This is a genomic window from Streptomyces sp. NPDC005808, assembly GCF_042871385.1.
Lineage (GTDB): Bacteria > Actinomycetota > Actinomycetes > Streptomycetales > Streptomycetaceae > Streptomyces.
The window spans coordinates 741,301-784,200 of record NZ_JBIAIK010000002.1; the positions used below are offsets into that span (position 1 = coordinate 741,301).

Genomic DNA, 42,900 nt, shown 5'->3' on the forward strand with positions numbered 1-42,900 from the left:
GCGGCCCTGACGGGGAAGAGCACGCGTTGGATGACCTCAGGAGCAAGTAGACACAGCCCGACGATAACCAGTGCCACTCCGGATGAGCCCACCGCTTCAAAGACGGTCCCACTGTGCGGGGAGGCCCCGATCAGCTCCCAGCCATTTCCGCCCTCGGGGGCGGCCTTCAGCAGGAGGTCCAGCAGCTCATGTCCATAACCGTCTTCGTAGAGCCGGGTGCTGACCAGCCCGCCGACGTACCCCGCTATGGCCATCGCCGCGCCCACCGTGGTCAGCCGCCATCGCACAGCGAGTGAGGCCAGGTCGAGACGTCCCACCGCCATGCCCAGGAGCAAGAACGCCATCCAGAACGGCAGAGGATAGGTGCCGTTGAAGGCATCCCACCCCAGGGACGCCTCCCCCTCCGTGGTGCTGACGGACTGGAGCAAGGCGGGCATTTTCTGGAGGGCCTCTCCCTCCAGGGTGCTGACGTACTTCAGGAAGCTGCCGTACTCCGGGGTGGTGTCGTACCCGTGGGGCAGCCATAGGCACAGGAGGCCTCCGGTGAGCGCCGGGATCACCGCTGTGGCGCACAGCCGTCGAGCAGACCAGGTTAGGAAGAACACGCTCCCCGCCACCAGGAGCCCATACATGTGGATGATCACCCAGATGCTGTTGAACTCGATGAGGAACCATCCGATGGCGAACAGGCAGGCGGCTCGGAGCAGCAGTTGCTGCCGGGTTGCGCGTAGACGCGCACCCTTGTGCGGGTGGGCGCCTCCGCTCAGGAGTGCTATCGAGATCCCCAGCAGCGTGGCGAAGAGGATCGATGAGCGGCCGTGGACGGCAGCGAGCCAGGTAGAAGGGTCCCATCCGAGTAGGTGTGCGTCGAAGCGCTCATCCAGGGTGTGTGCGCCGAGCATGCCCAGGATGGCGATACCGCGGGCGAGGTCAATGCCGTCAATACGACGAGGGTGACGGCGCCTTTCCCCTGTGCCGGCGCGGGTGTTGTCGCGCGCGGAGGCCACTTCGTCCGGGGCAGGGGGCAGGGTGCTTCGTTCGGTCACAGTGTCCTTCAAGTGGCTGGTGCTTGTACGGATACCGGCGGTCGCCAAGCGCAGTGGGGATCACCGGTCGGGAAGAGGACTCCCTGTCGTCCGCTTTGGCGACAGGGAACCCAGTAAGGGAGTAACGCCGTGTCAGACACGGCACTGGCAGGGTCCGAGAGTCGATAGGCAGAGGGGAGCAGAAACAGCCACTCCGCACCGCTTGGCACGAGGGAGTGACAGGAGGGGCACCCCCGTGGGTTGAGAGAAGACTCAGCAGGAGAAGTGCGCGAAAGGAACCCGGCCGAGTTCGCCGACCACAGAACCGGAATGGGCCTGCCTTTGAGCGGCCTCGCCGATATCACATGTCACCTCAGGCCCGCCACTCTCTGCCAACGCAGCAGTCGAACTCTGCTCACAGGGCAGGCGTGCTGTCGAATTCTGGCCGGAGGTTGCAAAGGACTGTACCTACGGCGAAGAGCGGCAGACACCTGTTCTCGCAGGGCAAATCGAATTCCACCGAAGCTTCCTTCATAGGGGGCGCCAGTGCTGCTGTCCGGCCTCGGAACAGCATGACAAGGGCAAGGGGATCCGGCTCCCTGTTCTGACGCCGAATCAAGACGCCCAGACTCTCGTAGGACCGCCCGGCTATCCGCCAGCCCCGTACCGGCTACTGATAGCCGAGAGTTTGCCCCCCAAGCGGCTAGACGTTCCTCACCGACCGGCTAGATCGGCTGACTGCAGCACGTCCGCGGGATGGTCTACTGAGACCGACGAGTAGGGTTACCGGCGGAAAGGTTCCTCAGCCGGATAGCGTCAGAGGCGGTTCAAGTGATCGATGTGGTTCTTGTCGACGACCACCATCTGCTCCTGGAAGGAGTCGCACGGCTCCTCGAAACGGTGGAAGACATAACCGTTGTTGGGACGGCCGGCACCATCGATGAAGCCGTCACCGTTGTAGGCGACACCTGCCCAACGGTCGTCCTGCTTGACGTTCGGCTGGCTGCCGCCTACGCAGACGGCAGCAGCAACTCTGACGGACTGACGCTCCTGGAAGAATTGTCCAAGCTACCGACGGCTCCGGTCGTGGCAATGATGACCGGAGCTCATGATGAAGAGACCGTCAGGCGGGCACTGAAAGCAGGCGCCAAAGGTTTTCTGGACAAGACGATGGCCAGCGACCATTTTGAATCCGCTATTCGTGTTCTCGCCGGAGGCGGTAGCGTAACGTCCGAGCAGGCATGGGGCGTGATCTGCGACTTGCAACCTGCCTCACCCTGCACCGCGAACCCTCGTGCTTCCCTTGTGGCGCTGCTTAATGAACGCCAACGGCAGATCCTGGTAGAAGTTATGCAAGGGAAAACCAACAGGCAGATCAGTAGATCGCTGCTCCTGGGGCAAGACACAGTTAAAGCGGAAGTCTCCAGCATCTTGAATAAGCTAGGAGTGGATAGCCGTCTTAAAGCAGCACGTATCGCCATTGATTCGGGATTGGATCGGGAGCAGTCATGAAGAGCGCCCGACCCTCATGGTTCACCGAGGTGACCCTTTTTCTCCTGATAGCCGTAGACTATGCCTTCTCGATGTATCCGTGCAGTGTCGCCGGCCGTCTCCTGGGAGACGGTAGATCCGAGCTGTGTGGCGATTCTATTTCACTCACGAACTCCTGGACAGTAGCGGCTCTCGTCCTAGCTCTCGGCTCGCTTGCCTTGCGCCGCACCTACCCATTGTTGGGCTACTGGGCAACGTTGCCCAGTGCCTACCTGAGTGGGATGGTGAGCGCCACTCTCATTTCTCTGTGGAAGATACCTGAGCGGGAACACAGCAGAATCCTGCTAGTGCTCCTTGCGTTCCTTGGGGCAGTTGCCGTGGTAATTCCATACGTACATGAGGGCGGGGGCATTCTGCATGATGACTACACCCAATTCGATGTAGTGATGCGACTTCCTTATCAGTTCGTGACGACGGCAGGCCTGGTTCTGCTCCGCAACGTTCAGCGAGAAAAGGAAAAGTCACTGCGCAGTGAAGAGAAAAATCTCGCGAAGGAACAGAAGGAACAGTATTTGGCCCGAATTTCTCGCGACGTGCATGACGATGTCACAGCACATGCTGCACTAATTGCAAACCGAGCGGAACTGATCAAGAAGTTGGTTGTCGGCGACGAAAGGAAAGAATACGCCCATGTTGAAGGGCATGCGGAATTCATTCGTGAACGGAGCGCGAAAATCACGAGCGATGTACATAATATACTAAGGAAGGAGAAATCCTCAGGTGTGAGCCACTCGGCAGATAGTTCGGCACTCACCCTTGAGGGGCTGCTGGAGGGAAGTGAACCAGGAAATAAGATACGTGTGCATGGTGAAATTCCAGACCCGCTTGATGGTGACGCAAGGCAGGTCATTTTGCGTACCGTGCAGGAATCGTTGACGAATGCCCGAAAGCATGCACCCGGCTCCGTGATCGATGTGCGATTCAAGAAATGCCGCGATCACTTCCAGGTGGCTATAATCAATGGACGTCCATCTGGCCCTCCTATTGGTTTTCCGGAGTCTGGCCGTGGATTGAGTGGACTTCGAGCTCGAGCCGAATCTATTAATGCTCGCTTGGAATCCGGACCGACTCCCGAGGGTGGCTACCGAGTAATCTTGCAAGTTCAGTTCGGTTCTCCATAGCAGGGTGACGCGAAGCTGAATCAGTTCAGTTGGGATGTCCCACGAATTGGGTTCCTTGGCTGGCGCATTCTGGTGCAAGAAACGCCGAGACCGTGGGCGGGGCCCTACGTAGCAGTCTCGTGGCACAGCCCAGCAGCGCCGCGAGCAGCGCACTGCGCACGGCTGGATCGGCACTGTATGACCGGATCAGCACTGTATGAACTGCACTGAATTCTTACGGCGGCCGTGCGGCAGATGCAGATTTCGCCGTCCGGGTTCCAGTGATATTTACCTCGAGATTTCCGGAACCTGGCCGGCGTGTAGCGTTAAATGATCGGCCGCGTCGCATCAATCACCGGCCTGACCCCCGTCCCATAGAAGCTACTGAGGGAAAACGAATGAACTCCTACGCCACCAGCAGGCCTGTTCTCACAGGTATAGTCGCATTGACCGCTACTGCTCTGCTGTCCGATGCTGTTCCGGCTTTCGGGGACACCGGTGCACCCTCACCGGATGCGAGCGTTCAGGCAGCGACCGTGATAGAGAGGGCCACCGGCGTCTCCGATCTCACTGCCCCCCATACTCGCGGCGGAAAGCTGGTTGCGAACGCGGGGGGCACACGCGTGGAAATGTCGGCCACGGGTTCCGGAAAGCTTACGGTGACCGACTCGACCGGCATCCAGATTGCGATCGGTCTGCCTGGATCGCCATTGGCATTCCCACAAGCCAGTTCCCATGGCACCGTGGTCTACGCCCAGCCGAAGGGGTCTGTCGACGTCGCCGCCCAGGTCAGGGAGGACGGCAGCGTAAGCGCCTTGATCACAATGAACAACCCTACGGCGCCGACTGAGCACAGTTTTCTTCTCGACCTGCCCAGCGGCGCCCACCCCGTCATCGACGAGGATGGCAGTTTGATCGTTGTGGACACCGCCGGAAAGCTGCTCGGAACCTTCGACGAGCCCTGGGCCAAGGACGCCAACGGCCAGCGTATCCCTACCGACTACCGCCTCGAAGGCAACGAACTTATTCAGACCATCCACGTCAACGAGTCCACCACCTACCCTGTCGTCGCCGATCCGAAGTGGTGGGACAAGACCAAATACCTCGGTGGCGGGATGGTCAGCGACACCTGGAACTCCATGAAATGCGGAGGTGCCCTTGCCGCCGCCTTCCACCCTGGAACTTCCAGTTACAAGGCAATCAAGACGGCCGGCGGAGTCAAGAAGCTTGTCGCGACCCTCTCCGGAGTCAATTCAAAGAGGGGTGCCGCATCTGCCCTGGGATCAGGATTCACAACCTTGTTGGGCGTCAAAAGCATAAAGAAGGCCTGCTTCGACGGCCTGAAGTGATCTTGGTGAGCCACGCAGGGAGGGAGATCCCCGTTGATCGCACAGCGGAATAGCAAAGAGAACCAGCGGATCATCATGTGGCGCGATGCCTGCATTGCAGGTGCCCTCTACGTCCTGGGATACCTTTCGCTGACATACTTCATTGGCCACTCACTCAACCTGCATTGGCTTGTGTGGCCCGCCCTCGCGACTGCCTGCGCTATGTTCACGGCGGACCGTACTGGGTACGGCGAGGCAGTTTGGTTCATCAGAACCCTGAGTTGCCTGCTTGTCGCTGTCGCCGTCCTCGGTGCGGTCATGTCGTGACACCTGGAGGCGGCGCCGGCAGCGGTACGCCGCATCGCGGGCCACTCGATGGTGCTGGCTTCGATCAGGGCTGAGCTGGAACTTCGCCAGTACGGATCGAGAACTGTCATGCGATGTCCGTGTGGGCATCGGCCCGCCTGTTGACCATCCAGCGCTTCCCGGTGGGGCCCGCCGACGATATGCGACTCAAGAAGCCGTCAGCGCGCGGTCGGATGCGGGCTCGGCTTCCTGCAACGCCCGCTGCGGCCGAAGCAGCAGGAGCAACCCTTCCCACCACCGGGGCCAAGCCCTCGTCCCAGCTCCGGCGGTGGGTGGTCCAACGCAGATCAGAGCATGCGCCCCGTTTATGACGGCTCGCGCCTCCCGTAGAAGGAACACGTGTGAAGGCAACACCATGGTCGGAAAAGGAACGAGAGACGTATTTCCTGCAAGAGTACGGGCGCTTGAGGGCGGTAGTCGCCGCACGCGAGGAGACCGCCGGCTGGACAGCCCCAGCGACGCTGGAGGCGCAGTATGAACTCCATGCCTATGCTGCAAACCATCCAGTTGATGCCCCTCCGGACCTCACCCTCGAGATGGTCGCGACCTGCCTTTCGGTCCTGGGCCCGGACCACCCGACGACCATCGGATTCAGGGTGCTGTGGGCGCATGAGGCGACCGAGGTGATGGCAGGGACGGGCGATGGCCAGGCGACCTGGGCGCTGGAGTCGATGGTCGCCCGACAGACGGAGCTGCTGGGACCGGACCACGCCCGGACTCTTTCCCTGCTGCGGGCGCAGCTGCAGCAACAAAGCCGGGCCTACAAGCTCGACGAGCTCGCCCTTGCGGAGTACCCGCAGGCGGCGCAGCTCATGAAGGCCTGGTCCGAGCTGGTCGACAAGCACATCACGGCTTTGGGGGCGGACCACCTGGACACGATGGAGTGCCGGGAGATGCAGGCCGGCGAGGCGTGCGAGTTCGGCCTTCATGGCGACGAGGTCGGCCTCTACGCCCTACTCGCTGCTGACCGCGCCCGTGTCCAGGGGCCGTACCACGCCAACACCTTGGAAACCCGGGCGGCATACGTTGCCAGCCTCGCCGAAACCGGTGACCCCATCGACCTGCTCAGGAGCGAGGAGCTGCACCCCGCACTGCTCGCGGACTGCTTGCGCGTCCTGGGCCGGAATCACCCGGTCACACAGTCAAGCCTGGAGAGCGCACGGTAACGCTCGCTTGGCCGCGTTCTGGATCAGGCTGCGATGTACACGCAGTTCACTGCCCCCTTGCCGGAGGCAGTGAACCTGGCACCCGCCGGTCATGTCCGGTGCACGCTGCCGCGCCCACCTTGCGAACCTCGGGGTTGTGTGTGCTGAAGGGCGAGCGGTCGGTGGAGTTGTGGTGCCAGTCCGGCGAGAGCGCGGCGAGGTTGGGTCCCGTTGCAGGTTCTACAGGGACGGCTTGGGGGTAACCCTCGCCCTGCCCGTCCTCCAGCACCGACCTGTCTCTTCAACGCACCCTTGTTCAGGGATAGTTGACCAGGTTGGCGACATTGCTCGACGAGTTCGAGGGGCCTCCTGTGTCATTGATGACATGGCGGATCGTGCCGGTGCCACCGAGCGAGACGGTGACCATGTCGTGGAACATCACCCCGGCCGTCTGCGGTACCTCGAAGGCGTGTTCGGCGGCTACGGAGTTGTTGGCACTGAAGAAGCAGTAGCTGCCGAGTCCCCATGCCTCGTGGTGCTGGACGGAGTCGGCGACCTTGTAGGCGGCGTAGCCCTGGGTCGAGCCGTTCATCCAGGCGTCCTGGTTGGGCGGGTCGTAGGGCATTTCGTTCTGATAGAAGTACGTGCGGCCGTTCTCGCCGTTCCAGATGGTCTGGTTCTTCTGGTAGTGCTCGACGAACAGGCCGTACATGGTGACGTCGTCTCCGTTGACGACCAGACCGGTGTCGGCCGTGTTGGTGTCCCAGCCGACACCGTCGCCGTGGTCGGCCCGCCAGATCCACAGGTGGTCGCCGATCACGTCGGAGCTGTTGACCACCAGGCTCTGCGACGCCTTGCCCACGGCGGCGCCGCCCACGCGGAAGAACACGTCGTGCAAGGACGTCGGATCGGCGGAGTGCGAGGCGGACGCCCCCTGCGGGCCGACCTCCATCAGTGTGGCGGAGTTCTGCGTGCCCGCGTCGACGAGCAGGCCGGCGAGCTTGACGCCGTCGACATCGGCCACGGACATCGCCGTAACTCCGTTGTCGGGTATGAGGGTTGCCAGGCCCAGACCGAGGACGACGGTGTCGGGCTTCGTCACCTTCAGCGTCTCATCGAGATGGTAGACGCCCGGGGTGATCAGGAGGTGCTTGCCCGCGTCCAGCGCCGCGTTCATCTCGGCGGCCGTCGCGCCCGGCTTGGCGATGAAGAAGTCGTCCAGCGTGATCGACGTACCGGCGGGGGCGCCGGACGACCAGGACGTGCCGCTGGAGTCCTTGCGCAGCGCGGGCACGAACACCTGGTAGGCGCCCTGGTCGTCGATGTACAGGAAGGGCTTCTCCCGGGAGACGGGTGTCTGATCGACCGTGGTGTACGGCGGGCTGGGGAAGCTGCCCGCGGGGGCGTTCCGGTCGCCGACGAACACCATGTTCCAATTGGAGCCGCTCCAGCTGCCCCACTCGGAGTTGCGGGACAGCCACTGCTGCTGCGAGCCGGACGTGACCTGTCCGTCGACCTTGGTGTCGGCGAGCAGACCACCGCTGGACCAGCCGCCGTCATCGAGCTGCAGGTTTCCCTTCAGGTGTATGCGGCGGTACGGGGCTGCCTGCGAGACCGCCCAACGGTCCGCGCCACCGGTGGGGTTGACGGCGAGGTTCTCCGCCGACCGCCAGAAGTTCTGGGTGGCGTTGCCCTGGAACCAGTCGGCCTCCGCATGCACAGCGCCGTTGATGGTGACGTCGTCGGGGGACAGGCCGAGCCCCGCGACCTGGGTGTAGAAGCCGACGTTGGCGTCGACGTCGTACGAGCCGGGCTTGAAGAGCAGCGCCTGCCGGGCCTCGCCGAACTGGTTGGTCTCCTGCTGGCCGAAGACCGCGTCGAGCTTGCCCTGGATGTCACTGCTGGACATCGACGGGTCGAAGATCTGGACGTTGGGGCCGAGGTCGGGCTCGGCCGCGGCCGCACTGGCGCTCTGCAGGGCGAACGCCGCAGTGCCCGTCCCCGCGATGACGGCCAGGGCGAGGGCGAAACGTGCGGTGCGCCGGCTTCTGCGGTGCCCGGTGCGGGAGCCGTGATTCCTGCCGAAGATCATCGTCGTACTCCCCCTCATCCCGTGAACCGGGCGAAGATGTCGGTGAACTGCCAGGGCTCCTGGGCGACTCCGGAGCAGGTGTCGTCGTTCGGGTAGGCACCCGGGCATGGACGGTCCCGGTTGACGGACCAGAAGGCGAGCCGTGCCAGGTGGTGTGCGGAGGCGTAGGAGAGGATCGTCTCGAAGTCGGCCGTGCTGACGGTCTCGTTGACGTCGGTGATGCCGTTCATCGAGGAGAGGCCGCTGTGCCGGTAGGCGACGTCGTCGCTGTAGCCGTAGGCGGCTTTGACGGCGTTCTTGAGTCCGTCGGTGGCCTGGATGGTCAGTTGGCCCATGTCCTGCCCGGCGCCGCCGAAGTCGAACGGCATGATCGTCCAACCGTCCACTTCCAGACCGGAGTCGGCGGCGAGCTGGATCATGCTGTCGTCGGGGCCGCTCTGATCGCTGGGGAAGGTGACATAGGTGAGGAACCCCGGGTTGTCGGCCTTGACCTGCTTCAGTGCGTCGATGGTCTTCCGCTGGATGGCCGGATCGTTGTAGGCGTCGCCCTCGATGTCGACGTCGATCGCCTTGAGGCCGTAGGCGTCGATCACCTTCTGGTACGCGCCCGCAAGCGCCGTGGCGTCGGCGCAGGACTGTTCCAGCTTGGCGCCGCTCGCACCGCCGAACGACGGGACGACGTCACCGCCCTTGGCGCGGATCGCGTTCACGGTCTGTTCGTCGACTCCGCCGGTGAGCGGGCGGCTGCCGTCCCACTGCGGGGAGCAGCCGCCGGCGTCGAGGACGAAGGCGAGCGTGAACCAGCTGACGCCCGTGGCGTCCATGACCTCGGCAGGGTCGGGGGGATTGCCCCAGCCGTTGTACAGGTAGGGGGCGACCGCGGCGGGGGCCGCCGCGACTGCGGGGCTCCCGTCTGTGCCGTCGGCCCAGGCGGCCGAGGCTATGCCGGTCGCGGATACCGCGACCGCCACGGCGAGCGCCGTCCACCGACTCCGGCGCATACGGTGACGTGGGGTGTCCGTATGTCCGTCCGGGCGGCGAATTAGCAGATGCTTACGGTGATTCATGTGGGGGGATGCCTTCCTGGAACGCGGCCGGGCCCAGGCGGCGTGTGCCAGTCGGCCCAGCGCCGGCGCAGCCCGCACCTGCAGTTTCCGGCCGGAAGGACGCGGCCGGTCTCAGGGCGCTATGTTTCGGGACTTGAACGAGTCCAGTCAATAGGTCTGCACCAATGAACATCACTGAGGCTCAAGGGACTGGATATCTTCAGAAAGTGAAGGCATTAGCGTATCGAAAGGGGTATCTGTGCTTGATTCGTGAAGGTGGGGCAGCTGTTGGTTTCCAGGTCCAGGGCAGGGAGAAGGCCTCCTACCGGACGGCCGTGCCGAGCCGCTTAACTCCCTTGGCGGGCAAGGAAGAAGCTGCTCCGGACTTTGCGATCATTGCAGTCTGGTTGCAGGGTGGGAGGGCTTGGGGCGGGCGCCGAGGACGATCGATGCCTACGCCCGGGGGCTGGCGGAGTACCTGGAGTTGTGCGAGCGGGAGAGCATGGACCCGGCGCGGGCCACGCGGGCCCATGTGTCCCTATATGCACGGGAGTTGAGCTCCCGGCCGAGCTGTCGGGGCACCAACGTTGTTTCTCTGGAATCGGGTGCAGGGTTGTCGAACGCGACGCTCCAGCAGCGCCTGGTGTCAGTGCGGCTGTTGTTCTACGACTTCCTGGTCGAGGGGGGAGCGCCAGGACAATCTCATCGGTCGGGGACGTTACGCCCCCGGGGCCCGTGGCGGCGGTCAGCAGCGTGCGGGCTGGCCCGCGGCTGTCGCACTCCTCCCGGCTGAGCCGGGGGAACGCGGTGTGCTGGCTCGGTTACTCGGACCGCTGGAGCAGGCGCGTTCCTGCCTGTGGATCCCGGGTTCCAGTCACGGGGACGGAGCCGCGGTTGCGGGCATGCGTCGCCAGTTTCCCTCGTAGCACTCGTAAGTCGGAGTGTTGTGCACGTAGAAGTAGCGTCCTGCCGCCCCACAAGGGCTGCCTGGTTCTGGTTCGGTGTATTTCAGAAGCACCCAATGCTCTTTGTGGCATACATAGGCATCGCTGCTCCCATCGGAGCCGCGCGTTCCTTCAGGAAGACAGGCGGTGCCCTTGGTCGGAGTCGCCGAGGGAATCGGTCCACTGGTAACGAAGCCGCCAAGGCCACCGGTGTCTGTGGCCGTCGGGGCGGGGATGATGCTGACGTACGGGTCGGGGGTCGGGCTAGAGGCCAATGGGGTGCTACTGGTGGCATGTTGGGCCCCGCAGCCAACCGTGAACATGGCGACCGCCGCGATGACAGCGGTCGGGATTGAGCGCGACAATGTCATGTCCATGAATGTACTAGGCGGGACCGCTTGCAGCCCGTCTGACAGGACGCCTCTGTCGCGGCGTTCTCAAGGGTGTTGTGTGGTCAGTTGCTGCTTGCGTCTGGGAATACCTCCCACAGCAGGAAGTCGTCGTCGCCGGGGCGGCGGTAGCGGTCCAAAATGTGACCGGACTCCAGTGCGTCGGCGGTGTGGTGCATGAGTGAAGGAAGCGACGCCCACATGGAGTGCGGCGACAGGAGGGAGGCGCCCTCCTTATCGTGAGCGCCGATGCGTGCGCGGGGTTGGGAGCCATCGAGGTAGAGCACCCCGCCGGCCCGGTCGGAAGCGAAGGGCACCCAATGGGGGCGGTACGGGGAGTGTGGGTGACCAGCCCAGACGTCCGTCATGATCCGCCACTCGTCTACGACCTCGCTGGTGCTGAGGACTACGTAGCGGGGAGGGAGGGTGAAACTGCCGCTGCCGTTGTGGCCCTGTAGGAGCTGTGTGTGGTCTGGGTGGAGGTTCATGCCGAGGTGTTCCTCGACTCGGGCGATCTCCTTGCTGGTAGCAGGGGGAGCCAACTCCCGGATGCGTTCGCGATCTCGTAGCCAGCTTTCGACGCTATGCCATGACTCGCTGATGGGACGCAGTTCCATAGGTCCTCCTGGCCTCCGGGCCGAGATGCCAGTGGTGGCGCCCTGACGAATGGCGCCACCGCCGGTCAAGTGTTCTCTACTCGATGAGTTGGAACTGTTCGCTGCTGCGCGTGACGGTGGCGGATGGTATCAGCTGGAAGGAAATGAACCGAGGCTTGTAGACGCTCGGGTCCCGGTGGTGAGTGCCGGTTGGTGAGACGGAGTTGGCGAAGCTGTTGACGTTGTAGGGCAACGTCCAGTGGTCACAGGACTGCAGCACCGGATGGGCGTGCGGGTTGAAGGCGAAGATATTGGGGTCGCCGTAGCTGCCCCAGGGCCCTGTCTCGGGCATTCTGCAGACCTCGTCATGGTCCACCCAGTAGCCGAAGGGCCCGTATGCGGAGCACCCCGACCAGATGCGGACCTTGTTGCTGAATGCTTGGGTGCTGTCCGCACTGATGGTGACGAACTGGTTGTTCCACGGCGCGACGCTGTACTCGTTGGAAACGCCGGGGACGATCGTGTCCCCTTGGTTCTCGGCGCGCATCCAGTTGTCGCCGGTGACGTCTGTCCGCAGGAACTGCCAGTCGTCGACCTTGTCCAGGTCACTGCCCTTGACGCGGGCGATGTGCATCTTCTTGTTGGCCTGGTCATTGCTGACACCGTAGATGCAGTCCGTACCTGAGAAATCCTGCAGAGATGGGGAACCGAAAGATGGAGTGCCGGGTTGCTGGTCGCTACGATTATGAAATCAGCATTGATGTGCCAGGGGTCCCTAGGGCCGAAATTGAGACCTTTGACGTGCGGGCGCTTTGGCTATCGTGAGGCTTGGGGCTAACGGGTGGGCGATTCAACAGGAAAGGGATCCTCTTATTCCACTCGTGAAAAAGAGGAAGGCTCCTTTCAGTGAGCTCCTTCTGCGTTGTCAATCCAGGACGAGGACAGCCGGCCAAAATGACGACATGCGAATCGGGCCGCACCAGGTTCTTCGGAAGCCCCGCTGTGTGAGTGAAATCCACAGCAGCCGCACGGCTGTCACTGATCCGACCGAATTCCTCCCAGGAGCGGGCCGGCAGGATGTAGCGAGGTCGGCTTTACAGAAGGCGCGCAAGGGACTTGATGCGCGGTCGGTGAGCAGCTCGACCACGAGGCGTGTGGTATCCGCCGTGCTCACGGAGAAGGGCCAGACCCTACGCACGAGATCAAGTGAGCGTTGACAAATCTGATTCCACACAACGGGAAATCACACGACTAGGAGCGTCAACTCCTGCGCGGACGCGTTGAGGTGGTGGATGAGCCCGTTGTCGGGCGCTTCGATGCGGCCGGCCGTCCCGCACACCGCGAGCGCGGCGGCCAGCCGTCCGTTCGCGGCGCTGTGGACCGGGCGGACCAGACACACCTGGTGCGGGCCCAGCGCGAAGCGGCGCACGGCCGCTCCGTCGTCGCGCAGGCGCGCCAGCTCTCTCAGCAGCCCGCCGTCGGTCGGCGGATGGTCCGGGTCCGGGTCGGTGAGGTGCACGCGGCCGTCCGTGATACCCGCCAGGTGGACGCCGAAGCGCACCCGGTCCCGCAGCCGGGCGACCACGGCATGCGCGGCGGCGGGGACTTCGGGTACCGGGCGGGGCGGGGCCAGGCTTGCGACCCTGCGGCCCAGCGCGAAACCCCGTAGATCCGGCATTCGCACCAGGTACTCCTCCTCGACGAGCACGTTCAGCAGCCGGTACGTCGTGGCGGGTGCGAGTCGCAGCGCCGCCGAGATCTCCTTCGCGGTGACTCCCGGGCCGGCCCGTGCCACCTGCTGGAGCACCGAAAGCGCGTTGCGTACGGCGCGGGGCTGGCGGCCGCTGAGTGGCAGCGTCTCTCCGCTCACCGTGGCGGCTCGGGCAACACGTCGGCGGCGCTCGTCTCGTCGTAGACGCCGATCGCCCCGACGCTCGCCGGATCGCGCCTGCTCATCCACAGGAACCAGGCCGTCCCCGCCGCCATCAGCGCCACGAAGAGCGAGGGGATGAGGGCACCGCCGGTCGCCGCGTGGGCGAGCAGGACGGCGAGCAGTGACGGCACGCAGAGCACCGTGACGGCCACCGGACCGCGGGTCAGCTCGCCGATGCGGTGCAGGAAGACAGGGGCGGCCAGGCACACCAGGGCGTACGCGGTGAGGAATCCGTACACACAGAGGTTCACCAGACGCGCGAACAGCACGGGCGGCGCCGTCCCCGCCGCGATCAGTGCCAGCGGGACGAGGACAAGTACCGGAAGCACCAGGGCGATGGCGATGTGCGGGGTGCGGTGGGTGGGGTGGGTACGCCCCAGGCGGTGCGGGGTCATCCGTTCGCGTCCCATCGAGAAGAGCAGCCGCACCAGCGCGGTGCCGGACGCCAGGGCGCAGGCGAAGAAGGAGAGGGAGACGCCCAGATCGAGCAGGGCGGGCAGCCGGACCGAGGTGTCCCCGGCCGTGGGGAGGACCTGGGCGTAGACGGCGAGCAGGAACAGTGCGGCGGAGCAGATCACGGTCCATCGCACGGCCCGCCCCACCGTCAGGAAGGGCCGCCGGGTCTCGGCGCCGAGCGCGGCGGCGCTCTCGAAGCCGATGAACGCGGCGAAGGCGGGCAGCGCACCGGCCATCACCGGACCGAGCGCGGAGGTCGGCGGGGTGAGCTGCCGCATATCGGGACGGGCGCCGTGCCGCACCAGCAGTACCACGAAGAACGTCAGCGCCAGGACGATCGACGCCGCCTCCAGGCAGAGCGTCAGCCCGGCGGACAGCCGCACCCCCTGTAGAAGGAAGTACGCGACGAGCGTTCCCGTTGCCAACACCACCGCAGCAACTGTGAGTTGGGGTGGTCCGGGCGAGATGTCCAGACGCGCCAGAAACTGTTCTGCGTACAGGCCCGAGCCGGTCAGCGCGCCCATGGCAAGGACCCCGTACCCGATCAGAAGCGCACAACCGCAGCAGAACGCGGCGGCCGGGCCGAGCCCCTTGGCGGTGAAGGAGTAGAGGGCGCCCGGCGCGGCCATCCGGCGCGAGAAGATCCGTACGCACGCGGCCACCAGCAGTGCGAGGACCGTCGCCAGCGCCACCGACCACACGGCGAAGACCCCGGTGTCCGCCCTGACCAGGCCCGGCGTGGTGGCCATCGCGGCGGTCGGCGCGACGGCGGAGACAGACTGGGCGAGCACCGGCAGCGGGCCGAGGGAACGCCGGTCGAGGCCGCCGACGGGGGAGTGGCCGCGCAGGAGAGGAGAAGGAGCCGTGCCCTGGACGCTCATCAACCGCCCCCTCCGTACCTGTGGTGCCGAACCGCACGGTAGGACCGCTCTGTTTCGGCCGGATGAGCGGCAGATCGCCGGTGCGTGTTCCGGAACGGGAAAGCGTGCGCGGCGCACTCCCGTTCGGTGCGCCTGGGGCTTTCACCGACGTGTGACGGCTCGGCAACGCGCGCTGTTGAGACTGCGGCACAGGCCGCTTGCGGCAACCGCGATCGCAGAGGAGCCCGCGATGACCAGCACGGCGAGCCCGCCCACCACGACCGCACCGCCCGCCCTCCGTGGCTCCCTCGGCACGGCTTCCATCGTGCTGATGGTTCTTGCCGCCGCCGCCCCGCTCTCCGTCGTCGGTGGCAGCGTTCCGCTCGGCATCGCTCTCGGCAATGGTGCCGCCTTCCCCACCGCCTTCGTCGTCTGCTGTGTGGTCCTGCTGCTCTTCGCGGTCGGCTTCTGCGCGATGGCGCGGTACGTCAAGGAAGCGGGAGCGTTCTACGCGTACGTCGACAAGGGCCTCGGCGGACGCGCGGGGCTCGGGTCCGCCTACCTCGCGCTGGTCACGTACACCGCGATCCAGCTGGCGGTGTACGGGTACATCGGGGTGGCGCTCGACAGCCTCGTCCAGTCGTACGGCGGCCCTCAACTGCCCTGGTGGGCCTGGGCCGGAGCGGTCGCCGTAGTGGTCGGTGTGCTCGGCTGCCGCCAGGTGGATCTCAGCGGGAAGGTCCTCGGCGTGCTGATGGCCGGCGAGGTCGGGATCGTCCTCGCGCTCAACGCGGCGGTCCTGGTGCGCGGCGGGGACCACGGCCTGTCCACCGCACTGGTCAGCCCCGAGCGGCTCACGTCGGGAGCGCCGGGACTCGCCGTCACCTTCGCCATCGCCGGGTTCCTGGGCTTCGAGGCCACCGCCGTCTTCCGCGACGAGGCCCGCGACCCGGACCGCACCATCCCGCGCGCCACCTATCTCGCCCTCGTCCTCGTCGGAGGCTTCTACGCGCTCTCCAGCTGGGCGCTGATCTCCGCCTGGGGAGACGAGGAGGCCGTCGCCGAGGCGGCACGCGATCCGGAGAACATGCTGATGGCCACCGTGCACCGCTACCTCGGCTCGTCCGCCGAACACCTCGCCCAAGTGCTCTTCGTGACCAGCCTGTTCGCCTGCGTCCTCTCCTTCCACCATGTGATCGCTCGCTATGTGCACTCGCTCGCCGACCGCGGCGCGCTGCCCGCCCGTCTCGGCCGTGCCCACGCCCGCCACCACTCGCCGTACATGGCGTCCCTGGCCCAGTCGGGCAGCGCGGTCGTGCTGATCGCGGTGTTCGCCCTCGCGGGACTGGACCCGATCACCGAGGTCTTCACCTGGATGGGCGGCCTCGCCAGCGCGGGCGTCGATGTGCTGATGCTGCTGACCTGCGCGGCCGTCCTGGTCTTCTTCCGGCGCTTCGCCGGCGACACCCGCCGCTGGCAGACGCTCTGGGCGCCGGCGCTCGGCGGCCTCGGACTTATCGCGCTGCTGGTGTTGACCGTACTCAACTTCCCTTTGTTGATTGGTGGTTCGGCGGCATTTGCCACGCTGCTGCTCGGTCTGCTCCCCGCCGCCTTCGTCCTCGGCTGGGCCCGCGGACACCGCGTGCCCGCGCCTGCCGAACTGCCCGCCTCCGCCTGATCCGCTGTTTCCCGGTCCCCGTCCGAGGAGTACGCACATGACGCCCACCCACCCCCTCGCGATGCTCACCGCTGAGGAGATACGCACCGCCCGCGCCGTGCTGGAAGAGGCCGGACACCTCGGCGGCGACATACGGTTCGTCTTCGTCGGCCCCGATGAGCCGGCCAAGGCCGAACTGCTCGCCTTCGCTCCGGGCGACCCTGTCGACCGGCGGCTGCGGGTGATGCTGCTCGACAGGTCGAACGGCGACTCGTACGACACGACCGTTTCGGTGACCCGCGAGACCATCGACACCTTCGAGAAGATCGACACCTCTGTCGCCGGGCAACTGCCCATCCTGGACTCGGAATTCGAAACCTGTCAGGAGATCCTCGACGCCGACGAGGGGTGGCGGGCGGCGCTCGCCCGGCGCGGGCTCGTCCCTGAGACCGTACGCGCGTGCCCGCTCTCGGCAGGCCACTACGGGTACGAGGGCGAGACGGGCCGGCGGATCGTCCGCAGCTTCGGCTTCCACCAGGACCATGAGCAGGACCACCCGTGGGCCCACCCCGTGGACGGCCTGGTGGCGTACGTCGACCTCACCGCGCGCACCGTCATGGAGATCATCGACCACGAACTCCTTCCCGTGCCGCGGGAGTCGGGGAACTTCCAGGACCCGGAGTACACCGGCCCCGCCCGCACCACCCTCAAGCCCATCGAGATCACCCAGCCCGAGGGCGCGTCCTTCACCGTCGAGGACGGGCTGCTGCGGTGGGAGAACTGGTCGCTGCGCATCGGCTTCAACGTCCGCGAAGGACTGACGCTTCACCAGATCTCCTTCTACGACAGGGAATTGGGGCGAGACCGCTCCGTGGTGCACCGTGCCTCGATCGCCGAGATGGTCGTCCCGTACGCCGACGCCTCACCCGTCCGGTTCTGGCAGAACTACTTCGACCAGGGCGAGTACCTCTTCGGCCGCTACACCAACTCCCTGGAGCTGGGCTGTGACTGTCTGGGCGAGATCCACTACACGGATGTGACCATCGCCGACGAGCTCGGCGAGCCCTCCGTCATCCGCAACGCGATCTGCATGCACGAGGAGGACTACGGGGTGCTGTGGAAGCACAGCGACCTCTTCGCGGGTTCCAACGAGACCCGCCGCCAGCGCCGTATGGTCATCTCCTTCTTCACCACCGTCGGCAACTACGACTACGGCTTCTACTGGTACCTCTACCTGGACGGCACCATCGAGTGCGAGGCCAAGGCGACCGGAGTCGTCTTCACCTCCGGATACTCCGAGGAGGGAAAGGAGTTCGCCACCGAGATCGCCCCCGGCCTCGGCGCCCCCTTCCACCAGCACCTCTTCTCGGCCCGACTCGACATGTCGGTCGACGGGCAGCGCAACGCGGTCGACGAGGTCGACGCCGTCCGTATCCCCATCAGCGAGAAGAATCCGTACGGCAACGCCTTCGCCCGCCAGGTCACCCGCCTCACCGGAGAGAGCAAGGCCCAGCGGCACGCGGACGGCAGCAAGGGCCGGGTCTGGCACATCGTCAACCCCGACGTCACCAACCGCCTGGGCCAGCCGGTCGGTTACGCCCTCGTGCCCGAAGCCCTCCCCACCCTGCTCGCCGACGACTCGGCGTCCGTCACCGCGCGAGCGGCCTTCGCGACCAAGCACCTCTGGGTCACCCGGCATGCCGACGACGAGCGCTACCCGGCCGGTGACCTCGTCAACCAGCACCCGGGCGGCGCCGGTCTGCCGTCCTGGACGGCCGCAGACCGCAGCGTGGACGGCGAGGACATCGTGCTCTGGCACACCTTCGGGCTCACTCACTTCCCGCGCCCCGAGGACTGGCCCGTCATGCCCGTCGACTACACGGGCTTCACGCTCAAGCCGGTCGGTTTCTTCGACCGCAATCCCACCCTGGACGTGCCGCGCAACAGCAACGGACGCGGGCACGGCGGGGGGTCCGCGTGCCACTGAGAATTCTTCTGTCGCGCGGAGACCACACCGTTCAGTCCAGCGTCATCACCATCTGCGAGCCCCACTCCTGACGGCTGAGCTCGGTGAAGCCGACCGCCAGGTAGAAGGCGCGTGCCCCGGGGTTCCCGCTGCCCACGCCGAGGTGCAGCCCCGGTACGCCTCTGTCACGCAGGGCAGCGGTCAGCGCGCCCATCAGGCGGCGGCCGAGTCCGCTGCCCTGACCGCGGGGGAGGATGTCGATGTGCAGGTGCGCCGGGTGGCGGACGTACAGGTCGTCACGGCGCGGCCGGGTGCGGTGGAGATGGTCCACGCGGCGCCAGTCATGGGTGCCGTCCCCCGGGTCCACGGCGAGTGCGGAAGGGTAACGGGCGCGCAGACCGGGCCACCAGTTCTCTTCCTGCCACACCTCGAAGGAGTACGTGTCTGCCGTGGCGACGACATACCCGAGGGGGCCCAGCTCGTCGGTGGCGACAAAGGTGAGCGCGGGGTCCCCGGCCGGATAGGGCGCGGCGTAGATGTGGCCGAGCAGGTCGGGGTCGCGGTAGAGCGGTGTCGCGTCCCGTCCCGAGTCACCGGTCCTGAGACACACGCGGTACATGCCGGGCAGGTCGGCCGGATGAAAAGGGCGTACGACGGCAGGACCGAAGGGCTGCCCGGCAGCGGTCATCGGGCCGCCGCCGCGGCCAGCAGGAACCAGGCCGAATGCGGGATCCACTGTTCGGTCCAGCGCCAGCTGTTGCCGGTGTCCCTGTGGTGGTCGGGCATGAACGCGATGTCGTGCTCGTCCTCGAATCCGGAGGTGATCCCGTTGAGGATGCCTCCGGGGACGTTGGGATAGTCCGGGTGGTACTCGACGCTGTTGCGCCCGATTCCCTTGATCATGGAGGAGTCGAAGGGGTTGAGGCCGGTCACCCAGTGCAGCTGGTCCTCCGCCAGACGCAGCAGTCGCGGACGCAACTCGGCCGGGCAGTCGGGTAGTTCGGCAGCCAGTTGGGCCGCATAGGCCACCGAGCAGATGTTGGCGTTCTCGCCCTGCCACCAGTAGCCGGTCTCGTTGTCGTGCGGGTAGAAGAAGCTGGTGCGCGGGGCGGAATCCGTCGGCTGCACATACTGGCGTACACAGCCGAAGGGGTTGGCCACCTCGTCCGCGAGATGGGCCGCGTCGCGCATCAGGGAGAGTGCGGTCCTGCGGGCGGTCGGGGCGAGCGGGGAGTCGGGGCAGAGGCCGGCGAAGCGCAGGAGGGCGACGGCGGGGAGGCCGGATTCAGCGGCGTGGAAGAACGGACGCCCCGTCACATCGCCCAGGAGGTAGCCGAATCCGTGGCCCGAGTCGGTGTAGCGGTCGGTGAGTGCGGCGGCACGGCGCTCGGCGGCGGCCAGCACAACGGGATCGGGCTCCCCGGCGCCGGCCCGCAGCAGCTCCACGGCCGCGAGCAGCGCGCAGTAGTCGTCGATGACGGACTCCTCGCCGTCGTACAGGTACTCCTTGTTGTGCCGCTCAAGATGCTCGAATCCCCGGCGGGCGGCGGTCAGGTACTCGGAGCTGTCGAAGTCGCCGTGGTCGTTCAGCGTGGCGGCGCGGGCCAGGGCCGCGATCGCGAGGCCGCCGCCCTGACGGTAGGCCGCCTGCCAGCGCTGGGTGCGCACGCACTCCTGGAGCGGGGCGTTGATGACGCGCTCGTCGAGGTCCTTGGTGAGGGCGTCGAAGATCGCGGTGTAGAAGTAGCCTTCCGGCGACTGGAAGCGGACCAGGAAGTCGGCCCCGAACAGCGCCTCGTCACGCAGGCGGTCGCCGAGTACCCGGTGCAGGCGCGGGTGACGGTCCGCAAGGGTGTCGCTGACCTCCATGAACGCCCAGGCGCAGAAGGGTAGTTGCTGCGGGTTCATCATGCGGGTGTAGTTGAGATGGCTGAGGAACTTGCTGGGGTCGCCCGAGGCGTCGAGCCATCCGCCGCGGGCGTCGACCGTGCGGCCGGAGTCGTCCCCGTAGAAGCGGGTGTGGCGGTCCTTGCGGTCGATGGCGCCGCTGGAGCGCACCGAGCGGAAGTAGTACAGGACGTCCGAGAGCGTGCTCTGCTGGAGGAGGGTCGCGTCGACTCGGAAGTCGGCGGAGCGCTCGGTGCCGTACTCGATGCGGTACACGCCCGCTGTGCGCAGATCGGAGAAGTCGACCTGGCGGAAGGAGCCGACGGACCAGCGGTCGACGTGCTCCACGGGACCGACCGGCAGTTGCCGCCGGGTGCCCTCGCCGACCAGCGTGGCCGTGGCAGCCAAGTCGCCACTTTCCTGAGGTGAGTTGAGCAGGACGATCGCCTTCTTGGAGGCGGCCGTGTTGTAGCCGATGTGGCTGACGAGGATCTTCGTCACGGGGGTTCCTCCGGGCTGGCGGTCGCTCACGGCTGGTCTGAGATCGAGTCGAGCCACTTGCGGGTCTCCGCGATTCTGCCGGGTGAGGAGCGTTTCCATACGCCGGTGCCCCCGGTCTGCCACGGGTGGGGACCGGCGAGCGGCCGGTACTCCACGCCCATCGCGTCGAGCCGCCGCAACTGGCGTACGAGCCTTGCGTCGAAGTCGGCAGGGTCCGGGATGCCGCCGGACCACAGGACCTCGGCGAGGGCGCAGGCGCGCGGGAAGGCCAGATAGTCCAGGTACCGCTCGTCGGGCACCCACTCCGTCCAGATCTGGAACTGCCCGCCGAGGACGTGGGCCCGCTGCTCCTGGGACCAGGCGGTCGGGGCGGGTGCGAAGTCTGCCACGTCGGTCAGGGTGATCGGGCCGCCCTCCGACCGGCGTTCGGCGTCGAGGTCGGACTGGTCGAAGTTGAAGTAGGTCGGGAACAGCGGGGAGCGTACGACATCGTGGGTGCCCGCGGCACGGGCCGCGGCCTCGTCGCCGCGCCAGGCCATGACGATCGTGTCCGGCAGCACGCCTCCGGTGACGTAGCCCTCGTCCCAGACGATCATCCGGACGCCGAGCCCGGCCAGGAACCGGCCGAGCGAGCGCAGGAAGTGCCCGTGCATCTCGCGTGGTTCGGTGTATCCGGACGCCGCCATCGCCGCTGCCACCTCGGGGTCCTCGGCCCACCAGTCCATCGCGCACTCGTCGCCGCCGAGGTGGACGTACGGCGCACCGGTCGCCTCGATGATCTCCTCCAGCACGTCGCGCAGATACGCCTCGGTGCGGGCGAGCGGGGCGACCGAGGTGCCGCCCTTCCACACCGTGTCGAGGACGGCCTGCGGCTCTCCGGGGCGGCCGAGATGGGGGGCCGCCGCACGCAGGGCCGAGGTGTGGCCGGGCACGTCGATCTCAGGGACGAGGGTGATGCCGCGCAGCCGGGCGTAGCCGGCGATCTCGGCGAGGTCGTCGAGGGTGTAGTAGCCGCCGTGCGGGGTTCCGTCGTCGGGGCCGTCAGGGCCGAGCCGGGTGGAGGCGCGCCAGGAACCGACGGTGTGCAGTTCGGGGTGGCGGCGGCTCTCCACGCGCCAGCCCTGGTCGTCGGACAGGTGCAGTTGCAGCCGGTTGAAGCGGTGGGCGGCCAGCAGGTCGATGTAGCGCAGGACCGTCCGCTTGGGGAAGAAGTGGCGTGCGACGTCGAGCATCGCGCCGCGCCAGGCGAAGACGGGTTCGTCCTCGACGAGCCCGCAGGGCACTCGCCACCCCTCGGAGGGCGGACCGGCCGCACGTCGGTGGACGGCGTCAGGGAGCAGTTGGCGCAGTGTGGTCAGGGCCTGCGCGATCCCCTCGGTGCCGCCCGCCGTGATCTCGACCTGGGTGGGCGAGACGCGCAGGGTGTAGGCGCCCGGGGCATAACCATCGGCCCCGTCTGTGAGCAATACCCGTGGGTCCTCAGTGGTATTGCTTGGTATGCCCGGCATTGTGCCGTGGAGCAACTCGGAGAGAAAGCTCCGCAGCATGGCTCCGGCCAGTGGGGAGTGGGCTCCAGCGATGGGCATGTCGGCGGTCAACCTGCAATGACCGGAGGTGACTTGGGTCCGTCCGGGGCGAGGCAGCAGAGCACGAAAGGCGTCCAAGACGGGTCCCAACTGTCGACAGTGCGGAGGGTTCGTCACTCAAGTCCCGCCGCGACGCTACTTGTTGTATTGCTTTGGTTCAAGTGGTACGTTCCCCGAACTCTTCTGGTACCTGCGCAGTCCCCAGTGTCGAGAGGTCCCCATGACCGTCAATGCCGCGCAGTCACGCCCGGCCGAGTCCTTGCAGGGCCGACCGGTTCACCCACCCCCGCACCAGCAGACCGGCAAAGAGCCGGGCACGACTCGCGCCAAGTCCTTCGTCACACGCCTGCGGCAGGATTCGCCGTTGCTGCTGATGACGGCCCCGGCAGTCCTGGTCCTGCTGCTGTTCACCTACATACCGTTGCTCGGCAGCGTCGTCGCCTTCATGGACTACGTGCCGTTCCTCGGCTTCACCCAGTCCCAGTGGGTCGGCTGGGACAACTTCACGGCCCTCTTCCAGGACGACCTCTTCTGGGGCGCCCTGACCAACACCTTCGAGATCACCTTCCTCCAACTGCTCCTCTTCTTCCCCGTGCCGATCCTGCTCGCCGTGCTCTTCAACTCGGTGGCGATGCCGGCGGTGCGGAACTTCGTGCAGTCGGTGATCTACCTGCCGCACTTCCTGTCCTGGGTGATCATCGTCGCGCTGTTCCAGCAGATGCTCGGCGGCGGCGGAGTCATCAGCCGCATTCTCGTCACCCACGGGAAAAACGGCCTCGACATCATGTCGGACCCGGGCACCTTCCAACTCCTGCTCACCTCGCAGGCCATCTGGAAGGACGCCGGCTGGGGAACCATCGTCTTCCTCGCCGCGATCGCCGCCATCGACCCGCAGTTGTACGAGTCCGCCGCCATGGACGGCGCCGGCGCGCTGCGCAGGTTCTGGCACATCACGCTGCCCGGCATGCGTCCCATCATCGTTCTGATGCTGATCCTCAGGCTGGGGGACGCCCTCACCGTCGGCTTCGAGCAGATCCTGCTGCAGCGCGACGCCGTCGGCCCCGGAGCGGCCGAAGTCCTCGACACGTTCGTGTACTTCAACGGAGTCCAGGACGGCAACTGGGGCGTGGCCACCGCGGCGGGCCTCCTGAAGGGCGTGGTCAGTCTTGCCCTCGTCCTCGCCGCGAACAAGCTCGCCCACCGCTTCGGCGAGGAAGGGATCTACCGGCGATGACCACTTCCGTCCAACGCCCTGTGTGGCAGGGCAAGCCCAAGCCGATCGCACTCGCCCTCAAGGGCCTCGCGCTGGTCCTGATCGCCGCCGTGGTGATCTTCCCCTTCCTCACGGTCGTCTCCACCAGTCTGGCCACCAAGAAGCAGATCGACGCCAACGGCGGCTACGTGCTGTGGCCCACCAGCGTCTCCTTGGAGGCCTACCGGCAGATCTTCGACGGCACGGGTGTCGCCCGGTCCATCGTGGTGAGCGTCGGAGTCACCGTGGTGGGCACGGCCTTCAGCCTCCTGTGCACGGTCCTCGCCGCCTACGGCCTCAGCCGCAGAGGAGCGCTCTTCCAGCGCGGACTGCTGTCCTTCGTACTGATCACGCTGCTGTTCGCGCCCGGCATGATCCCCGTCTACCTGATGGTCAAGCAGCTCGGCATGCTCGACACCTACTGGGCCCTGATCATCCCCGGCGCGGTGAGTGCCTTCAACGTGGTGATCGTGCGGGGCTTCATCCAGGCCATCCCGCAGGAACTCTTCGACTCCGCGCGGATGGACGGCGCGGGGGAGTGGCGCATCTTCGCGTCCATGGTGCTGCCGCTGTCGAAAGCGGTGATCGCGGTCGTCGGCCTCTTCATCGCGGTCGGCTACTGGAACAACTACTTCGGTCCGCTGCTCTACCTCAACGACTCGAACAAGTGGCCGCTCCAACTGGTCATGCGGAACTTCGTGCTGGCGAGCAACGTCAGCTCGACCGCGCCGATCGCCGAGGTCCAGGACCAGCCGCCGGCCCAGTCCGTGCAGATGGCCCTTGTCGTCATCGCCACGCTTCCGATCCTGTGCGCGTATCCCTTCCTCAGCAAGCACATGTCCAAAGGCATGCTCACCGGGGCCATCAAGGGCTAGGAGACAGACAGAATGCCGATCAACCCCCAGTTCAGCCGCCGTACCCTGTTCAAAAGCGCCGCCTTCACCGCGCTGAGCGCCACTTCGTTGTCCGCGCTGACCGCGTGTTCGGGCGGCTCAGGGGTGAGCTCCGCCCCCGCAGGCAAGGCGGTTCCCGTACCCACGTACGTCGAGCCCGTGAACACGCCGAAGCCCCTGCTGCCGGCCACCGCCGAGGGCGTCATGGCTGTCTACGAGTCCTTCCCGATGAACGGCCCGCGCACGGTGAAGGAGGCGCCCGGCGACGGCAAGGAGTTCGAGTTCCTGGTCATGACCTACGGACAGCCCGCCCCGCCGCTGGACGAGAACGTCTACTGGCAGCTGCTCAACAAGGAGCTGAACCTCCAGCTCAAGCCGCTCAGGGTGCCGTACGCCGACTTCGCCACGAAGTTCCCCGCACTGGTCGCCGGTGGTGACCTGCCCGAGGTCGTGTCCGTGCCGATGGCCATGAACGTGGCCCGCCTGCCCCAGCTCGCCGAGGCCCAGTTCACCGACCTCAGCGAGTACCTGTCGGGCGACGCCGTGAAGAAGTACCCCAACCTCGCCGGCATCCAGCAGGCGAACTGGCTCAACGGCTATCTCAACGGCCGCATCTACGGTGTCCCGAAGTCGGACCCGCCGTTCACCAGCCAGCTCTTCGCCAAGAGCGACGTACTGCAGCAGGCCGGCGCCAACCCCGCACCGAAGACTCTCGCCGAACTCAAGGAGATGGCGAAGGCGGTCACCGACAAGCGGGCCGGCATCTACGCGTTCTGTAGCGGCGTCGGCGACATGCTCACCGTCGAATGCATGATGATGATCTTCGGCGTGCCCAACCGGTGGACGCAGAAGAGTGACGGCAGTTTCGTCACCTACTACGACCACGAGCAGTTCATACCCGCTGTCGCCGCCCTCGCCGACCTGAAGAAGGCGGGCTACTTCCACCCCGACACCGCGACCATGAGCAAAGTGCAGCGAGACTCGCTCTTCCGTTCCGGGAAGATCGCCGTCATCGCGGACGGCGTCCGCGGTGTCGGCATCGTCGCGGACGACCGCGACCTGAAGTTCAGCCTGATCGATCCGTTCGAGAAGGACGGCGGCAAGGCAACCCACTGGCAGGGTGCCGGGGCGTACGCCATGACCATGCTGAAGAAGACCGGCGACAAGCAGAAGATCGACCGCTTTCTGCGCGTCCTCGACTACCTGGCCGCCCCTTTCGGCTCGCACGAGTCCTTCGTCCTCAGCTACGGCGTCGAGGGCAGCGACAACGACTACACCGTCAAGGACGAGGTCGCCGTTCTCACCACGCGTGGCCAGCGCGAACAGGACCTCGGCTTTGCCTACATCGCGGGCGGACCACAGGTCCTGTGCGATCCGCAGGGCGCGCCCGGTGTCGACCGCATGTACCACGAATGGCAGACCAAGGCCGCCCCGGCGCTGCTGCCCAACCCGGCCGTCCACCTCTACTCCGAGACGTACAACACCAAGGGGTCCTCCCTGGAACAGCAGATGAGGGACGCCATCACGGCCGTCACCCTGGGCCGTTCGCCCGCCTCCAGCCTCAAGGACGCCGTGCGCACCTGGAAGCAGAACGGCGGCGACCGGATGGCCAAGGAGTACGCCGAGTCCGCACAGCAGGCGTAACCGCACCGCACGGCCGCGCCCCGCACGCGGCCGTTTTCAGGAAGGACCCGGATGAAACTGCGAGGCTCCGCCTCGGCCCTGGTGGTGGTGGAAGGAACCGACCTCCACCACGACCTCATCGGCGCCGCCCTGGCGCTTCAGGAGATCGTCAGCGAAGCCGGACTGTCCACGGCGCGCGCCGTCGGCCTCGACCGCTTCACCGACCCGATGCCCGCCACCGCAGAAGCCGACGTGTACGTCCTGTACCGCTCGTCGACCGTCTTCGACCCGCGCCAACAGCAGGCACTGGCCGACCTGGTGGCCTCCGGGAAAGGTCTCGTCGCCCTGCACGCCAGCAACCTCTTCGGCTTCGGCGAGGGCGGCCTGGACGCGGACCGCACGGCGTACGAACTCATCGGGTCCCGGTACCTCTCCCACGGCGACTCCGGATCCGAAGGCCGCTTCGACGTCCGGATCCGCAGCGACCACCCCGTCACCCGCCACCCCGTCACCCGCCACCTGGACGACTTCGCCATCGACGACGAGTACTACGTCCTCGAATACGCCGAAGACGTAACGGTCCTCGCCGACCGCGAGCGACCCGACGGCTATACCGAACCACTCGTGTACGTACGCGAGCACGGCGTGGGCCGGGTCTGCTACAGCGCTCTCGGCCACGACCCGCGCGCCTGGGGCAACCCGGGCTTCCGGCAGCTGGTGCGCCAGGCCGCGCTCTGGGCCGCCGGGCTCGACGACGTGGACACCGTGGAGAGCTGGTCCACCCGCTGGCCGCTGGGCAACGGGCGCACGATCGGAGACCGCACATGACGACATCACCCCCGCCGGTGATCGCGGCGCAACTGTGGTCGCTGCACAGCGAGGCAGCCGACGACCTGCTCGGCGTCCTGGCCAAGGTCGCGGCCCTCGGCTATCCGGCCGTCGAGACCATCAGCCTGTACGGGCACCGACCGGCACGCGTGCGCGCCGAGTTGGATGCTCTTGGCCTCGTACTGTGCAGCGCCCATGCCCCCTTCCCCGTCGACGAGAACGCCGACAACATCCTCGACGCGTACGAGGAGTTGGGTGTCGACACCCTCGTATGGAGCATGGAGCCCGAGGAGTTCACCAGTGTCGACGCCATCCACCTGGGCGCCGACCGTGTCAACCGCGCTGCCGCGAATGCCGCCGTACACGGCATGACCATCGCGTACCACAACCACTTCGCGGAATTCCGCAACGTCTTCGAGGGCCGTACCGCGTACGACATCCTGCTCGACGCACTGGAGCCCTCCGTACTCCTCCAGCTCGACACCTACTGGGCCCACACCGGAGGAGTCGATCCCGCGGCACTCGCCGCGTCGCTGGGCGACCGCCTTGTCTCCGTCCACCTCAAGGACGGGCCGGCGCGCGGCATGGACGACTACATGGTGCCCTTCGGCGACGGTGTCGTGGACGTGGAGGCCGCCGCCCGCGCGAACCCGTCCGTGCGCTGGAACATCGTGGAAATGGACCGCTCCCACCACGACATGTACGAACTCCTCGGCCGCAGTTACACGCACCTGGTCGGGCGCGAACTGGCCCGCGGAAAGAGGTGAGTCCCACGATGCGCGTCCTCTTCCTCGGCGGCACAGGCGTGCTCAGCGCCGCCTGCGTGGCCGAACTCGCCCAGCAGGACGTGGAGCTGACGATCGTCACGCGCGGCCGTGACACGCGGCGACCCGTCCCGCCGAACGTCAGGGCCCTCCACGCGGACGTCCACGACACCGACGCGATGAGCGCCGCCCTCGCCGCGACCGAACTCTTCGATGTCGTCGTCAACTTCATCGGCTACCACCCCGACGACATCGCCGCCGACGTCGCCCGGTTCACCGGCAGGACAGGACAGTACGTCTTCATCTCCACCGGATCCGTCTACGCCCGTCCCGCGCCCCGCCTCCCCGTGGACGAGTCCTCGGCCCGCCGTGCCGGGAACTTCGACTACCCCCGGTTGAAACTGGAGTGCGAGGAGGCCCTGGAACGCGCCTACCGCCGCGACGGGTTCCCCGCAGTGATCATCCGGCCCGCCCACGTCTACGACGAGACCGTCGTGCCCCTCCTCGCGGGCTGGACGGTCATCGACCGCTGGCGGCGCGGACGGCCCGCCGTCGTGCACGGAGACGGCACCTCACTGTGGAACCTCATGCACGCCCGCGACTTCGCCCACGCTTTCACCGGGCTGCTCGGCGACGACCGCCTCACCGGAGAATCCCTGCACATCACCTCGGACGAGATCCTCACCTGGGACGGCATCCACACCTCGCTCGCCCGCGCCGCGGGCGTCGAGCCGCTGCTCGTGCACCGCTCCAGCGAGGACATCGGCCGCGAGATCCCCTGGATGGGGCCCGTACTCACGGAGGACTTCCGCCATTCCCTCATCTACGACAACAGCAAACTCCACCGGCTGCTCCCGCAGTTCACCTCGGGCACGCCCTTCCGCAAGGGCGCCGTCGGCATCATCGACCGGTTCGACGCCGAGCCCGACCGCCGGGGCACCGACAAGGAACTCGATGCGGCCTTCGACCGGCTGGCCGGATGAAACGGGGCACCTCAATGGAACAATGGACCGGAACCGTACGACGGGCCGGAACCCACTCGCACATCGACACCGCACGAAATGCGGCAGGAACAAGGGGAGGTCAGGACACGGTGAACACGACGCCTGAGGACACCCTGGCGCCCATCGCCGCGGACCACCACGAACCCCTGTGGGTGCAGGCCGTCGCGGTGATCGAGCAGCGGGTCAAGGACGGTTCGCTCCCTGCCGGGCGACGCCTTCCCGCCGAGCGTGAGCTGTGCGGGCAACTGGGCATCAGCCGTGTCACGCTGCGGCGCGCACTGCGTGAGCTGGTCGAGAAGGGGATCCTCAGCTCCTCGCACGGACGCGGCTGGTATGTCGCGGAGCGCGGCGGCACCGACCGGGAATGGCCCAACTTCCTGGAGTCGTTCAGCGAAACCGCACGCCGCAAGGGTCTGACGCCCTCCTCGCTGGTGCTGAGCGCGGACGTCAGCCCGGCCACGCTCGACGAGGGCGACGAGTTCGGGGTGGCCGCCGGGACGGAACTCTTCCGTCTGGACAGGGTCCGGCTGCTCGACGGGCTGCCCATCGGCGTCGACTCCTCGCGGGTCCCGCTGAACCTGGCGCCCGGCCTGAGCGAGGCCGACTTCACCCACGCATCCATGCTGGACGAGCTGACCGCCGCTGGGTCCGAACCCCTCGACGCCGAGTCGATGGTCGAGTCGCGCGGCTGTCCCGCCGACCTGGCTCCGCACCTGGACATTGCTCCCGGTGACCCGGTGCTCGTCATGGAGTCGGCGATGACGGACGCCAAGGGGCGGGTCGTGCTGATCACGACCATCACCTACCGGGGTGACCGGTACCGGCTGCGGACATCGTTCGCGCGGGGCGGGTCCGCCTGAGGCGACGCCCGCCCGGGATGTGAGAGCGAGAGAGTCCCGCGCAAGGGTCTGAAATTCCGTTCCGTCACCGGGCATCCGCGTGCCTGGCGTGGGGCGGCTGCTTCCCCCGTGTCCGTCTCCTCGTACGTCTCGTACCGCCGGCCGCAGGTCCTCGTACACACATCCAGTAGCCCCCGCCGCTTCGAGCGCCCCCAACGCCGTCCGCAGCAACATCCCGGCGCCGACATCGGCGTCCCCCACGAAAGGAACTCCCGTGCCCGCAGCTCCCGAAGGGACCATTCCGTACTCCCAGGGCCGAGCGGCTCAGCCCGCCGCCCTGGAACGGATCGTGCCCCATGTCACCGCTCAACTCGACGAACTGCGTGGCGTGTTGACAGCACGACGTCCCGTCTTCACGGGCATCGGCGCGAGCCATGCCGCGCTCGCCCTGCCCGTACGGCTGCTGGAGGAGTACGGACTGCCCGCCCGCCGCGTACTCGCCGGTGACCTCGTACCCGAGACGGTCTTCGCCGATGCGGACCTTGTCATCGGGGTGTCCCAGTCCGGCCGCAGCACCGAGACGCTCGACGCGCTCGCGTATGTCGCACCCGAACACCGCGCCGCCCTGGTCAACGTGGCCCCGTCCCCGCTCGCCGAGAACGCGGCCCATCGCATCGACCTCGGCAGCGAACCCGACAGCTACGCCTCCACCGTCGGCTACACGGGCACGCTCATCGCGCTGACGATGGTCGCCCGAGCCCTCGCCGGCCGGTCCTCGGCGCAGATCACCGCCGAATGGGCGGGCATCGCGGGGCTGCTGGAGGAACTGGAGCGAGCGATCAGCACCACGGTCGACGAGTTCGCGGCACGGGCCGCCGACTCGGTCGCCGCGGACCTCGTCGCCTCGGGCGCCGCGCGATCCGTCACGGAGGCCGGGGCGCTTCTGCTGCGCGAGGTCTGCCGGGTCCCTGCCACCGCTCTGGTCACCCGCAACTACCTGCACGGCGCCATGGAGTCGGCGGGGCGAACCCTGCACGTCACCGTCGGAGACGGCCGCGAACTCGACCTCGCCCGCACGCTGGCCGAGGCGGGCCACCCCACCCTCGCCCTCACCTCCGCCCCCCTCACCGGAGTCGGCCTGCTGTACGCCGTCCCGATCCCCGGCCACCTCTCCCTCCCGGTCCGCACGGTCCTGCAGACGAGCGTCGTGCAGCGACTCGCGGGTGCGCTGGCCCAGGCACGTGGCGTCGACATCGAGGACTTCGTCTTCCACCACGCCGACACCAAGACGGAGGAGGCCGTCGGATGACCCCGATCCCGACCCCGCCCCTGTCTTCGTCCAAGGCCCGCACCTGCAGCACCGAGACCGAGGAGCGCGCGGCATGAGGCCCGTCATAGCAGGCGTCGACATCGGCGGAACCAAAACCCACATCCTCCTCGCCGACGCCGTCACCCACACCGTGACCGACGACGTCACCGTGCCGAGCACCGACTGGCAGACCCGCGACCTCCACCGGGCGGCGGACTGGCTCATCGCCAGGCTGCGCGCCATAGCCGACGACGTGGAACTCGTCCGCATCGCCGTCGGCGCCCACGGGTGCGAGACGCCCGCGCAGAGTTCACTGCTCGCCGGTGCCCTGGGCACCGCACTGGGCGGCATCCCGGTCACCGTCGTCAACGACGCCGAACTGCTCGTCCCGGCGGCCGGGTTCGAGCACGGCATCGGAGTCGTCGCCGGGACCGGCTCCATCGCTGTCGGGCGCCATCGCGACTCCGGCGTCCGGCTGTCCGCGGGAGGCTGGGGCTGGGTCCTGGGCGACGAGGGATCAGGCTCCGCTCTCGTACGCGAGGCCGCACGCGCGCTCCTCACCCAGGCCGACACCGGCACCGACCTCACCGCGGACCCCTTGACGAAGTCTCTGCTCAGCTCCTACGGCGCGGCGGATCTGCCCGAGCTGGCCGCCGCGATGAGCTGGGACGGCGGCGTGGAGACCTGGGGGCGCCACACCCAAGCGGTCTTCAACGCGGCGGACGAAGGCTCGGCACTGGCCCGCGACGTCATCGAGGAGGGGGGAAACGCGCTGGCGGGCCTGGTGACACGGCTGGCCGAGCGCGGAGCCCGCACCGACACGGTCGTCTTCGCCGGAGGTGTCATCACCGGCCGGCGGCGCCTGTGGACCGCTGTCACCGACCGCCTCGCCCACGATCTGCCGGGAACCGCACCGCACCTGCTCGACGTCCCGCCGGCCCGCGGAGCCCTGAACCTGGCACTTCACGGAGGTCACTGACATGCGCTGGTCCCAGGTGATCTCGGCCCGCACAAGTGAGACGGTCGAGGGCCCCGACGCCCCGCCAGGCCCCGGCGAAGTCGTCGTACGTACGGCGCTGTCCGGTCTGTGCACCTCCGAACTGCCGGCCTGGACGGGACACGACGGAGGTACGCCACTGCGCCTGGGCCACGAGATGTCGGGCGAGATCAGCGCGATCGGCCCCGGGGTGCACGGTTGGACAGTGGGGGAACAGGTCACCGGATTCGCCTCGGGAGCCTTCGCCGAGACCGTTCACGTCCCGGCCAAGGACCTGCTCCCACTGCCTCGCAACCTGAACGCCGGCACGGTCCTCGGGGAGCCCGTGGCCTGCGTGGTCGAGGCGCTGTCCAGGTGCGGGCCGGCGCCGGGGCGCCGGGTGGCCGTCGTCGGGCTCGGCTTCATGGGCCTGATCGCCGTCCAAGTGGCCGCGGCAGCCGCGCCGGTTCATCTCGTGGGCGTAGATCCGAAGCCCGAGGCCCGTGCCCTCGCGACCGGTCTCGGCGCGCACGAGGCGTGTGCGCCGTCCGATGCCGAACCCCGCTCGTACGACATCGTCGTCGAGCTCACGGGATCGGCGGCAGGACTGCGGCAGGCTGGCGAACTCACGGCGGAACACGGCACGTTGTGCGTCGCCGGTTACCACCACCACGGCCCACGCACACTGGACATCGAGCTCTGGTACCGAGGTGTCACCATCGTCAACGGCTTCACCCCACAGCGCCATCGCCAGCTCCAGGCACTCCGCGACGGCCTGGACCTGATGTCCGCCCGGCGGCTGACCCTGGAGCCGCTGCTGACCCACGAGGCCCGACTGGACGACCTCGACGAGGGATTCCGCCAACTCGCCGAGAGACCGGCCGGGTTTGTGAAGTGCGTCGTACGGCCCGGAGCCTGAACCACGGTCTACGGAAAGGTCTTCGTCGCCCCGGAACGGAACCGCCTCGGAACGCAACCGCCCCGGCCGGAGGATCCGGCCGGGGCGGCACAGGTCGCGGACCGGGGTCCGCGGACGGTGCGTCAGGCGAGGGTCGCGAGCGCGTCGTTCCAGGTTGCCGACGGGCGCATGATCGCGGCGGCCTTCGCGGGGTCGGGCTGGTAGTAGCCGCCGATGTCGGCGGGGGAGCCCTGGACCGCGTTCAGCTCGTCGACGATCGTCTGCTCCTGCGCACCCAGCGTCTCGGCGAGCGGGCCGAAGACCTTGGCGAGGTCCGCGTCGTCTGTCTGCCGCGCCAGCTCCTGTGCCCAGTACAGGGACAGGAAGAAGTGGCTGCCGCGGTTGTCGATGCCGCCGACGCGGCGGGTCGGCGACTTGTCCTCGTTGAGGAAGGTCGCCGTCGCACGGTCGAGGGTGTCGGCGAGGACCTGGGCGCGCGCGTTGCCCGTGGTCGTCGCGAGGTGCTCGAAGCTGGACGCCAGCGCGAGGAACTCGCCCAGGCTGTCCCAGCGCAGGTAGTTCTCCTTGACGAGCTGCTGCACGTGCTTCGGCGCGGAGCCGCCGGCGCCCGTCTCGAAGAGGCCGCCGCCCGCCATCAGCGGGACGATGGAGAGCATCTTGGCGCTGGTGCCCAGCTCCAGGATCGGGAACAGGTCGGTGAGGTAGTCACGCAGTACGTTGCCGGTGACGGAGATCGTGTTCTCGCCGCGGCGGATGCGCTCCACGGAGAGCTTGGTCGCGTCCTGGGGGGACAGGATGCGGATGTCCAGGCCCTCCGTGTCGTGCTCCGGAAGGTACCGCTTGACCTTCTCGATGAGCACGGCGTCGTGCGCGCGGGTCTCGTCCAGCCAGAACACCGTCGGGTCACCGGTGGCGCGGGCGCGGGTGACGGCCAGCTTCACCCAGTCCCTGATCGGGGCGTCCTTGGTCTGGCAGGCGCGGAAGATGTCGCCGGCGGAGACGGCCTGCTCCAGGACGACGTTTCCGGCCTCGTCGACGAGGCGGACCGTGCCGGTGGTCGCGATCTCGAAGGTCTTGTCGTGGCTGCCGTACTCCTCGGCCTTCTGCGCCATCAGACCGACGTTCGGCACGGTGCCCATGGTCGACGGGTCGAAGGCGCCGTTGGCGCGGCAGTCGTCCAGGACGACCTGGTAGACGCCGGAGTAACTGCTGTCCGGCAGGACCGCGAGGGTGTCCTGCTCCTGGCCGTCCGGGCCCCACATGTGGCCCGAGGTGCGGATCATCGCCGGCATGGACGCGTCGACGATCACGTCGGACGGCACGTGCAGGTTGGTGATGCCCTTGTCGGAGTCGACCATCGCCAGCTCCGGGCCCTCGGCGAGCTCCGCGTCGAAGGACGCCTTGATCTCGGCGGCCTCGGGCAGCGACTCCACGCCCTTGAAGATGCCGCCCAGACCGTCGTTCGGGGTCAGACCGGCGGCGGCGAACGTCTCGCCGTACTTGGCGAACGTCTTCGGGAAGAAGGCACGCACGACGTGACCGAAGATGATCGGGTCCGAGACCTTCATCATCGTGGCCTTGAGGTGCACCGAGAACAGCACGCCCTCGGCCTTGGCACGGGCGATCTGCGCCGTGAGGAACTCGCGCAGCGGGGCGACGTGCAGCACGGACGCGTCCACCACCTCGTCCGCGAGGACGGGTACCGACTCACGCAGCACGGTCGTGGAGCCGTCGTCACCGGCCAGCTCGATACGGAGCGAGCCCGCCGCGGAGATCACCGCGGACTTCTCGGTGGAGCGGAAGTCGTCGACGCCCATGGTCGCGACGTTCGTCTTCGAGTCGGACGACCACTTGCCCATGCGGTGCGGGTGGGTCTTCGCGTAGTTCTTGACCGACGCGGGGGCGCGGCGGTCGGAGTTGCCCTCGCGCAGCACCGGGTTCACGGCACTGCCCTTGACCTTGTCGTAACGGGCGCGGATGTCGCGCTCCTCGTCCGACTTCGGGTCCTCCGGGTAGTCCGGAAGCGCGTAGCCCTGCTCCTGCAGCTCGGCGACCGCCGCCTTGAGCTGGGGGACCGAGGCCGAGACGTTCGGCAGCTTGATGATGTTCGCCCCGGGCGTCTTCGCCAGCTCACCGAGCTCCGCGAGCGCGTCAGGGATGCGCTGATCCTCCTCCAGGAACTCGGGGAAGAGGGCGATGATGCGCCCGGCCAGCGAGATGTCACGGGTCTCCACAGTGACACCCGCCTGCGAGGCGTACGCCTGGACCACCGGCAGGAACGAATACGTCGCCAGGGCCGGGGCCTCGTCAGTGTGCGTGTAGATGATGGTCGAGTCAGTCACCGGGTGCTCCGCTCCACGTCTGCAACATTGCTCGACATCAAGATATCTCGTGAGTGACCCGACCTCGACAGGGGTCTGCCCCGGGCCGCGGCCTTCGGCTTCCGGATCATCGTCCGCGGCGGCCTGCGGGGTGCCGTGCACGAGGCCGGGCGGACTTACTCGGCCCGGCTCGGTGCCCGGGTCGTGGCGTCCCGCTGGTGGGGGATGGCCGACTCCAGGAACTCCAGTCCGCCGGGCTGCAGGGCGACCCTGCGCGCGGGCGCCGGAATCCGGATCCCCTCGTCCCGGTACCGCTTGTGCAGGCGCTTGATGAACTCGTGCTTGATCCGGTACTGGTCGCTGAACTCGCCCACGCCGAGGATCACGGTGAAGCTGATCCGGGAGTCACCGAAGGTGTGGAAGCGGACCGCGGGTTCGTGGTCGGGGACGGCGCCGGTGATCTCCGTCATCACCTCAGCGACGACCTCGGTGGTCACGCGCTCGACGTGGTCGAGGTCGCTGTCGTAGCCGACGCCCACCTGGACGAGGAGTGTCATCTGCTGCTCGGGGCGGTTGAAGTTGGTCATGTTGGTGCCCGCGAGCTGGGCGTTGGGGATGATGACCAGGTTGTTGGAGAGCTGACGGACCGTCGTGTTGCGCCAGTTGATGTCGACGACGTAGCCCTCCTCACCGCTGCTGAGGCGGATGTAGTCGCCGGGCTGGATCGTCTTGGACGCGAGGATGTGCACGCCCGCGAAGAGATTGGCGAGGGTGTCCTGGAGGGCCAGCGCGACCGCCAGGCCGCCCACACCCAGTGCGGTGAGCAGCGGGGCTATGGAGATGCCCAGCGTCTGGAGCATGACGAGGAAGCCCATCGCCAGCACCACGACCCGGGTGATGTTGACGAAGATGGTGGCCGACCCGGCGACGCCCGACCGGGACTGGGCCAGCGACCGGACGAGACCGGCGATGAACCGGGCCGCGGCGATGGTCGAGACCAGGATGAGGAGCACGGTCAGGGTCTGGTTGACGTTGTGCCCGACCGACCCGCTCAGCGGCAGCACGGCGGCCGCCGACGCGATTCCGCCGGCAATGGCCGCCGCGGGTACGAGAGTTCGCAGGGCGGCGACGATGAGGTCGTCGCCGCTCCAGTTGGTGCGGAGCGCGTGCTTGCCGAGCCAGCGCAGCAGCATGCGCGACAGGAACGCCGCGATGAGGCCCGCGACCACTGCGATCCCGGCAAGCATCCAGTCGTCCAGGGTGAGAGAGCGGTTCATCGGCGTTCCCCCTTGTGGCCGGAGGGAAGGCCCGTGGGCCGGATGTGCTGTGTCGTCACTTGCCACCTGCTCGAATCAGGGAATGCGCGATCAAGCCCGGACTGGTGTTCGTCATCCGGGGCGAGCGCTCATCCTGCCGCATCGGCGGGTGTGCCTGTCACCAGTCGTCGCGAGATCCGGCCCGCGACCCGCTCGCACTCACAACTGACCTGAACCGGAAACTGATTCACGGGATCCACGGGACTCACGGGACTCACGGGACTCATCGAACGAGCCGTGCCGGCCCGCTCCCGACGCGAAGCGGGCGGCGCCCTCCAGGCTCTCGGTCAACACGCCCATCCCGCGCCGGAGTTCGACGCGCATCGCCGCGGTCTCGACCAGGCCGTCCTGGTCCAGGACGGAGGCGCGGTCGCTGCGCAGGCATTCCTGGGGGAAGTCGGCGATGTCCGCGGCCAGTTCCTCGGCCGCCTCGCGGGCCCGGCCGGTCGGCACCAGGCGGTTGGCGAGGCCCATCCCGAAAGCCTCGGCGGCGGGCACCGGCCGGCCGGTGAGGATCATGTCCATCGCGCGGCTGGTGCCGATGAGCCGGGGGAGCCGTACGGTACCGCCGTCGATGAGCGGAACGCCCCAGCGGCGGCAGAAGACCCCGAAGACCGCGTCCTCCTCGGCGACCCGCAGATCGCACCAGAGCGCCAGCTCCAGGCCCCCGGCCACCGCGTGCCCCGCGACGGCCGCGATCACCGGCTTGGACAGGCGCAGTCTGGTCGGTCCCATCGGCCCGTCACCGTCCTCGGCGACCCGGTTGCCCCGCTCGCCGCCGATGGCCTTCAGGTCGGCGCCCGCGCAGAACGTGCCGCCCTCGCCCCACAGCACCGCTACCCGGGCCGACTCGTCGGCGTCGAACTCCCGGAAGGCGTCCGCGAGTTCGGCGGCGGTCGGGCCGTCCACCGCGTTACGGGCCTCGGGACGGGAGAGGACGACCGTGGTGACGTAACCCTGGCGTTCGATCCGGACCGGCATCGCTGACCCCTTCCCCGGGCTGCTGTCCTCCGAGGCTATCCGCGGGTCCGCGGCCGCGCACAAGCGTTACCGGTTCGCCGCCGCGCACAAGCGTTACCGGTTCGCCGCCGCGCACAAGCGTTACCGGTTCGCCGCTGCGTACAGGCGTTGCCGGTTCGCGACCGCGTACAGGCGGCGCGGGCTTGCGGCCGCGCACAAGCCGCGTGGGCTCAGATCACCTTCAGACGGACCAGCGCCCCCAGCGTCAGCGCGCCCGGCAGCAACGGCACCCACACCGTGATGATCCGGTACGCCAGCACCACCGCCGTCGCCACGGCGACCGGGCCGCCCGCCGCGACCAGCGCGATGATCAGCGCGGCCTCCACCGAGCCGATGCCGCCAGGCGTCGGCACCAGCGCGACCGCGACCGTCGCCGCGAGATACGCGACCACTATGTACGCGGGCGGCACCGACAGCCCCAGCGCCATTCCCACCGCGACCAGTCCGGCCGCCTGGAGTGTGGGGAAGGCGAGCGAACCGCCCCACAGGGCCAGCGCTCGTACCGGCCGGGTGTGCACCGAACGCGCCTCGCCGAGCGCGGTACGCAGGAAGGAGAAGACGGCCGTACGCAGCCGCCGTACCAGCAGGAGAGCCGGCGCCGCGACACCCAGCACCACGGCGCCGCCGACCATCAGGGGCCCGACCGCACCGTCCGGAAGGAGACCTCCGAGCCGCAGCGCGCCCGGGAAGGCGATCAGCAGGCCCGCCAGCAGGGTCAGCCGGGCTATCGACTCCGCGAGCAGGTACAGGGCGAGCGCGGCCGAGGAGCGGGCGAGCGGCACCCCGCACACCGTCATGAACCGCAGATTGACCGCGCTCGCGCCCAGGCCGGTGGGGAAGAGGTGGTTGGCGGCGCCCGCGGCGACCTGCGTGGCGAGGAGCCGGCGTACCGGCAGCCGCTCCATGACCGCACCCTGGCGTGTGACGGCGGCCGCGACCCAGGTCCCGCAGGTCGCGGCGGCGGCGGCCACGAGCCAGGGCCACTGGGCCGTCGCCAGATGGTGGAAGCCCTCAGCCAGCACGGACCAGTGCTGCACGGCGACCACGGTCACGAGGGCGAGCGGGAGCAGACAGAGGACCGGCCGGACGGACGAGCGGAGAGCCGACCGGAAGGCGGTGCGGCTGGGGAGCCCCTGGGGGAGACGTACGGCTGTCACACTCGGAGAGCTTTTCCACCTCGTACCAACAGGGGGTTGCGGGCGCGGAGACGGCGGCTGACGTGCTGGGCAAGGCGCGGGAGGCGTCGGCCGACATATCGGACGAGGGGAGAGAAGCGCCGAGTGGGCCGAGGGAAGTGCCGCCAAATGATTGACCTCAACATTGCTTGAGGTCATACCGTCACTGCCATGAGCATGGAGACCACAGCCTGGACACAGCTGCAGACTGTCATGAACGCCCGGCAGGAACGCCGCCCCTTCGCCCGCGCGACCCTGCGCCGTATCGCCGTCTTCGCCCGTCCGCACCGCCGCCGAATCGGCCAGTTCGTGGTGCTCAGCGTGCTGACCGCGCTGCTCGCCGTCGCGACGCCGGTGCTCGCCGGGCGCGTCGTGGACGTGATCGTGTCCGGCGGCGACGAGGGCACCGTCGTTCGCCTCGCCGCACTCATCGCCCTCATCGCGTTCGCCGAGGCGGCGCTCGGACTCCTCGGCCGCTGGCTCTCCTCGACGCTCGGCGAGGGACTGATCCTCGATCTGCGGACGGCTGTGTTCGATCATGTGCAGCGCATGCCGGTCGCGTTCTTCACACGTACCCGTACGGGCGCGCTCGTCAGCCGTCTCAACAACGACGTCATAGGCGCCCAACGCGCCTTCAGCAACACCCTGTCCGGTGTCGTCAGCAATGTCGTGACGCTGTTGCTCACCCTCGCCGTGATGCTGACCCTGTCCTGGCAGATCACGCTGCTCGCGCTCGCGCTGCTGCCCGTGTTCGTGGTGCCCGCGCGGCGGATGGGCAGCCGGATGGCCCGCCTGGCGCGCGAGGCCGCTGACCTCAACGCCTCGATGGGCACCCGGATGACCGAGCGTTTCTCCGCGCCCGGCGCCACGCTCATCAAGCTCTTCGGGCGCCCCGAGGACGAGTCCACCGAGTTCGCGGAGCGCGCCCGGCGGGTGCGGGACATCGGTGTGCGGACGGCGATGGCGCAGTCGGCGTTCATCACGGCGCTGACGCTCGTGTCCGCCCTCGCTCTCGCGCTCGTCTACGGCCTCGGCGGGTGGTACGCGCTGCGCGGCAGCCTGGAGCCGGGCGCCGTCGTCTCCCTGGCGCTGCTGCTGACCCGCCTCTACGCGCCGCTCACCTCGCTCGCCGGTGCGCGCGTCGAGGTCATGAGCGCCCTGGTGAGCTTCGAGCGGGTCTTCGAGGTGCTCGACCTCAAGCCCCTCATCGAGGAGAAGCCGGACGCGCGGAAGGTACCGGAGGGCCCCGCGGCCGTGGAGTTCGACGGCGTCCGCTTCGCCTACCCGTCCGCCGACAAGGTCTCCCTCGCCTCCCTGGAGGAGGTCGCGTCCCTGGACACCCGCGGCGGCGCCGAAGTCCTGCACGGCGTCTCCTTCCGCGCCGAACCCGGCCAGACCGTCGCCCTCGTCGGCTCGTCCGGCGCCGGGAAGTCGACCATCGCGCAGTTGCTCCCGCGGCTGTACGACACCGACGAGGGCGTGATCCGCATCGGCGGCGTCGACGTACGCGACCTGAGCGCGGAGTCGATGCGGGAGACCCTCGGCATGGTCACGCAGGACGGTCACCTGTTCCACGACTCGGTGCGGTCGAACCTGCTCCTTGCCCGCCCGGACGCGACCGAGGACGAGCTGTGGGACGTCCTGCGCCGCGCCCGCCTCGAAGATCTCGTCGGTTCGCTGCCCGACGGTCTCGACACCGTGGTCGGCGAACGCGGCTACCGGCTCTCCGGCGGCGAACGCCAGCGCATGACCATCGCCCGCCTGCTCCTGGCCCGCCAGCGCGTCGTCATCCTCGACGAGGCCACCGCCCACCTCGACAACACCTCCGAGGCAGCCGTCCAGGAGGCACTGACCGAAGCCCTGGAAGGACGGACCGCCGTGGTGATCGCGCACCGGCTGTCCACCGTGCGGGCCGCCGACGTGATCCTCGTCGTCGAGGCCGGGCGGATCGTGGAGCGGGGCACACACGACGAGCTGCTCGCGGTGGACGGGCGGTACGCGGAGCTCTACCGGACGCAGTTCAAGAAGTCGGGCACGGCCGGCGAGGGCACGGCCGGTGAAGGCACGGCCGGTGAAGGCAATACGGAGGGCGAGGGTACGGCCGGTGAGCGCAGTAAGGAGGGCGACGGCGTGACGGAGATCGCTGTCACGAAGGAGGCCGTGGCGTAGCACCGGCCGGGCGCCCGCCGTACCCTGGCGGGCGTCGGCGCGTACCCCTCACCGGGACGCGACCCTCCATACCCACAGGAGCTGTGGCTCATGCTGCGCACCATGTTCAAGTCCAAGATCCACCGCGCCACCGTCACCCAGGCCGACCTGCACTACGTCGGGTCCGTCACGATCGACGCCGAGCTGCTGGACGCGGCCGATCTGCTGCCCGGCGAGCTCGTCCACATCGTCGACGTCACCAACGGCGCCCGCCTGGAGACGTACGTCATCGAGGGCGAACGCGGTTCGGGAGTCATCGGGATCAACGGGGCGGCGGCCCATCTGGTGCACCCCGGTGATCTGGTGATCATCATCAGTTACGCTCAGATCTCCGACGCCGAGGCACGGGCACTGCGGCCGAGGGTGGTGCACGTGGACCGCGACAACCGGATCGTGGCCCAGGGCGCGGACCCGTCCGAGCCGGTACCGGACTCGGACCAGGAGCGCAGCCCGCAGGCCGTGTCGGCCTGACCTCACCGGCGGAATGACCTCTGCAGAGGAAGACGAGGAGTGGTGCCCATGAGCGACATCGAGATCCGCGACGACCGGTCGGCCGGCCGCCTGGAGGCTTTCGCCGGGGACGAAGTCGTCGGCCACATCGAGTACTTCGTCCTGGAAGCCCCCGCCCGCGCCCTCGTCCCGGTGCACACGATCGTGGAACCCGAGCACGAGGGCAAGGGCATCGCCGGCTCCCTCGCCCGCGAGCTGTACGCCATCGCCGCGCGCGAGGACAGCACGGTCGCGCCACTGTGCCCGTACGTCGTGAAGTGGGCGGCCCGCCATCCCGAGGAGGCTCCGGCGGCCGACCCGGAGCTGCAGACGGCGGCGGTCGAGTGGCTCAAGGCGCACCCGGGACGTTTCTGATGCCTCCGCGGTCCTCGACGCCTCCCCGGCCCGGTCCGCTCGCCCTGCTGCACACCTCGCCCGCGCACATCCCCGTCTTCGACGCACTGCGCGACGAGGACCACCCAGGACTGGAACTGCGGCATCTGGTGGCCGGGGAACTGCTGGCCAGGGCGCGCAGGGAGGGGCCCGAGGCGGTGGCCGGCGAGGTGCGGGCGGTGCTCGACCGGGCCGTCGCACAGGGCGCCGCGGCCGTGCTGTGCACCTGCTCGACCATCGGCGCCGTCGTCGAGCGTGCGGGCGCCGAGGTGCCCGTACTGCGCGCGGACCGTCCGATGGCCGCCGCGGCGGTGGCCGCAGGACCGCGTGTCGTCGTCCTCGCGTCGCTGGAGAGCACCCTGACGCCGACGGTCGCCCTCGTCGAGGAGGAGGCCCGCGCCGCCGGACGCCCCCTCGACATCCGAACCGTCCTCGTCGAGGGCGCTTGGGCACTCTTCGAGGCGGGCGACATCGACGGCTGTGCCCGCACGGTGGCGGCGGCAGCCGACGCGGTCACCGACGCCGACGCGATCGTCCTCGCCCAGGGGTCCATGGCCCCGGCCCAGCGCCTGACGACGACCACGATCCCGGTCCTGTCGAGCCCTCGCCCGGGTCTGGCCGCGGGGGCGCAGGCGGCACGCGGGAGCTGAATCCGCCGTGCTGCCTGGCCCACCTGGTCGCCTTCCGCTGCGCGAGGGGGTGAGTGGGTGCGCGGTAGCCGGGTACGCGTGGAAAAAGTCCAGGGCCGACGTACCGACTGGCTGGAGGACAACATGACCCACCCGTATCCCGACCCTGTGAAGCCGGACCCCACTCCGGGCCCCGACCGCCCGGAGCCCTTCCCGGACCCGATCCCCAAGCCGGGCCCCCGCCCGTCACCGGCACCGGAGCCCGTCCCGTCGCCGTCGCCGATCCCGCAGCCGCCGGGCCCCGACCCGGCACCGGAACCCCTGCCGGGACCTGCCTCCCAGGACTAGGAGCACAGACCGGCGGCCCGGACTGTGAGGAGAGACCGGTGGCCCGGGGGGGGACCCCCCCCCCCGGCCCCCCGGCGGGGGGGCGGGGCTGTGAGTGGGGGTCTCTAATGTGGGGGGGTTTTGGGATGGTTAAATGTGGCGCGCGCGCACGCCGCGGCCCCCAAAG

Annotated in this window: 34 protein-coding genes (1 of these 34 only partly in view); 20 read left to right on the forward strand and 14 right to left on the reverse strand. The window is 68.0% G+C overall.

Annotated features, from left to right (window positions below; all coding sequences use genetic code 11):
* Positions 1–1,046, reverse strand: partial view of a heparan-alpha-glucosaminide N-acetyltransferase domain-containing protein gene (locus tag ACFYPC_RS06840; RefSeq protein ID WP_388671867.1) — the 5' portion only. It extends 196 nt beyond the left edge of the window; the window shows 1,046 of its 1,242 coding nt (coding positions 1–1,046); it begins with the start codon at positions 1,044–1,046; its stop codon lies off the left edge, out of view.
* An 810-nt stretch (positions 1,047–1,856) separates the two neighbouring features.
* On the opposite strand from ACFYPC_RS06840, the gene ACFYPC_RS06845 reads away from it, so the two are divergent.
* The 4 genes from ACFYPC_RS06845 (at position 1,857) to ACFYPC_RS06860 (ending at position 6,536) form a co-directional block, all read left to right on the forward strand.
* The gene (locus tag ACFYPC_RS06845; RefSeq protein ID WP_388671870.1) at positions 1,857–2,537 is read left to right on the forward strand and encodes a response regulator; all 681 of its coding nucleotides are present in this window, start codon (positions 1,857–1,859) and stop codon (positions 2,535–2,537) included.
* A complete protein-coding gene (locus ACFYPC_RS06850) occupies positions 2,534–3,697 on the forward strand; it encodes a sensor histidine kinase (RefSeq protein ID WP_388671873.1) in 1,164 nt (387 codons plus the stop codon). The genes ACFYPC_RS06845 and ACFYPC_RS06850 overlap by 4 nt, the downstream gene beginning before the upstream one ends.
* A 377-nt stretch (positions 3,698–4,074) precedes the next feature.
* On the forward strand, positions 4,075–5,025 hold the full coding sequence (locus ACFYPC_RS06855) for a hypothetical protein (RefSeq protein WP_388671876.1): 951 nt from the start codon (positions 4,075–4,077) through the stop codon (positions 5,023–5,025).
* Between the two features lie 686 nt (positions 5,026–5,711).
* Entirely contained in the window at positions 5,712–6,536 is an 825-nt protein-coding gene (locus tag ACFYPC_RS06860; RefSeq protein WP_388671879.1) for a hypothetical protein, read from the forward strand.
* Between the two features lie 295 nt (positions 6,537–6,831).
* Here ACFYPC_RS06860 and ACFYPC_RS06865 read toward each other — a convergent pair whose 3' ends face one another.
* The 6 genes from ACFYPC_RS06865 to ACFYPC_RS06890 form a co-directional block, all read right to left on the reverse strand.
* Positions 6,832–8,607 (reverse strand): coagulation factor 5/8 type domain-containing protein, encoded by a 1,776-nt coding sequence (locus ACFYPC_RS06865; protein WP_388671882.1) that lies wholly within the window; start codon positions 8,605–8,607, stop codon positions 6,832–6,834.
* 14 nt (positions 8,608–8,621) lie between these two features.
* Positions 8,622–9,608, reverse strand: a complete 987-nt coding sequence (locus tag ACFYPC_RS06870; protein WP_388671884.1) for a chitinase — start codon at positions 9,606–9,608, stop codon at positions 8,622–8,624.
* A gap of 1,443 nt (positions 9,609–11,051) precedes the next feature.
* Positions 11,052–11,603 carry an SMI1/KNR4 family protein gene (locus ACFYPC_RS06875; RefSeq protein WP_388671886.1) on the reverse strand — a complete coding sequence of 184 codons (552 nt, stop codon included), beginning with the start codon at positions 11,601–11,603 and terminating at the stop codon, positions 11,052–11,054.
* A gap of 76 nt (positions 11,604–11,679) precedes the next feature.
* Positions 11,680–12,216, reverse strand: a complete 537-nt coding sequence (locus ACFYPC_RS06880) for a hypothetical protein (protein WP_388671889.1) — start codon at positions 12,214–12,216, stop codon at positions 11,680–11,682.
* Between the two features lie 609 nt (positions 12,217–12,825).
* A complete protein-coding gene (locus ACFYPC_RS06885) occupies positions 12,826–13,452 on the reverse strand; it encodes a helix-turn-helix domain-containing protein (RefSeq protein ID WP_388671892.1) in 627 nt (208 codons plus the stop codon).
* The gene (locus tag ACFYPC_RS06890; protein ID WP_388671895.1) at positions 13,449–14,852 is read right to left on the reverse strand and encodes an APC family permease; all 1,404 of its coding nucleotides are present in this window, start codon (positions 14,850–14,852) and stop codon (positions 13,449–13,451) included. The genes ACFYPC_RS06885 and ACFYPC_RS06890 overlap by 4 nt, the downstream gene beginning before the upstream one ends.
* 229 nt (positions 14,853–15,081) lie before the next feature.
* On the opposite strand from ACFYPC_RS06890, the gene ACFYPC_RS06895 reads away from it, so the two are divergent.
* Together ACFYPC_RS06895 and ACFYPC_RS06900 are read left to right on the forward strand one after the other, a co-directional pair.
* Positions 15,082–16,509 carry an APC family permease gene (locus tag ACFYPC_RS06895; protein WP_388671898.1) on the forward strand — a complete coding sequence of 476 codons (1,428 nt, stop codon included), beginning with the start codon at positions 15,082–15,084 and terminating at the stop codon, positions 16,507–16,509.
* A gap of 37 nt (positions 16,510–16,546) precedes the next feature.
* A complete protein-coding gene (locus tag ACFYPC_RS06900; protein WP_388671901.1) occupies positions 16,547–18,475 on the forward strand; it encodes a primary-amine oxidase in 1,929 nt (642 codons plus the stop codon).
* Positions 18,476–18,506: 31 nt separating this feature from the next.
* Here the strand turns inward: ACFYPC_RS06900 and ACFYPC_RS06905 are convergent, their stop codons facing one another.
* The 3 genes from ACFYPC_RS06905 to ACFYPC_RS06915 are packed head-to-tail and all read right to left on the reverse strand — an operon-like array spanning position 18,507 to position 22,545.
* On the reverse strand, positions 18,507–19,142 hold the full coding sequence (locus ACFYPC_RS06905) for a GNAT family N-acetyltransferase (protein WP_388671904.1): 636 nt from the start codon (positions 19,140–19,142) through the stop codon (positions 18,507–18,509).
* Complete coding sequence (locus ACFYPC_RS06910; RefSeq protein WP_388671907.1) at positions 19,139–20,842, reverse strand: glycoside hydrolase family 9 protein; 1,704 nt, start codon at positions 20,840–20,842, stop codon at positions 19,139–19,141. Before ACFYPC_RS06910 ends, ACFYPC_RS06905 begins: the two co-directional genes overlap by 4 nt.
* Before the next feature lie 26 nt (positions 20,843–20,868).
* Positions 20,869–22,545 carry a beta-N-acetylhexosaminidase gene (locus ACFYPC_RS06915; RefSeq protein ID WP_388671910.1) on the reverse strand — a complete coding sequence of 559 codons (1,677 nt, stop codon included), beginning with the start codon at positions 22,543–22,545 and terminating at the stop codon, positions 20,869–20,871.
* Positions 22,546–22,648: 103 nt separating this feature from the next.
* Here ACFYPC_RS06915 and ACFYPC_RS06920 point away from each other — a divergent pair, with 103 nt between their 5' ends.
* The 10 genes from ACFYPC_RS06920 (at position 22,649) to ACFYPC_RS06965 (ending at position 32,835) form a co-directional block, all read left to right on the forward strand.
* A complete protein-coding gene (locus tag ACFYPC_RS06920) occupies positions 22,649–23,662 on the forward strand; it encodes an ABC transporter permease (RefSeq protein WP_388671913.1) in 1,014 nt (337 codons plus the stop codon).
* Positions 23,659–24,555 carry a carbohydrate ABC transporter permease gene (locus ACFYPC_RS06925; protein ID WP_388671916.1) on the forward strand — a complete coding sequence of 299 codons (897 nt, stop codon included), beginning with the start codon at positions 23,659–23,661 and terminating at the stop codon, positions 24,553–24,555. Before ACFYPC_RS06920 ends, ACFYPC_RS06925 begins: the two co-directional genes overlap by 4 nt.
* Positions 24,556–24,567: 12 nt before the next feature.
* A complete protein-coding gene (locus ACFYPC_RS06930; RefSeq protein ID WP_388671919.1) occupies positions 24,568–26,217 on the forward strand; it encodes an extracellular solute-binding protein in 1,650 nt (549 codons plus the stop codon).
* A 51-nt stretch (positions 26,218–26,268) separates the two neighbouring features.
* On the forward strand, positions 26,269–27,024 hold the full coding sequence (locus tag ACFYPC_RS06935) for a ThuA domain-containing protein (RefSeq protein WP_388671922.1): 756 nt from the start codon (positions 26,269–26,271) through the stop codon (positions 27,022–27,024).
* Positions 27,021–27,791 (forward strand): sugar phosphate isomerase/epimerase family protein, encoded by a 771-nt coding sequence (locus ACFYPC_RS06940; RefSeq protein WP_388671925.1) that lies wholly within the window; start codon positions 27,021–27,023, stop codon positions 27,789–27,791. Before ACFYPC_RS06935 ends, ACFYPC_RS06940 begins: the two co-directional genes overlap by 4 nt.
* An 8-nt stretch (positions 27,792–27,799) precedes the next feature.
* Complete coding sequence (locus tag ACFYPC_RS06945; RefSeq protein WP_388671928.1) at positions 27,800–28,771, forward strand: NAD-dependent epimerase/dehydratase family protein; 972 nt, start codon at positions 27,800–27,802, stop codon at positions 28,769–28,771.
* Positions 28,772–28,881: 110 nt separating this feature from the next.
* Positions 28,882–29,652, forward strand: coding sequence for a GntR family transcriptional regulator (locus tag ACFYPC_RS06950; protein WP_388671931.1), 771 nt, complete (start codon positions 28,882–28,884; stop codon positions 29,650–29,652).
* Between the two features lie 253 nt (positions 29,653–29,905).
* Positions 29,906–30,940 (forward strand): SIS domain-containing protein, encoded by a 1,035-nt coding sequence (locus tag ACFYPC_RS06955; RefSeq protein WP_388671934.1) that lies wholly within the window; start codon positions 29,906–29,908, stop codon positions 30,938–30,940.
* A 73-nt stretch (positions 30,941–31,013) separates the two neighbouring features.
* Positions 31,014–31,919 carry an N-acetylglucosamine kinase gene (locus ACFYPC_RS06960; protein ID WP_388671937.1) on the forward strand — a complete coding sequence of 302 codons (906 nt, stop codon included), beginning with the start codon at positions 31,014–31,016 and terminating at the stop codon, positions 31,917–31,919.
* 1 nt (position 31,920) lies between these two features.
* Positions 31,921–32,835, forward strand: coding sequence for an alcohol dehydrogenase catalytic domain-containing protein (locus ACFYPC_RS06965; RefSeq protein ID WP_388671940.1), 915 nt, complete (start codon positions 31,921–31,923; stop codon positions 32,833–32,835).
* A gap of 122 nt (positions 32,836–32,957) precedes the next feature.
* On the opposite strand, the gene ACFYPC_RS06970 is transcribed toward ACFYPC_RS06965, so the two are convergent.
* From ACFYPC_RS06970 to ACFYPC_RS06985, 4 genes are all read right to left on the reverse strand, one after another.
* A complete protein-coding gene (locus tag ACFYPC_RS06970) occupies positions 32,958–35,177 on the reverse strand; it encodes an NADP-dependent isocitrate dehydrogenase (protein WP_388671943.1) in 2,220 nt (739 codons plus the stop codon).
* Between the two features lie 155 nt (positions 35,178–35,332).
* Positions 35,333–36,433 carry a mechanosensitive ion channel family protein gene (locus ACFYPC_RS06975; protein WP_388671946.1) on the reverse strand — a complete coding sequence of 367 codons (1,101 nt, stop codon included), beginning with the start codon at positions 36,431–36,433 and terminating at the stop codon, positions 35,333–35,335.
* 198 nt (positions 36,434–36,631) lie between these two features.
* Entirely contained in the window at positions 36,632–37,453 is an 822-nt protein-coding gene (locus ACFYPC_RS06980; protein ID WP_388671948.1) for a crotonase/enoyl-CoA hydratase family protein, read from the reverse strand.
* 209 nt (positions 37,454–37,662) lie between these two features.
* Positions 37,663–38,649 (reverse strand): YbhN family protein, encoded by a 987-nt coding sequence (locus ACFYPC_RS06985; protein WP_388671951.1) that lies wholly within the window; start codon positions 38,647–38,649, stop codon positions 37,663–37,665.
* A 195-nt stretch (positions 38,650–38,844) separates the two neighbouring features.
* Between ACFYPC_RS06985 and ACFYPC_RS06990 the strand changes: the two genes are divergently transcribed.
* From ACFYPC_RS06990 to ACFYPC_RS07005, 4 genes are all read left to right on the forward strand, one after another.
* The gene (locus ACFYPC_RS06990) at positions 38,845–40,836 is read left to right on the forward strand and encodes an ABC transporter ATP-binding protein (RefSeq protein WP_388672057.1); all 1,992 of its coding nucleotides are present in this window, start codon (positions 38,845–38,847) and stop codon (positions 40,834–40,836) included.
* 90 nt (positions 40,837–40,926) lie between these two features.
* Entirely contained in the window at positions 40,927–41,346 is a 420-nt protein-coding gene (gene panD / locus ACFYPC_RS06995; RefSeq protein WP_388671954.1) for an aspartate 1-decarboxylase, read from the forward strand.
* Positions 41,347–41,394: 48 nt separating this feature from the next.
* A complete protein-coding gene (locus ACFYPC_RS07000; RefSeq protein WP_388671957.1) occupies positions 41,395–41,739 on the forward strand; it encodes a GNAT family N-acetyltransferase in 345 nt (114 codons plus the stop codon).
* A complete protein-coding gene (locus ACFYPC_RS07005) occupies positions 41,739–42,407 on the forward strand; it encodes an arylsulfatase (RefSeq protein ID WP_388671960.1) in 669 nt (222 codons plus the stop codon). The genes ACFYPC_RS07000 and ACFYPC_RS07005 overlap by 1 nt, the downstream gene beginning before the upstream one ends.
* The last annotated feature ends 493 nt before the right edge of the window (positions 42,408–42,900 follow it).

Coding starts and splice junctions, on each gene's coding strand:
- ACFYPC_RS06935 (WP_388671922.1), top strand. CDS start 26,269: ATGAAACTGCGAGGCTCCGCCTCGGCCCTGGTGGTGGTGGAAGGAACC.
- ACFYPC_RS06960 (WP_388671937.1), top strand. CDS start 31,014: ATGAGGCCCGTCATAGCAGGCGTCGACATCGGCGGAACCAAAACCCAC.
- ACFYPC_RS06855 (WP_388671876.1), top strand. CDS start 4,075: ATGAACTCCTACGCCACCAGCAGGCCTGTTCTCACAGGTATAGTCGCA.
- ACFYPC_RS06920 (WP_388671913.1), top strand. CDS start 22,649: ATGACCGTCAATGCCGCGCAGTCACGCCCGGCCGAGTCCTTGCAGGGC.
- ACFYPC_RS06895 (WP_388671898.1), top strand. CDS start 15,082: ATGACCAGCACGGCGAGCCCGCCCACCACGACCGCACCGCCCGCCCTC.
- ACFYPC_RS06870 (WP_388671884.1), bottom strand. CDS start 9,608: ATGCGCCGGAGTCGGTGGACGGCGCTCGCCGTGGCGGTCGCGGTATCC.
- ACFYPC_RS06980 (WP_388671948.1), bottom strand. CDS start 37,453: ATGCCGGTCCGGATCGAACGCCAGGGTTACGTCACCACGGTCGTCCTC.
- ACFYPC_RS06890 (WP_388671895.1), bottom strand. CDS start 14,852: ATGAGCGTCCAGGGCACGGCTCCTTCTCCTCTCCTGCGCGGCCACTCC.
- ACFYPC_RS06990 (WP_388672057.1), top strand. CDS start 38,845: ATGGAGACCACAGCCTGGACACAGCTGCAGACTGTCATGAACGCCCGG.
- ACFYPC_RS06905 (WP_388671904.1), bottom strand. CDS start 19,142: ATGACCGCTGCCGGGCAGCCCTTCGGTCCTGCCGTCGTACGCCCTTTT.
- ACFYPC_RS06865 (WP_388671882.1), bottom strand. CDS start 8,607: ATGATCTTCGGCAGGAATCACGGCTCCCGCACCGGGCACCGCAGAAGC.
- ACFYPC_RS06975 (WP_388671946.1), bottom strand. CDS start 36,433: ATGAACCGCTCTCTCACCCTGGACGACTGGATGCTTGCCGGGATCGCA.
- panD (WP_388671954.1), top strand. CDS start 40,927: ATGCTGCGCACCATGTTCAAGTCCAAGATCCACCGCGCCACCGTCACC.
- ACFYPC_RS06930 (WP_388671919.1), top strand. CDS start 24,568: ATGCCGATCAACCCCCAGTTCAGCCGCCGTACCCTGTTCAAAAGCGCC.
- ACFYPC_RS06965 (WP_388671940.1), top strand. CDS start 31,921: ATGCGCTGGTCCCAGGTGATCTCGGCCCGCACAAGTGAGACGGTCGAG.
- ACFYPC_RS06850 (WP_388671873.1), top strand. CDS start 2,534: ATGAAGAGCGCCCGACCCTCATGGTTCACCGAGGTGACCCTTTTTCTC.
- ACFYPC_RS06880 (WP_388671889.1), bottom strand. CDS start 12,216: ATGCACATCGCCCGCGTCAAGGGCAGTGACCTGGACAAGGTCGACGAC.
- ACFYPC_RS06945 (WP_388671928.1), top strand. CDS start 27,800: ATGCGCGTCCTCTTCCTCGGCGGCACAGGCGTGCTCAGCGCCGCCTGC.
- ACFYPC_RS07000 (WP_388671957.1), top strand. CDS start 41,395: ATGAGCGACATCGAGATCCGCGACGACCGGTCGGCCGGCCGCCTGGAG.
- ACFYPC_RS06925 (WP_388671916.1), top strand. CDS start 23,659: ATGACCACTTCCGTCCAACGCCCTGTGTGGCAGGGCAAGCCCAAGCCG.
- ACFYPC_RS07005 (WP_388671960.1), top strand. CDS start 41,739: ATGCCTCCGCGGTCCTCGACGCCTCCCCGGCCCGGTCCGCTCGCCCTG.
- ACFYPC_RS06875 (WP_388671886.1), bottom strand. CDS start 11,603: ATGGAACTGCGTCCCATCAGCGAGTCATGGCATAGCGTCGAAAGCTGG.
- ACFYPC_RS06900 (WP_388671901.1), top strand. CDS start 16,547: ATGACGCCCACCCACCCCCTCGCGATGCTCACCGCTGAGGAGATACGC.
- ACFYPC_RS06940 (WP_388671925.1), top strand. CDS start 27,021: ATGACGACATCACCCCCGCCGGTGATCGCGGCGCAACTGTGGTCGCTG.